Raw genomic sequence first — 50,523 nt, forward strand, 5'->3', positions numbered from 1 at the left:
TGATTTTTGGCAAACATCTAAACAGACCTTACACACACAACTTCAAGAGGAAGAATCGACGATGCGTACCTATATCAAGCAAACGATTCAATCCATCGCGCAGAACATTGCCCAAGATCTCGATTTACAACAGCGCCTTAATCGATGGATACAAGTTACATTGTATCGTTTAGCTCTTCGCAATACACGGGAGGTGGCAACGTTAATTCGCACGACAGTGGATCAATGGGATGGTCGAGAACTCAGTGATAAGCTTGAGCTTGAAGTAGGCAAAGACCTGCAATTCATTCGAATTAACGGTACACTCGTTGGGGGACTTGTAGGACTTCTTATCTATTGTTTGACACAATTGTTGTAGCGCTATTGTATAGTAACAAAGCGATTGCGAATGTGATCGGTCAGCATTTTTTGCACTTGAGGATCTAATTCGGTCTGCTTTAAGAAATCGAAATAAGAAACCATTTCATGCATTCGCTCAGGAGAAAGCTGAATATTTGCAGTGCTTAAAAAAGTATCAAAAGAAATATGTGCGGCACATACATAGTCAAAGAGGTAGTCTTTTCCTCCTCTTTCTAGTAACTCTTGAGCCAGTAGGTGGTAGTGCGTAAACACAGAGAAACTCACCTGAGCTACCTTTCCCAATTCAATAAAAAGATCTCGAACTAAATCAAGACTCACCGTGTGAATCTGATCACAAACAAGGATTGCGATTTGTTGTCTAAAGATATAATTTTCGTCCTTAAACTTAGATCCGAACTTTCCGTTCCACTTTAAGGTTAACCAATCTCGATCTGTTTCTTTATAATTCTCAATAAAACTTTGGATTTCAACATATTCTACCGACATACTTAATTATTTACTAGTTATATTCCCCTTGGGCTAAGGTAATACATAATTTTCGGTCTGCTTTTTTTGAAAAGTTTTTTTTCTATACTATTTTATGCTAAGTGCACAATGCGAATCAGCAAAAGCGAACTAAAGAGCATAAGACTGCTCTAGATACTGTAAATCAAAGAGATAAAAAAAGGGTTAGACGTTCTAACGTTCAACCCTTTTTGTTTTTACTTGACTAGTGTTACTCCACCATATTTTTTAATTCTTCGAAGCTCACGATCTGTTGCTCTCCAGAAGTTAAGTTTTTCACTGTAAATTTTTGCTGTTGCATTTCTTCGCTACCCGCTAATACAACAAATGGAATTGCTTTTTTATCTGCAAATTGAAATTGTTTACCCATTTTTGCTTTATCCGGATACACCTCTGTTTTCACTCCTGCATCGCGTAATTGAGCGACAGCTTTCATGGCATAACTCATTTCTTCTTCTCCAAGGTTTAGGAACATCACTTTTGAAGAGGCATTAACTGTAGCTGGGAACAAATTAAGTTCTTCCATCACCAGGTAAATGCGGTCTAATCCGAACGAAATACCAACTCCACTCATCTCTTTCAAACCGAAGATCCCAGTTAAGTCATCGTAGCGTCCACCTCCACCGATCGATCCCATTTGAACCGTCTCAGGTGCACCGATTTCGAAAATCGCCCCCGTATAGTAATTCAATCCCCGAGCTAAAGTAACATCTAAATTCAATTCCGCCGTAGAAAGTCCAATTTTATCGATTTCACGACCAACAAAAGCCAATTCCTCAACACCTTTTGTCCCTTGTTCAGACGCAGATAACAACTGACCTAGTTGTTTAATTTTATCTTCAAAGCTTCCCGTAAAGTTAAATAAAGGCTGTACTTTCTCAATGGCCACTGCATCAATCCCCTTTTCAATCATTTCGTTTTTAACGCCCTCTTCTCCTATCTTATCTAGTTTATCTAAAGCGACTGTAAAATCAATCAATTTATCACTCGCACCGATTACTTCAGCAATACCCGCTAAGATCTTTCTGTTGTTTAATTTAATTGTCACCCCCTTAATGCCCAAAGCTGTAAATACTCGATCGTATAACAACACGAGCTCCACTTCTTGCCATAGGGATTTTGATCCAACTACATCGGCATCGCATTGATAAAACTCTCTAAACCTTCCTTTTTGAGGGCGATCTGCACGCCAAACCGGTTGCATTTGGTAGCGTTTGAACGGAAAATCTAATTCATTTTGATGCATCACAACATAACGTGCAAAAGGCACGGTTAAATCATAACGCAAAGCTTTCTCTGAAATCTGAGTAGTTAGTTTCAGACTGTTCTTATCCGCTAGTAGTGTTTCATCCACTTTAGACAAATAATCTCCTGAATTTAATATTTTAAAAATCAAACGATCCCCTTCTTCACCGTATTTCCCCATCAAAGTATCTAAATTCTCAAAAGAAGGCGTCTCTATTGGATGGAAACCAAAATGCTCAAAATGATGACGGATTGTTTGCATAATAAATTGTCTTCTTGCTACTTCAATCGAAGAAAAATCTCTTGTCCCTTTTGGAATACCCGGTTTCTTTGCCATTTTTATTAATTTTCAAAAATTATTCAATGCTACAAAAATAGCTATTTTTTAGTTAGAAAGAGGAAAGAGGAAAGAGGTGAAGGGTGAATTTTTCTAAAAAAGGCAAGTATTCTCTTGTAATTGAACACAAAACAACTTTTTTGTTGGCTGTTGGTCGTTGGTTACAGGAGTCCTTTTTCCTGTTTAGCTTGACTAAGCTTTTTGCATAGAACTCAATAAACGAAACCTGATTTAGGGGATGCGACCTATCTCACTTATTTCATATTGGTTTTGGTATTCGATGAATCTTCACTGCATTTCGATTTTCGCTACGCTCCGATTTCTCCTACGTCGAGGTGACATACGAACCGAAAACTTGACTGTAAGAATATTGTTACTCTCCCCAACTTTTGCACCTGATCCTATATCTCACCTATTTTATATTGTTTTTTGTGTTTCATGAATCTGCGCTGTGCTCCGATCTCTTCTTTATTTAACAACTTTTTCCTACCTTTACTTGTAACACTTCGCCTTTTTCAACTACTAATCAGCCATGTGGAAAATAACAATTGAAAACATAAAAATTGCTGCAACGAGTATCAGAAGTCAACTTTTGCGTACCTGTATTACCGTGTTTATCATAGCCATAGGTATTTGGGCTTTGGTTGGTATTTTGTCTGTGGTAAGTGCTTTAAAAAACACGATTGTTGAAGACTTTTCCTCTATGGGTGCTAACACGTTTACCATCAGTCAGTATGACACAGCGGGAAGAATAGCGAAAAACCAATCCAATCAAGTTGAAAACCCAACGATTACCTATACCCAGGCACAGGATTTTAAAGATCGTTACCACTATCCTTTTTCTGCGGTTTCTCTTTCCTTTACTGCGGCATCGAACATCGAAGTCAAGAACGATTACATCAAAACGGATCCTGAGGTTAGTATTGTCGGATGCGATGAAAACTACCTTAGCAATAGTGGATTATTACTTTCACAAGGGCGTAGTTTGAGCTATACAGATTGCAAAAACAATCATTTTGTTTGTGTAGTGGGATCAGACTTCGCTAAGAATATGTTCAAGGGACAGTCACCCATCAACCAAGAAATTTCCATTCGCGGTTATAAATTTAAAGTTGTGGGGATGCTCAAAGAACAAGGAAGTACGTTTGGGCAAAATGAAGATCAACGCATCTTTATTCCCATTCAAATTGCGCGCAATATCTTCAATGCAGCAGACATCAATTACACCATTAAAGTGGGCATTCAACAAGAGGGTTTCTTAGAACAAGCCATCGATCAAGCTACTCTAGATTTCCGAATAAGTCGGAATTTAGCCGTTTCACATGCGTCTAATTTTGGTATTGAACGAAGCGATGACATGATTCGGTCATTAGAAAATCAGGTGGGTATGCTCAATATGGCCGCTTGGTTAATTGGTCTTATTACTATTTTAGGCTCGTCTATTGCCTTGATGAATATTATGTTAGTATCCGTAACAGAACGAACAAAAGAAATTGGCATTCGCAAGTCTCTTGGCGCGAAAAGAAAGACAATTGCGCAACAATTTTTTACCGAAACACTTATCATTGGTCAACTAGGAGGACTCATAGGGACCTTATTGGGCATAGGAACAGCTTACTTAATGACCTCGCTTCTTCACTTCTCTTTTGCTATTCCATGGTCGGCTATTTTAGCAGCCTTTATCACTACTTTAGTGGTAGCTGTTTTATCAGGTTTATACCCTGCAATTAAAGCTTCTAAATTAGATCCTGTTGAAGCACTTCGTTACGAGTAAGTTAATTGTCCATACAATCTCAAGGGAACTGTTTATTTTTACTGACCGTAAAATACACCACTATGCATAGAATCTTACCAGAGCACATTGCTGAGCAGTTTGTTACCGCTTGGAATAAAAATGACGCGGAATATTTAGCTGCAATTTTTGTCGACAATGCTGATTTTGTCAATGTTACAGGTTTATGGTGGCAGAACAAAAACGACATTTATCGAGCGCATGATTATGGCTTACGCGTCATTTTCAATAGTGCTCAGCTTGAATTAAAACGCACTAAGGTTAGGTATATCACCGATGATATCGCTACCGTTCACGCCCGCATTCGCTTGACCAATCAAACCGCTCTTCTAACAGGTGAAGTCCCTCAAGTTCGAAATACCTTATTTTTATTTGTCGTACAAAAGATCGAAGGAATTTGGTTTTGTCTAGCGGCTCAAAATGCAGAAGTACAAAGTGGAAAAGAAACCTTCATTAAAAAAGAAGACGGTAACTTTGAAGCTGTTACTTATGGGCAATTCAAAAAATAAAGACCGTATGCTTTTCTACTAATACTCAAATTCATCATTTTTAGGGAGTACAACAAAACCGCTTAATCGCTACTTTTGCCAACAACTAACAATCTTTCTTTTTATGAATAAATTACTGTTGACTTTAGGACTTAGCCTTTGTAGTTGGGTTCTGACACAAGCACAAGAAATTACAACCAACACTATCCTTGTTAAACAGGACGGAAAAACCATTGTAATTGATCAAAAAACACAAAACATTACCTTAAAGCCAACGCGCTTTAGTATTGAATTTCTAAATAAACCCTACCAGGATAAAAAAGACTTGTTCTACGCAGCAAAAGCTATGTTGACAGATAACAGTCAATTTGTAAATGACTATGAGTTGATGGCATTTGACGATATTCCATTCTTTAGTCCGGGAACAGGTTTTGCTGCTTCTTTCGACCAAAACAACGTATTTCCCTTTCTCAGTGAAGAAGGACATCAGTACTTATACTATGCCTCTAACAGCGATCATCGCATCAACAAAATTGGCAAGAAAAATGAATGGGATATCTACCAATGGAATCTCGACGGTGTAACAATCGATGGGAATGAAATTCCTTGGTCTCAGTATCGCATTGGCGAACTATACCTCTATTTTGTGGTAGATCAAAACTTAAATAATACGATTGATCCTAATGAGCATCATTTAATTCGAATTACCTTTAAAAAATAAAGAAACTGTTTCCGTTCAAACAACATACCTGTCTATGTCCTATTTTTCTAATTTTTCTTTGCTCTTAGTCTTGGGTTGGTTTTTCTTAGGGGGGATCTCCACAAAAGGCTATGGACAAGAAATACTAACCAATTACAAAGCTCAATACGACAAGACGACTCCAGGAAGTACAGCGCGATTTGAACTCGTTGGAAAATACGCTCAAGCCTTGTACTTCCATGAAAAACAACAGGAAGCTCAACAAATCTTACAAGAAAACATTCGCCTTGCAGAAAAACAAGGAGACAAAACTAATGCAGCCTATCTCTATGCAATTTTAGCGATGAATGCACAGCTAAATGAGCAACCAAGAGAAGCAACAAAATTCATCACCCAAGCCCTTGATTATGTACAAAACAGTGATCAGATCGAAATCAAGGCGTATGTCAATTATTGTCAAGGTTGGATCTATGTGCGCAATAACCAAGAAGCTAAAGCCGTACAATCGCTCTTAACAGCCATTACGTGGTATGAAAAAGCACCACCATCACCCACAAAATTAAGTAGACTATCTGCAACCTATAAAGAGTTAACGAGTATCTATGCGAGTTGGGACGATTACGAACTACAAGAAAAATACAGCAAACTAACCCTAGATGTTGCTATCCAACAAAACAACCCCAATGCTCAGTTTGATGCGTATATGATGATGGGGTATTTGTATGAAAGTGAATTTTCTCAAAACAACAACAATATTTACGCTCGGGATTTAGCGGAGAACTATTATAAAAAAGCAATTGAAATCTACGAAAAAAACAAAGAGGTAATTCCTTTTCGTTCGGACTTAGCCTTTGTATCCAATAATTTAGCTAGTTTATACCTGCGTGCATTTCCCAAACAATACAAAGAACAAGCAACCCATTATGCTAACTTAGCTTTACAACAAGCAAAAGAAAGCAATCAATCTAATTTCCAAGCGTCTTCTTATGGTATTTTAGCGGAAATAGCCCTGCAACAAAATGAAACAAAAGTAGCAACTGGTCACCTACTATCCGCTTTATCTGTGATTAACAACACCAATTTACCAGATAAAAACACCTTACTTTCTATCTATGAAAGTTTGGCATACCTCAATGAAACCGAAGAAAATTTTGCCGGTGCTTTACACTTCAATAAGCTCTACTTGCAAACCTATCAGTCTATTTACGATCAAGACAAACTTGAAGTGAGTAAACGCTTAGAGGCGCAATATGAAAAAGACCAACAAAAACAGCAACTGTTGACTTTACAACTAGCCTCTGAGAAAAAGGAACAACAAATTCAATTGATGAAAACGTTGGGTTTACAACAACAACAGGAGTTAGAGAACTTAAAACTACTAGAGGAAAACCAACGCAAGAGATTAGAGATTAGTCAACTCGAAACCGAAACACACGCACAAGCACTGAAGTTGTCTCAATTGGAGAACGACAACAAGCGCTTAGATATTCAGCATTTTAAAAAAACGCTCTCTTTTCAAGAAAAAGTCAAATTCTACTTTTTGGCGTTGGCGATTGTTTTTGCCATACTCTTACTTGTTTTACTTTACGTGTATAAACAGCGAACCAAGAGTATGAAACAACAAAAAGAGTTGTACAATTTGGCGCTAGAAAAAGAGAAACAACATGCCAAGATTGCAACCTTAACAGCCCTACTAGACGGACAAGAACAAGAGCGATCTCGTTTAGCTCGAGATCTACACGATGGACTAGGAGGATTACTATCTGGCACTAAAATTCAGCTAAGTAACCTCAACAACAAAATTTCAACGGACAACAAAGCAGAAATGACCAAATCTATCGAACATTTAGACAATGCTGTGGATGAGCTCCGTCGTGTGGCCCATAATCTAATGCCAGACTTACTGCTTAAATACGGATTAGAAGAAGCTTTAAAAGAATATGCCAGTCGTATGTCAACGGATCAATTGGATATTGATGTTCAATTTTTAGGCTATACCCATACCTTAGTACAGGACAAGCAACTGTTGGTCTACCGCATTATTCAAGAATTAGTCAACAATGCCTTAAAGCACGCTGATCCTAAACAAATTATTATTCAACTTGTTGAAAATACAGATTCGTATATGGTTACTATTGAAGACGACGGTTGTGGTTTTGACCTGACACAGGTTCAACGATCTAAATCCGCTGGTTTACACAACATCCAATCAAGGGTGCAATTCCTCAAAGGGGAATTACACTTTCATTCAGAACGAAACCTTGGAACGAGTATTGATTTTCAATTCCCAAAACTTTAACCCATGATAAAAGTAGCACTCACTGACGATCATCCTTTACTATTAGAAGGATTAAAGAACATATTAAACAAACAGGAGAACATTCAAGTAACGGGTTGTTATGCTTCCATGGAGGCTTTACAAAAAGGATTAAAAAAGAACCCAATCCATATTTTGTTGCTAGATATAAATTTAGAAGACATCAACAGTTTGGATTGGATCAAACCCTTGAAGAAAAAACACCCCGAGATGCAAATCATTATGCTAAGCGTCCACAATGAGTTTGCGGTGATCAATAGTTCACTACAAGAAGGTGCTTCAGGTTATATTCAGAAAAACGCATCCGTAGATGAGATCGTACAGGGAATTAACAGTGTATATGAGCAACAGATCTTTTTGTGTTCACAAACACAAAGCGTTTTGGAAAAGAAAAATAAGGATGGATTAAACACCATTCCCAAACTCACGCGCAGAGAAAAAGAAGTTTTAGTAGTAGCAGCACAAGGGTTTACGACCCAACAAATTGCCGATCGCCTCTTCATCAGTACACATACCGTAGACAGTCATCGCAAAAATTTGATTGAAAAATTTCAAACCTCAAACCTCAGTTCTGTGATCACTTTGGCTATTGAATATGGGTTGATCAAAAAAGCATAACGAGCAGGTGCAATTCGACAACGAAAGGAGGTTAGAAATTAACATAATTTCTATTTTTAGGTAGTTAAAAAAATATTTTCCTTATATTTGGCTGGATGTGTTGCGGATTTACCCTTAGGAATTCAACCTAAATCAGTACTAATCGCAAGTTTCTAAAAATATTTTACAAAAAGACTTTGTAAGAATCAAATGACTTTATATATTTGCACTCGGTTTTGTGGCAAGTACATCAAAACTGAATTTTTTGAGAAGTAAAATACTAAGATTTAAAGATAAACGCAATGAGCAAGAGAACGTTTCAACCTTCAAATAGAAAAAGAAGAAACAAACATGGTTTCATGGAAAGAATGTCTACTCCTAATGGTAGAAAAGTATTAGCTGCTAGAAGAGCTAAAGGAAGACATAAATTAACTGTTTCTTGTGAAACAAAACATAAACATTAATGTTTTGATTAAAATATAAATAAAGGTGTTACTCATTTGGTGGTAACGCCTTTTTTTATACTTTGTCGGAAGCATCACGATACAATCACACACACTATACTTACTTTTTTACAAAGTAGTAAATAATAAACAACACAAGAAAATGCCTAAAGACACTTCTATCAAGACCGTATTAATCATTGGTTCAGGACCAATCATCATCGGACAAGCTTGCGAATTTGATTACTCAGGTTCACAATCAGCAAGATCATTAAGAGAAGAGGGAATTAAAGTTATCTTAGTTAACTCGAACCCCGCAACAATTATGACTGACCCTTCTATGGCGGATCATATTTATCTAAAGCCATTAACTGCACGTTCAATTATTGAAATTTTAGTTGCGCATCCAGAAATTGATGCTGTATTGCCTACAATGGGAGGACAAACAGCGTTGAATTTATGTTTGGAATGTGATGAAAAGGGAATTTGGGCAGACTTTGGTGTTCGTTTAATTGGTGTAGATATTAACGCGATTAATATCACAGAAGACCGCGAACAGTTCAAACAATTATTAGAGCGTATTGATGTTCCTGTTGCTCCAGCAAAAACGGCAACGTCTTACTTACAAGGAAAAGAAATCGCACAAGAATTCGGCTTTCCTTTAGTTATCCGTCCGTCCTTTACCTTAGGAGGTACTGGTGCAGCTTTTGTACACAATGCGGAAGATTTCGACGATTTATTAACGAATGGTTTAGAAGCTTCTCCCATCCACGAAGTGTTAATTGACAAAGCTTTACTAGGATGGAAAGAGTACGAATTAGAGCTATTGCGCGATAAGAATGACAACGTTGTTATCATCTGTACCATCGAAAATATGGACCCTATGGGAATCCATACAGGAGATAGTATCACGGTAGCACCAGCAATGACTTTATCGGATAGAACCTTCCAAAAAATGCGCGATTTATCGATCAAAATGATGCGCAGCATCGGAAACTTCGCAGGAGGTTGTAACGTGCAATTTGCCGTATCTCCAGACGAAAAAGAAGATATCGTAGCAATTGAAATCAACCCACGTGTATCTCGTTCATCGGCTTTAGCTTCTAAAGCAACGGGATATCCGATTGCTAAAATCGCAACGAAATTAGCGTTGGGATACACCTTAGATGAATTGCAAAACCAAATTACAAAATCTACTTCTGCCCTATTCGAGCCGACGTTAGATTATGTAATTGTGAAAATTCCACGTTGGAACTTTGATAAATTCGAAGGAGCTGATAGAACTTTAGGATTGCAAATGAAATCGGTAGGTGAGGTTATGGGTATTGGTCGTTCCTTCCAAGAGGCACTTCACAAAGCAACGCAATCATTAGAGATTAAACGCAACGGTTTAGGTGCTGATGGAAAAGGATATACCAACTACGACCAAATTATTGAGAAATTAACCCATGCAAGTTGGGATCGCGTATTTGTAATTTACGATGCTATTCAACATGGAATTCCATTGAGTAGAATCCACGAAATCACAAAAATTGATATGTGGTTCTTGAAACAATACGAAGAGCTCTATTTGTTAGAGAAAGAAATTTCAAACTACACGATCGAAACGTTACCAAAAGATTTGTTGTTAGAAGCAAAACAAAAAGGATTTGCGGACAGACAAATTGCTCATATGTTGAAAACACTAGAGAGTAAAGTACACGATTTAAGAGATAAAATGGACATTCAACGTGTATTCAAGTTAGTAGACACTTGTGCGGCTGAATTCCCTGCAAAAACACCGTACTACTATTCTACTTTTGAAGCGGATATCCAAAAAGCGGACGGAACGAGATACGTTTCTAACGAAAGTATTGTAACAGACAAGAAAAAAGTGGTTGTATTAGGTTCTGGACCTAACCGAATTGGACAAGGAATCGAGTTTGACTACTCTTGTGTACACGGGGTATTAGCAGCTGAAGAAGCGGGTTATGAAACGATTATGATCAACTGTAACCCGGAAACGGTTTCTACTGATTTCGACACAGCTAACAAATTGTATTTCGAACCTGTATTCTGGGAACACATTTACGATATCATCCGCCATGAGAAACCAGAAGGAGTAATCGTTCAGCTAGGAGGTCAAACGGCTTTAAAATTAGCAGAAAAATTACACCGTCATGGAATTAAGATTTTCGGAACAAGCTTTGACGCCTTAGACTTAGCAGAAGATCGCGGACGTTTCTCTGCTTTGTTAGAAGAGTTAAACATTCCTTTCCCTCAGTTTGGTGTGGCTAAAACAGCAGATCAAGCATTGCAATTAGCAGATCAATTAGATTTCCCTTTATTAGTTCGTCCATCGTATGTATTGGGAGGACAAGGAATGAAAATTGTCATCAATAAGAAGGAATTAGAAGAGCACGTTATTGATTTATTAAACCAAATTCCTGGTAACTCGCTTTTATTAGACCACTATTTAGATGGAGCTATCGAAGCAGAAGCTGATGCCATTTGCGATGGTGAAAACGTGTATATTATCGGAATCATGGAGCATATTGAGCCATGTGGAGTTCACTCCGGAGATAGTCACGCCATGTTACCACCATTCAACTTGGGAGAATTTGTATTGAATCAAATTAAAGATCACACGAGAAAAATTGCAGTTGCTTTACAAACAGTTGGTTTAATCAACATTCAGTTTGCAATTAAAGACGATATCGTTTACATCATCGAAGCGAATCCAAGAGCTTCAAGAACGGTACCATTTATTGCTAAAGCCTATGGAGAACCTTATGTGAACTACGCAACAAAAGTAATGCTAGGACACAATAAAGTGACAGACTTTACTTTCAATCCACAGTTAAAAGGATATGCAATCAAAACACCTGTGTTCTCTTTCAACAAGTTTAGAAATGTGAATAAAGCTTTAGGACCTGAAATGAAATCAACAGGAGAAAGTATCTTATTCATTGACAACTTAAGAGACGACCAATTCTATGAAATCTATTCTCGTAGAAAAATGTACTTGAGTAAATAAATACACAAAAAAAACTCTTCCAAATGGAAGAGTTTTTTTATTTCTATTAGATTTCCTTTATAGACCCCATTATGTATCCCTGTCGAGGGGTAAAACTAAAAAGTATACCTCCAACGCAGGCTTCATATTCATTAGACTTATCCCCTTTCCCTACTCGGATAATAAAAACGGCACTGCTCACAACATTATGTGATCTAGCGATCCGTCTTCTCAATTCTTCGAGTTGATAATCTCCAAGCGCCACATCTCCTCTACTTCTAGCGCGCATCTCCTCTACATAGGAGAAATTACAGCTAATATACTCCTCTTGTACCACAGTTCTCTTGCGTTTCGTACCAATCCAATTGCTATAAAATGTTTTGACTTTAGCTGAGTCCTTTGCTGTCATGGCCGAAGTTGCAACGACATCCCTCTTCACTTTTTCTTGTGCTTGAAGTTGAACCGTAAATAAAAACAAACCTAAAACTGCAAAATAGTATTTTTTTCATATCCATCCTATTTATCTGTTAGACCTTACTCATCACAATATTAAGTACTTAACAATATTAAGCACTTAAAAACCACCCCCCTATACTGTTAATTTACTACATATAACCAAAATAAAAAAACTATTTTAACAAAATATAGCTAAAAAAGCGAAACATCATTTTTCATTTTGACAAAGCACTTTATTTTTTTGCTACAAATCGGATCAATTCAAATACAATAGAACCGTTTAATATTTGTTATTTTTGAGGGGTACTATACTATTATACTATGTCTCAAGAAATCATATTAGGTCTTTTAATTCTTTCTATTTTACTCCTTGTTTTTCTTTTGGGAAAAAAGTCATCCAAGGCAACTACAAACACAGCTGATTCGTTACAACTAGTAGCGGAAAAAGAATTCCTAACTCAGCAAAATAAGCAACTCCTAACCGATAAACAGAAGATAGAAGAACAAACAGAAATACTTCGACAAGACAATCAAGAGCTGATTGCTCGTATCTCTATTCGCGAGACAGAATTGCTCAACCTAAGAGAAAAGCTCGACCTACAGCACAAACAAACTGTACAGCTACAGGAACAATTCACGATTCAATTTGAAAATCTAGCCAATAAAATACTCGAAGAGAAAAGCGATAAGTTCACGCAACTCAATAAAGCCCAGATGGAGACGATTCTCACGCCATTGCAAGAGAAAATAGGCTTGTTTGAACAAAAAGTGGAGCAAACCCACAAGGAGAGTATTGATCATCATGCAGCGCTACGTCAGCAGATTTTTGGCTTGCAACAAGTACACGCGAAAATGAGTGAAGAGACCCTAAACCTAACCAAAGCCTTGAAAGGCGATAACAAAATGCAAGGGAATTGGGGCGAAATGATCTTGGAGAGTGTACTAGAGAAATCGGGATTAGAAAAAGATAGAGAGTATCAAACGCAACCAAGCTACACCACAGACAACGGCAACCGTCTACAACCTGATGTTGTCATCTATTTACCGGATAATCGCCATTTAGTTGTGGATTCTAAAGTTTCTTTAGTCGCTTACGAGCAGTATATCAACACCACAGAAACACAAGAACAAAATCGCTTCTTACAAGAACACCTCCTTTCCATCAAAAGACATATCGAAAACTTGTCAGACAAGAATTACTATGAGCTATACAAAGGAACGAGTCCAGATTTTGTACTGTTGTTTATTCCCATCGAGACGGCCTTTTCTATCGCTGTAAACGCAGATAATTCCCTCTATACAAAAGCGTTTGAAAAGAATATCGTCATCGTTACCCCCTCAACGCTACTCGCAACTTTACGCACAGTAGAAACCATTTGGCGACAACAAAAACAGCAAGAAAATGCGTATGAAATCGCTAGACAAGCCGGTTTATTACACGATAAATTTGTAGGTTTAATCAACGATTTAACCAAAATAGGTAAAAAATTAGACGAAACGAGAAATGAATACGACAGTGCCTTTAACAAGTTGAGTCTAGGAAAAGGCAACTTACTGACTTCCGTTCAAAAATTAAAAGATATGGGCGCCAAAACAAAGAAAACCATCGATCCTGATTTACTTCAAGAATAGAGCGTGGGTTAGCAGGGATCAGTTATGAGGTATCGGTTGATTTTACTGAAATAGGAAGAGTTTTTGCTTTTTTGTTTGACGAACATTCCTTCGCCTCACAAAAAAGCAACAAACAACGAACAAAATATAACCTACCTCTAACTCCTAGTCTGCCTAATTTTGATTAACTTTATTATTAGAATATGATTAGAAATTTTAATTTCCTATAACTAAGCTTTACTTTTGCATTCGAAATGAAAAAATGATTGTTAAACACTTTATAAAATTCTAACTATGTTTTTTAAAGATATGCACCCAGCCGACGTTGCTGAAGCGATTTCAGCAATGAGAAGGAGAGAACGAAATCTTCATTTTCTAAAGCTTTCCCCCGAACTGAAGGTCGAAGTGTTTTCATTTTTAGAGATTAACATTCAAGAAGAAATTGTGCGCAGCATGACACGAGAGGATTATGCTGAAGTACTCAATAACCTAGAACCTGATGACAGAACAGAGTTACTAGAGAACTTTCCTGATGAATTAATCAAGTATTCTATCAACTTATTAAATGATACCGAAAAGCAGATTGCGCTAAATTTAATAGGCTATAAAGAAGACAGTATAGCGCGTTTGATGACGCCTTTATATATTCAAACGAAAGCTAATAAAACGGTTAAACAGGTTTTTCAGCACATCAAAAAATACGGCAAAAAGGCAGAAACGCTTAACTACATTTATGTAGTTGATGACCATAATGTATTGATTGACGACTTGCAAGTGGGACAGTTACTATTGGCTGACGAAGATACCTTAATTGCTGATTTAATTGACCATACCTTTGTTTCCTTAGTCACGACTACTCCAATGGAAGAAGCCTTTGACGACTTTGAAAAATACGATCGTTCTGCTTTACCTATTATCACAGAAAAAGGAGTACTTGTTGGTATTGTAACTTTTGACGATATCTTGGATAAAATTAAGGAACGCGATACAGAAGATATTCAAAAGTTTGGGGGGATGGAAGAGTTGGATTTATCTTATACACATACACCGCTCTTTGAATTAGTAAAAAAACGCGCAGGATGGTTAATTGTTCTCTTTTTAGGAGAAATGCTAACGGCTTCGGCTATGAGCTATTACGATCAGGAAATTGAAAAAGCCGTTGTATTAGCTTTATTTGTTCCTTTAATTATCTCCAGTGGAGGAAATTCAGGTTCACAAGCAGCCTCTTTAATTATACGTGCCATGGCTCTAGGAGAGTTAAAACTCAGTGATTGGTGGTATGTCATGCGCAAGGAAATTGCCTCTGGATTGATGTTAGGTGGTATCTTGGGAATCATTGGTTTCGTGCGTATTTTCATTTGGCAAGAGGCAGGTATCTATGATTATGGAGAATTTTGGCTCTATGTTGGTCTAAGTGTTTCCGTTTCCTTACTGTTCATTGTTTTATGGGGAACCTTATCTGGTTCTATTATTCCATTTGTTTTGAAAAAGTTTGGCATGGACCCCGCAACAGCCTCTGCTCCTTTTGTAGCTACTCTAGTAGACGTTTCAGGATTGATTATCTACTTCACCATCGCAGCTATGTTCCTTACAGGAAAACTACTGTAATAAAAAAAAAGAAACAAATCATAAAAAAATCCGATGTGTTAATTCGCATCGGATTTTTTTATTTTTTCTATCGTATCTCTTGAAACGATTGTTTGTTTTTTGTCCGTATGATAATACAGCTGAGGGTTTACTGTGTCTTGGTAACTTGCGACACTCGTCATATACTCCTCTGCATAAGATCCTCGTTGTTGCACCATTTCTCCTTGCGTTTGACAGGAAGCAAACGCCCCCACTAGTACGCTAATACCCAAAAAAGAATATATTTTCATCTTGTTATTTTTCAACAAGATACAAATTTATTCTTCTCGAAAGATAACTTTTTTCATATTCGGTAAAAAGCAGGCAATGATACCAATGAGTGGTAAATAAGCACATACGCTGTAGATATATTCAATTGAGGTGTGATCAGCCCACCAACCTAAAAGCGCAGAACCTAATCCCCCCATTCCAAAGGCGAAACCATAAAATAATCCAGATACCATCCCTATTTTCTTCGGTAACAATTCTTGTGCATATACTAAAATAGAAGGAAAAGCAGAAGATATAATAAACCCAATAACAACAATTAAAATACCTGTCCAAGCTAAATCTACATAAGGCAACAGCAACGTAAAAGGCGCTGCTCCAAGCACAGAAAACCAAATAATGTATTTACGACCTACCTTATCCCCTAAGAAACCGCCAATTAACGTTCCCATAGCAACAGCAATTAAGAAGTAGAACAAGTAGACTTGTGCTTGAACTTCTGTAATGCCAAATTTATCCATGGTATAGAATTGGAAATAACTAGAGATACTCGCTACATAAAAATATTTAGAGAAGATCAGGAGTAAAAGCACAACAATAGCACTATTCACTCTAAATGCGGATAATTCTGGAATTAATATTTTCTTTTTCTGCTTAGTTGCTGCATGGCTTAACACTCCTTTATACCAAGTTCCAATGGCGTAGTAAACAAATTGGGCGACAAGGGCAATGGCAACAAACCAAAGCAACTGTTGTTGTCCTGTTGGCAAAACAATCCAAGCCACTAATAAAGGAGCTAAGGCTGTACCCGTATTTCCTCCAATTTGGAAAATCGATTGGGCCAAACTTCGTTTACCACCGGAAGCCACATAGGAAACACGCGATGATTCTGGATGAAAAATAGACGATCCTATTCCAATACAAGTCACCGCAACTAATACCCAGATATAACTTGGAGCAAAAGCTAGTAAAATCACTCCTAAAGTGGTACATAGCATCCCGTAAATTTGAGAATAAGGTTGAGGCCTTTTATCCGTATAATTTCCTACTAAAGGCTGTAAAAGCGAGGAAGACATTTGATAAAAAAACGTAATCAATCCAATTTGTGCAAAACTTAGGTTATAGTTTTCTTTTAACAAAGGATACGTTGCAGGAACGACCGCTTGTAGTAAATCGTTGCATAAATGGCCAAAGCTAATGGCTAATAAAATTGGATAAACAGTTTGATGTGAGAGCGTTTGTTTATTTACTTTTTCCAACACTTTGTGCTGAATACTTAAAATTTTGTTCATACCCTAAATTTGAAGTACACAAAGGTAGGGATTTTTCGTTCCTTCTTTCTCTTTTAGCCTTTCAAAATAGCATTACTGCTAAAAGCGAACTATTTTATTAGCAATGATTTTAATAGTTAAAATAATACACCAAATAAAGCAGCTAAACGCATTATTTGCACCGAAACGCTACAGTGCCAAAACGAAAAAAAGCAATAAAAGCAGCTGTAAAAATCCTTTTACTCCGAGATAAAAACAAAAAAACAGCGGTTAAAGAGCATTCTTTACCGCTGTTTTTTCCTTTATTCAAAAAGAGATTAGTCTTCTAACTCTTCTGATTCTACATATCTTGTCATTTCTCTTTCGTAGAACTCTCCGGCTTGAACCACTAAAGCTTCCATTTCGGCTTCTACTTCTGATTCTTCTGACTCTTCAATTGTTTCTAAAAACTCAATCTCATCTGTATTCAAGTTGATGATGAAACGAGGAAACTCTAAGTGGATAATAAATATATCATCTAAATGATCTGTATTATCAGCTAAAACAAACTTTGGTAATTGCATTATATAGTTAATTTAAATTATTAGTAATCAATCGATTGGAAATTTGATAAAAACGAGCGTACAACAGAATAGCCGCTGCGGTTAATCCGGCGAGTAATCCAATCCAAATTCCTGGAGTTCCTATACTGGTATACAAACTTAAATAAATAGACAAAGGAAACCCCACTACCCAATACGAAATAAAAGTAATCACCATTGGCACGTTTACATCTTGCAAACCGCGTAAAGCACCAAGTGTTACTACTTGCATACAATCTGAAATTTGAAAAACAGCAGCTACCAATAACAATTGTCCAGCTATTTGAATCACTTCTTCATTCATCAAGGCATTAGCTGCATCTTTGGCATCTAAGAACAGTAAAGGAATATAGTTATGGAAGACAACAAACAACAGTGCAAAGAGAATGTAAATCCCCAAAGCCATCAACATGATTGATCTCGCCACCGTTCTCATGTGTGTATAGTTCTTCAATCCCATTTGATTGCCGACGCGAATTGTGGCGGCTACGCCTAGCCCACTAGCAAACATAAACGTCATCGAAGACATACTTAGTGCAATTTGATTAGCTGCTTGAGAAACGGTACCCAACATTCCTGACAACCAAACAGCTCCTACGAACAAGGCAACTTCAAAAAAACTCATTAGCCCAGAAGGCACGCCTATTTTAGTAATCTGAGACAAAACACTTTTTTTAATTTCGCTCAAACTTAACTTATTCATAAAGGGTTTAAACATGTCTTGTCTTTTCAAGGCAAAATGCATGTATACAATCATAACTACGCGCGAAATCAACGTCCCATAAGCTGCACCTAACATCCCCAACGTAGGAAAAATCCAGATTCCGTAAATAAGTAAATAGTTGAACAACAAGTTTACTCCATTACAGATTAACGTTGCGTACATAGAGTTTTTTGTTTGTGATTTACCATCTGCGAACTGCTTATAGCCTTGGTACATTACTAAGGGAATAATAGACAGAGCAACAATATCTAAAAAGGGTTTTGCCAATACAGTAACTTCTTCTGGTTGTCCCATATAAACCAAAAAAGGTTTAGCAAAAAAGATAACTGAGAACAACAAAACACCTACTACGGTACACAAGAACAGTCCGTTGACAAAAGTTGATCGTCCACCTTCTAGATCGTGGGCTGCATCGCTTTTTGCAACAAATGGGGTAATAGCAGTAGAAAAACCTACCCCTAAAGAAATAGCAATAAACACAAAACTATTCGCCAAAGAAGCGGCAGCTAGTTCTGTTGGTCCAATTTTACCAACCATAATATTGTCAATCACTCCAACCACAGTATGTCCTAACATGGCTAAAATAATTGGATAGGCTAATTGAACATTGTATCGAAACTCTTTGATATAGATAGAAAGATTCATGTACTAAAAAATTTGTGCAAATATACAGACTTGAAAACGAAAGAATCTGCAAGCTTAACAAATTCTTTGTAAAGAATAAAGAAACAAACACTACACACCTTCAAATACTTGCATAAAAAAAAGGAGTTTCCTCCTTTTCTTTTATGGCTCATTGAGCAATCGCTCTCTATATTTAGATAGGTTATCCTTAATATGATCGGGCAATTCTGGCAAGCGAACATCGGTTAATTGTTCCGTTATTTCCAATAAAATACGGGCAAAAATATAGCGACACAACGCTTTATCATCTGCTGGAATCACATACCAAGGGCATGCTTTTGTTGCTGTTTTCTCAATGACCTCTTCATAACACGCTTGATATTCATCCCAGAACTCCCGCTCTCGAACATCTTCAGGCGCAAACTTCCAATGGTGTTTCTCTTTCCCTAATCGACGTAAAATACGGCGTTTTTGCTCGTCTTTCCCCAAATGTAGGAAGAATTTAAGCACCACGACTCCATTGTTACTAATATGCTCTTCAAAACTGCTGATCTCCTTATAGCGTTGCTCCCAAAAGGATTCATCGAGCTGATCCGTATTCGTAACTTGTGGTAGTCGCTCATTTAAAACAATTTCTGGATGCACCCGAGAAACAAGTACATTCTCATAATGTGTTCGATTAAAAACGGTAAATTTTCCTTTCTCCGGTAAAGCAATATAGTGTCTCCATAAATAATCGTGCTCCAATTCTGTAGCTGTAGGTTTCTTAAAACTCTGAACGACTACACCTCTCGCATTGAACGACTTAAATACTTCTCGAATTAAGCTATCCTTCCCTGCAGTATCCATTCCTTGAATACAGATCAAAAAACTATAGCGGTTATGGGCATACATCAATTCTTGAAATTTACTCAAGTTCCTACTTACTTCTTCTAATTTGCGTATGGCTTTTTTAGGACTCATCTCAAAATCGGGAACCGTCGCTAACTTTGCTAGTTTCGTTTTCCCTATTGCTTTATATTTATTTTCAAAACTCATATCAATTTAATTCATTAAGTAGTTCGGATGTATTAAATTTATAAAATTCAATTTAAGTAACCATGAGAAAACTGACTTTAGAGTTTCTATACCACATTATCGGATTAAGTGCAGCTTCAGGTTTGTATTATGCAGAGGAGCAGCTTCATTTAATTGCAGATGATAGCAGCTATTTATATCACTACGATATTTCTTCAAAAGAATTGCGAAAAACGCCCCTTACGGAGGATTATATTGGGCAGGAACACATTGCAAAGGCAGAGAAACCAGATTTAGAATCAATGACTTTTGACGGGATTAATTATTACTTATTTGGATCAGGTTCAAAACCCAACCGAACAACGTTGTATGAAATCCACCAAATGACCAACGAGCCTGTCAGTCAGCAATCCTTAGCTCTTTTATATGAATCAATGAAAGCTTTTGCTCATTTAGACGATGCAGATTTCAACATTGAAGGTGTGGTTTACGACAAGGAAACTTGGTACTTTTTCAACCGCGGAAATGGTCCTAAGCAACAAAATGGCGTATTTGTCGTAACAGGAGAGAGTATCTTAGATAACTTCAGAATTACCTATACCCCTTTCAAATTGCCCAAACTAGACAACGTACAAACGGGATTTACGGATGCTGTTTTGGTAGATAAAGAGCTGTATTTCATTGCAACAGCAGAAGATTCGGGTTCCACCTATGCAGATGGTGAAATCAAAGGCTCTATAGTAGGAAAGATCAACACCAAGAAAATGAAGCTTGAGAAAACGAAGACCATCAGTACAGATCAAAAATTCGAAGGAATAACGATTTACAAAAACACGAAAAAAGAAGTTTCCTTCTTTTTATGTACAGATCCAGATAATCCAGAACTACCAACTGCAATTTATCAACTAACCATACAAAAATAGGATCGCAAGGCGATCCTATTTTTTTATATCTCTTGGGAAGTTACTTCCCCTTCTTTTCTTCTCAGACGCCAATTGGTCCAAACTGCTAACATAAAATAGAAAAGACAAACCAGCCACATTTGCATAAACAGCTCTTTAATATCTTGTAAAGAAGCGCCAAATTGTGTCAAAGCAACAAATCCTTTGGTTCCTATAGTTGAAGGCACAAAGAAGGACACAACCTTAATTGCTGTTGGGAAGGCTGTTGTTGGCCAAGACAATCCCGTCATCAATAAAGTAGGTATTGAAAACAACGTAATAGTCATAATCGAATCCTCTCTGTGTTTAAAGCAATTCGCTAGCGTCATTCCCAAAAAAGAAACGGCTAATAAGAATGGAATTAAAAACAAAGTGACCTCAATTAAATTCCCTCGTTGTGGAAAAGTAAACAGATGCATTACTACACCAAGCACTAGCCACATCATCAACATAGACAATAGCAGGTAAGCTAAACTTCTTCCTATCGTTAAAAAGAAATTTGAAAATCGTCCCGTCGCGTAGGCAAAGGCTTGACCAAATCTTCTATTTTCGCGCAATGTACCCGCTAAAATTCCCATTCCATTCAGTTGTAAAGTCTGAATAGCAATTAAAAAGACAGCAGGCATCAAAAAGGTAGCATACCCTCCATTGATATTGAACAGCGGTTTAGCTGTGACATCGAAAGGACGTCTTGTCGCGGCAGCTTGTTTCATTGGCATTCCACCCGCCATCATTTTATTCACCTCAACCTGTCCGCCTAACGTACCTGCCGTAACCATAACAGCCCCTAAGGTTTGCTTGTAATACAACATATAAGAAGCATCACAGTAAGCGCCTAACGTCGGTACTTTACCCTTTTGTAAATCTCGACCAAAGTGCTCGGGAATAACGATGATTCCTTTTATTTTTTCTTGATAAAAAGCCTCTTGAGCCACATCCATACTAGCTGTACGCAAATCAACTTTCAATTGAGGCGTAGCGTCGAGCATGCGATCAATTTGAAAACTCATCTTCGATTGATCTTGATTGACAATAGCCACAGGTAATTCCGTAATCACTTCTTTCGAATAAACATAGGAATACACAAAAGCAACCAGGAGAACACAGACAATATACGTAATCACAATCGCTGAGTCCTTGAAGATCATTTTGATTTCTCTTTTACAAGACTCCGTAATCAAGGCGCAATTTTCTATAAATCCTCTAAGCATCATAGCCTCCTTTCTGTAATTTTTTATAATAAAACGGAATACCTATCAACCCTAAACAGATAAATACAGCAAAAGCAATTAAATATCCCGCTTGTTCTGCGTTGAATGAAATACCGCGAATCGCGTAATTCACTACAAAACGCATATAGGAGTGAAAGGGGAATACGTAGTTTACGCCACGTACAAATCCGCTCATTCCTTCGGGAGGGAAAGTATACCCTGCAAAAGAGAAGGCTACAGCAGCATAAGCACCTCCTATTGTTAGCGCAATTCTCAAGCTGTTCATTACTGAGGCCAAAAAGAAGCCCATACTTTGACAAACTAGGATAAACAGGAAGAAAAAGGCATTTAAAACAAAGAAATTTCCCTTAAAAGGCATACTTAATTCATAGAATACATAAGCATTCATATAAAACCCAAGCACCATAAATACAACTGTATAAGGTAAGATTTTAGCTACTGCTACCATCCAAACCTTATTGTTCGTACGTTCTACTAATTCTTGTCCTTTTCTATATTTTAGATCTACGCCAAAAACGTAAATGGAAACAACCAGCATAATAATTTGCAAGGCCATCGGCATAAAAGCCAACCCTAAATAATATTCATAACTGGTGTAGGGATTAAATAGCACATGTTCTTCTACTTTAATCGGAGCTACAGCAGCCAAAGCTTGAGGAGGAGTTAAACCTCCTTGCTCCAATGCGATCGTACGGACCCCTGCCGCAAGATAACCCGCTGCTGTCTGAAAATCGCGCTGAATTAAACCAGCAGGTAGTAAATACTGCCCGTTATAGTAACAAGTTACATTGGTTTTCACTCCTTTTTGTACGTTTTTCTGAAAGTCTTTAGGGATAATAATCAAGGCAAAGGAATCTCCTCTACGCACCGTTTTTTGCCCTTCCAATTCATCGTTTACTTCATAAACGATTTGCATAGCTGAACTAGCATCAATAAAACTTGCTAGTTTACGTGAAGTACTACTTTTATCTAAATCGAGAATTGTTACAGGCAGATCTCGAGAAACGCCTTCTCGCAACAAAGCCCCATAGTATAGAAATAGCAACAAGGGAATACCGAGAATCAACACCAAAATACGAGGTGTTGTCAGCATTCGCTTACACTCTTCTTTCAATAGGGATAAAAAACCTTTACTCACGTTATTTGTATTTTTACTTCAAACTACTTTCCACTACTAAAGCACTCATGCCAGGTCTTAGTCCTTCCACTTGCTGTGTAGGATAAGCCTTGATTAAAAAGGTTTTCATATCAAAATCACCTTTTGCTTTAGTTGCGCTCCATGTAGCATAATCCCCTTGAACGGCAATATATTGTACTTCTAATTCAATTTCTTGATTGCCTAGTGCGGGAATCTTCGCTTGAAACTTAGTATTCATTTTGAACTTGCTCATTAAATCTTCGCGAATATTAAAGTTTACCCAGACATCGTTTAAATCAACTAAGTTGACAATCGGATAGCCCGAATTAACAATTTCACCTTTGTTAGGCATAATGGTGTAAACCTCTCCCGCCTGTGGTGACTTTACCGCACCTTCACCTTTGTAGATTAATACTTCTTCTACAGCACCTTTTGCTTGGTTAAACACCGCTAAAGCTGCTGCTTTATCTTCCGTTCTCGCTCCACTTTTTGCCATTTGATAGGTTGCGTGTGCCGCTTTTTCTACTTCTTGAGCAGCGGTATATTTAGCATAGGCTTCGTCTTTTTGCTGAGCGGGAATTACTTTTTCTTTGTACAAGTTTTCTACCCTTGCATACGTTTTTTGCGCAAAATCAGCTCCTGCTTTCGCCTGTTGCCACATATTATACGCCGCCTGAATTTCTTCTTTTCGCGCTCCTGTATTTGCTTTTGCATCTTGTGCCTGAGCAGCGGCTTTTAAAGCCTCTACCTGCTGTAATTTCGCATCTATCTCAGGGGTACTAATCTGAACCAATACTTGCCCTGCTTGTACCTTATCCCCCTCTTTGACTAGAATATCATCAATTCTCCCAGGAATCTTAGACGATACATTGATTTGAGTTGCATCTACTTGTCCTTGAATATAGCTCTCTTTTGGCGCACTCATATACCAAATAGAAACAGCGAAAACAATCGCTACAACGCCAATTCCAACAATAGCACTTATTACTTTATTTTTCATTTTACCTTCAATTTATTTTGCAAATTGGACAAATTCATTACTCAATCCGGTGTATTCAAATAGGGAAGCTACATTCGCAACATAATTAAAATGCGCCTGTAATTTTTTCAGCTTGACAACAGACAAATTTAATTCAGCGTCTACCACTTCTGTTGAAGTAGCAAATCCTTCTACAAAAGCTTTGTTTCTCACTCGGAGATACTCCATTGCCATGGCTTCTTGTGTCGTTAAGCTTTCGATTTGTTCTTGTTGTTTTTGAATATCTTGATACAGCTTCGCTACTAACATTTTAATATCAGACTTAGCCTTCTCTTCAAAGAGTTCTACACTTTCTCTCGTCGCTTTAGCTGCGCGGATCTCATTTTTATTTTTAAATCCTTCAAACAAGGTATACGTAACACCAACCCCAATAGTCCACGGTTTGTTGTTATCATATAGTACGTCTAAACCACTAATTGGATTATTATGTGCTAAAATCGTTTGTCCAAAGGCAACTACCGTTGGATAGTTTGCTGCTTTTTTTGCTTTTACACCTTGATCGGCTAATTCCTTTTGCAAGGCTACTTTTTGCAAGGCTGGATAATGCTCGGTGGCGGATATTTGGTAGTAATCTAATTCTTCTAATCGAGGGAGTACAAAAAACTCACTGCTTAAATCCGCAGTTACCTCTTCTACTTCCATCGTGTTAGCTAAGGCTAATCGCGCTAGTGATGCGTCTTTTTTTGCCGCTTCAAATTCGCGATTTGCATCAGAAACAGCTACATCTGCCGCCATGCGTTGCACCGGAGCAATCATGCCGTTTTCTTCTAATTTCAAGGCATCGCGTTGGTGTTTTTGCATACCCGTTAAAACCTCTTGACGCACGAGTAAGGCGCGTTCTGCCAGTTTGACCGTATAGTAGCGAACCGCTAATTCAGATATTAATTTGTGCTTGGCTTGCGCTAAATCTTTTTCGCCAATTTCACTTTTTAACTTTCCTGCTTTTACCGCAGCATTAATCTTTCCTCCAGTAAACAGCGGCCAAGTAGCCATAAAACCGCCAAAAGCCATATCGCGTTTATTGAAATCTACCGACCAATTCCCTAGTACTTCTGCATTAGGTAAATGCACAAAATCTCCAACTTGATTGCGCAGTCCATTAAAATCTAATCCCAAAGAACGATCCATGTAAATACCCATACCGAAAGCTTTAATTGAAGGAGCACGCAACCCTTTCATGGCTTTCCATTCATATTGGTGAACTTCTTCTTGTTTTTCCATTGCCTTTATCAAGCTATTCTCCTCATTCATCACGTGCATTGCCTCAGCAAAAGACAAACTTTGTCCATAGCTAATTCCAGACATAGAAAAATAAAGCACAGTTCCTCCGATAAGCAGAAAAAAACGTTTTAAGTTTATTCTTTTCATTCACTTAATGTTGTTAATTACACCTAAATGCTTCAATAAATATACGACCTTTTTCATTTTATGAAACATTATTTTCATTCGTTTTACAAATATAATACTATCCTCCGATGGAGAAAGAAAAAGAGTGCTTCTTTGATTCGTACAGCTTCTAAAAATCTTTTATAAACAGTAAAAAAAACAAACTCCTTCTCTCAAAAAACTTAACAAAACACATGCCAGCCAGTTTTTTAGGAGAAGGAGTTTTAAAAAATATGCTTTTCGAAAGTTTTATTTTTCGATCTCGTGTAAGCTTTCCATCTTTTTATGCGCTAAGAATCCTTTGATATCTTCGAAGTGTTCTTTGACGCGTTTATTGCCAAATTCAAATACTTTTTCAGCCAATCCATCTAAGAAGTCACGGTCGTGTGAAACTAAGATCACTGTTCCTTCAAAATCTTTTAATGCCGCTTTGATAATGTCCTTGGTTTTCATATCCAAGTGGTTGGTTGGCTCATCGAGGATTAATAAGTTATAAGGTTCTAGTAATAACTTCACCATGGCCAAGCGGGTTTTCTCTCCCCCTGAAAGTACTTTTACTTTCTTCTGAATATCATCGCCAGAGAACATAAAAGCACCTAATATATTTTTAATTTGCGTGCGGATATCTCCTTCTGCGATGCGATCTACTGTATCAAAAATAGTAATCTCTCCATCCAATAAGGAAGCTTGATTCTGGGCAAAATACCCCACTTGTATGTTGTGTCCCAATTCAATGGTTCCCGTATAATCAATCTCTTTCATAATTGCTTTGATCATCGTTGATTTCCCTTCTCCATTCTTTCCTACAAAAGCAACTTTTTGTCCGCGCTCTATCACTAGATTTGCGTCCCTAAACACAACATGATCCCCATAGGTTTTACCCATTTCAGTAATGGTAACAGGATACTGACCTGAACGCGCAGCAGGAGGAAATTTTAAACGAAGAGCAGAATTATCTACCTCATCCACTTCAATGATTTCTAATTTTTCCAACATTTTCACCCGTGATTGTACTTGCAACGTTTTTGAATACGTTCCTTTAAAACGCTCAATAAACTCCGTAGTTTCAGCAATCATCTTTTGTTGTTCTTCATAGGCTTTCAACTGATGTGCTCTACGATCTTGACGCAATACGAGATAATCCGAATATTTCGCTTTATAATCGTAGATTTTCCCCATGGTTACCTCGATTGTTCTGTTGGTAATATTATCGACAAATGCACGGTCATGGGAAATGACCATAACCGCTTTGGCTTGTGTCAACAAAAACTCCTCTAGCCATTGGATACTTTCGATATCCATGTGGTTGGTCGGCTCATCGAGTAAAATTAAATCGGGTTTTTGCAAGAGGATTTTAGCTAATTCGATGCGCATTCTCCATCCACCACTGAACTCAGACGTCGGGCGAGTAAAGTCTTCACGTAAGAATCCCAACCCTTTCAATACTTTTTCTACCTCTGCTTCGTAGTTTACTTCCTCGATGGAGTAAAACTTCTCACTTAGTTCCGATACACGTTCAATTAACTTCATATACGCATCACTTTCATAATCCGTACGTACCGTTAGCTCTTCATTGATTTGCTCAATTTCATTCTTCATCGAAAAAATTTGTGCAAACGCTTTGGATGTTTCTTCAAAAACCGTACAATCATCCGCAGTTAATAAATGCTGTGGTAAATAAGCAATTACGGCTTCTCTTGGTGCAGCAACAGACCCTAACGAAGGTTTGTCAACCCCTGCAACAATTTTGAGCAAAGTAGATTTACCTGCACCGTTTTTTCCCATTAAGGCAATTTTGTCATTTTCATTAATGGAGAAACTCACGCCACTGAAAAGCGTTGTACTACCAAATTGGACCGCAACATCATTAACTGTTATCATAGTGTAATTTTATTAAAACAGGTGCAAATATAGTATTTGTTTGTTTTGGATGGGGATTTTTTATTTAATGTAAAAAATCAAATAATATTAATTATTCGATTTGTGTAGATTAATCTTTTTTTTCTTATTACTCATTAATTTTAATTTCAGATCATTCAATCGATTACAAATTAAATCACATCTATCTACTTCTTCAAATACAATTAAACGAGAATAATAATATAAAACCAAACAAAAGAGAATCAAGACTAAAGCAAATGCTAACAAATTAACCACCATAGTTCCCTCCGTATTCTTTTCAATGACAGCAGTCCATATTGCGCCTAGAAAAAGAGCACAAATAGAGCTTATCACAATAAAAAATTTCTCTTTTTTTATACGTGATCTCTTTTCAACACCACGTAATTTCGATTCAATTTCAACCAGCAATCCAATACTTTTCTTAGTACTCTTTACTAAAAGATTGGATTTGATTAATACATAGTGAAACTTATCTAATGCTTCATACTTTTTATCTAAAGTCACCCAATTTGCTTGTAATAAATCTCTATTAGTAATGACACTTCCCTCTTTTTTAAATCGAAGTGCTTTTTTAAAATGAAATGTATAAAAAACAAGACAAAGTATGAGTGTACTACTCAAAACAATAATGAGTATGCTTGTTTCATCAAGAAAAAAGGAAGATAAAATAAAAAACAAAATTGGTCCTCCTATGACAATTCCCAATAGGGTTCTTTTCATCTTTCTTTTCAATAATTCAACCTCTTCATTTGTAGTGTTTAAATAAAAGGCTGTACTATTTATATGGCATTGCTTAACCATTGCATACAACAAATTCTCATTCATATATATTAATTTAAAATTACGTATTAACAGGTACTTAAGGAATAGAGTAAACTAGTTACTTCAAACCAGTCTATTTTGCATGACATACATAACCGCTTCTGTCATCGTTTTAACACCGAGCTTATCAAATACATTTCTCCGGTGAAATTTCACTGTCCCAAATGAAATAAAAAGCAGCTGAGAAATCTCTTTCATCGTATAGCCTCGAGCTGCTAGACGAATAATATCTTTTTCTCTAGCTGTAAGACATACCTTTCCTTCTTTTTGCCAAAAACCTCCTTTCAAATTATACGTATACACTATTGCATCTCCTTTTGTACTAATCTTTATATTTCCAGGATTCTGTGCTTGAGATAAAGAAACTACACTTATTGCTTTTCCTATTTCTCCCTTATCATTTAAGAATAAAGGAATTGTTTCTTGATGTACTAAATTGCTACTCCCTTGTTGATCAATAAGATGAAAATCGCATGAAATTGCATATTTCTTTTTTCTCTTTAGTGCATAGCAAGTAAAGAAATCCATCCAAACTGTATTAATTTTCAAAAGTAGATTTAAATCCGCTTTGGCTACATATTTTAAGTAGAAGTCAAACCCCATCTTTTTTACGGTTTTGGCGGAATGTCCACAGAGAAACAACGGGTTATTAGAAACATATTCAAATACTTTTTTCTGATAATCAACAACATAAATAGTGTTGCAAGTCATTCTTGACAACGCTTTAATTGTCTTCAAATGCACAAATTCTTGTTTTCCTATTTTAATTAATGGTTCATTAAACCCATTCTCTATGTAAAAAGTATCTTGAATCGGTTTCATCAATAACGTTTTTTTTATTTAATGAAATAAATTTAGTTGTTATTTAAACTAAAAAAAACTCGCATTCTTTGCATCTTATAACTAAGAACTAATAATATGTGAAGAGCATCATTAATATTTAATTTTATACGATGAGGTTCTAAAATGATAGCTTGAAGTAACAAGTCGAATTCTTAAATTCTCTCCTCCCATTTCTCCCTCGAGAATTCATTTCTCCTAAAAACCATCCTTTTGGATAGGTACAACCTATTAATCAACCTATTACTTTTAAAAAAGTTAAATACACATATCTAAAGAATCAGTTATATACTACAACATTAATAAAACTAAATATCCAATCGATTTCTTTAAACTACCGAGTATTTAACTAATAATTTAAATGAGCGATGCATCTGTGTTGCAAGATTTGAAAGATCTAGCTTGCAAGAAAAGGGCAAAAATTAAAACTATGAAAAAGAAATTTACCTGCATTTTTTTGTTATTAAACCTATTATCCTTTGGGCAAACAGCAATTGGGCAAGACACTATAGTAGTTACAAATGAAATACAAGAAATTACAATTCCAGTACCACGCAAAAAAAAATATATAGACAAAACAAGTTACACATTCAACCAAGAAGCTATCGAAAAAGCTCGTTATGCCAAAGATTTACTTCTCACACTTCCCGAATTACATCTTGATCCTATTTCAAATACAATAGTTAGTATAAAAGGAGCTACAACCTTACTTCTAATTAATGGAATTGAAGCTACAGACTTACAAATTCGCTCCATAAAACCCGAATCTGTAATACGCGTAGAATATTATGATATTCCTCCTACTCGTTGGGAAAATCGAGCAAACCAAGTAGTAAACATCATGACTCGAAATCCAGAGCAGGGTTATATGTTTGGAATAGAAACCACCTCTGCCTTGACAACAGGCTTCTTAAATGGATCCTTATACACCAATATCACAAAAGGTAAAAATAATTTCGCTTTAGAATACTACATCTATTTCAGAGATTATAAAGATCGAACTTCAGTCAATAAATATGAGTATGATTTAAATAAGGTTCATTACACAACTAAAGATGAACGTAAGGAATATTTTGGATATACCGATCAATCAGTTACTTTACGTTATACTAATCTGGAAACAGACAACTATGTATTTCAATCTAAATTAGACCTAAATTTGAATACTAGCTATGCTTATGCCCATGGAATTAATCTAGTGCAACAAAATGATATAGTTGCTAATCACCTTTTATATAATCATTCCAATACGAATTACCTAAAACCAACTTTAGATTTGTATTATGCTAAAAAAATCAAGGATAAGGATGAATTTATTATCAATGTTGTAGGTTCTACTTTTACTACTAAGAATAATGATAGCATTAGAGAATGGATTGCATCTAATAACGTTGAGAAATATAACTATTCAACTCTTTTAGAAGCTGATCAACAAGGTTTCGTAGGCGAAGTTACTCATGGTCATCAATTTGAATTAGGCAAATTAACTTCAGGTTATCGATTTTCATATCAAACTGTCAAAAACAATCTACTCAATTTAAATGGTTTCTCCACCAACACAGTAAACTATTCAGAACACTATTTATACACTGAGTTTTCTGGTAAAACAAACAGCTTCATGTATCGATTAGGGGTAGGTCTAACCAATAGTAATAACAAGAATAGGGATGTAAATATCAATACTTGGACGCCAACGCCTAAATTAGTTATTGGATATGAACTATCAAAGCATCATAGCTTAAAATTGTCAAGCTCCTATAGTCCTTTACGACCATCAAGTTCTGCTCTAAGTAGTAATATCATACAGCTTGTGGAACATATAACTCAAACTGGAAATCCACACTTAGTTATTCAAAAATCATTTACCAACAATTTAATTTATTCTTTTCATTCAAAAAATTTAGAGCTTACACTGAATGCTTTTTTCACTTACACGACTAATCCTTATAATCAATTATACAGAGAAGATTTGAAAGAAGGAATTGTAAGAGGTTACAAATTAACGTATGAAAATGCCATACACGCACAAAAGCATGGTGTACAATTAACAGGTAGTATTCAACCCTTTGGCACTGATATTCTAACTTTTAAAATTAATCTTACCCCTACTAACCAAAGATTTAAAACAAGTGATAGTCGAGTTTTAAAACATGATTACATTGAAAATTATTTCATTGTGTCTTCTGTTTACAAGAATTTTAGTTTGGACTATCAATTTAATATCCGTTACTACAGTTTACAGGGGGCTCAATTATATTCGCAAGAAAATACAAGTGACCTCTTTTTAAGTTATAAACACAACAATTGGAAATTCTCAACAGGCATTTACTGGTTAGGTATGCCCGCTACTTACAAACAAAATACATTGGATAAACAGTACGTCAATTATATGCGTATTGGAAAAATATGGGATAATAGTAATATGTTTATTCTAAGCATTAGTTACGATGTTAGAGCAGGAAAAAAAAACAAGGTTAATCGTACAATAGAAAATCAAACAGATAAAGCCGTTACTTTTTAAAAAACATGTTTATCCATCAAAAAAGCCCACTCCTACGTGGGCTTTTTCCTGAAAAAACTACAACTGAAAGTAGTGAGTATAATTTTGTAAATCCTTATCCCCCCTACCGGAAAGGTTTACGACTACTATATCAGTTGGCAAAAACGTTTTATGTTGTAGAGCAGCCAGTGCATGTGAACTTTCAATAGCGGGAATGATTCCTTCTAATTTGCACAAGTTCAGGCCTGCTTCCATCGCTTCAGCGTCTTTAATGGCGAAGAATTCTGCTCGATTTTCTTGTTTCATGAGGGCGAATAGTGGACCAAAACCAGGGTAATCCAATCCGGCAGAAATCGAATACGCCTCTAAAGGTTCACCTGTATCATCTTGCATGAATAGTGTTTTACTTCCATGCAATACACCTGGTTTCCCAATAAATGAAGTAGCTGCGGTTTGCTTGCTATCTACACCTAATCCTCCTCCTTCTGCAACGATCAACTTCACGCTTTCTTCTTCTAAGAATTCGTAGAACGCCCCTGTTGCATTACTTCCTCCCCCAACACTAGCAATCACATAATTGGGTTTATCTACCCCTTCTTTCTCTAACAGTTGCTTTTTAATCTCTTTAGAAATCACCGATTGAAAACGCCCGACCATATCGGGATAGGGATGTGGTCCAACAACAGACCCAATTAAGTAGTAGGTATCTTCTGGGTTTTCAATCCAGTAGAGCAAAGCCTCATCCACCGCTTCTTTTAAGGTTTGCGTTCCTGTTTTTGCAGCGCGAACCTCAGCGCCTAACATTTTCATACGCGCTACATTGGGTGCTTGACGTTCAATATCTGTAGCTCCCATGAAGACCACGCATTCCATTCCTGCTAAAGCGCAAACAGTAGCTGTAGCAACGCCGTGTTGTCCTGCACCCGTTTCGGCAATGATTCTCTTCTTCCCTAAGCGTTTAGCCACTAACACTTGACCAATGGTATTATTAATCTTATGCGCACCTGTATGGCATAAATCCTCTCGTTTTAAATACACTTTGGTGTTGTATAGTGCGGATAGTCGTTCTGCAAAATAAAGCGGCGTAGGACGACCTACATAATCTGCTAATAGCTTTTGATACTCCTCTTGAAAGGTTGGCTCTTCCATAATTTCGACATACATCGCTTGTAGTTCCGCTACAATGGGTTGTAAAATTGGAGGGATAAATGCTCCCCCAAAATCGCCGTAAAATCCAGCTTGATTCACTTGATACTTCATATTCGTTTATTTTAGATTCTTGATTACGTTGAAAATTTAGGGCACAAAAAAAGGGCTTGTCGTGATGACAAGCCCTTAGAGGTGTAGGAATAATATACTCGTTCCGTTATATTTTTACTTCATACATACCAATAGCAGGACAGCTCACGACATCTCGACGTAAGTTGCTCCACCACCAATTATTTGCATGTATAAAATTCATTTTTCTCTGTTTTGAAGGTGTAAAGGTAGAGATTATTTTCTATCTACCAAATAAAATGCAAAATCAGTAAGATTTTAAAACTTGATTTTTCTTTCGCCCCTTGCTTTGTTCCCAAGATAACAATAAAAAAAGGCTGCCTACTTGTAGACAGCCTTTTATACTTTTACAGCATTACTAATGCATTTTTTTCTGGATCAATTTCTGAAACATCATACCCGCTAAATTTCTTTAAGTAGGTTTTGATAGAAGTTCCGTATCCATCGCTAAACGAATTAGCACCATTACTTTTTAAATACTTTCTCACAGATCCTGCCCCACCTAAGTGTGCAGCAGCTAAAATTCCAGACTCTGTGATTCTGATCCCATCGATTCTTCTTCCTTCGTACGTTTTAATCTCGTTTCTAAGAATCCATTTGTTTTTTGCAATCAAAGCATCAAATGCTTTTTCTTGTAATTGCGGATCATTTAAAAACTCTTCAGAATCAAAAATTCCAATTGATCTTAGAGCTAACCTTCCAAATTGGTACTTACCGATGTAACCAAAAGAGTTAACAATTCGATACAAGCCATTAGATTCTCTTGCACCTAGGGCTTGTTTAAACCCAATATAGGTTTTCCCTGTAAATGGTATTACTGTAGCTTCTGTTGTTTTCACTTCCTTGATACTCTTCTTAGCAGGAAAATGATACGAAAGCTCTTCTGTAGGGACGATTTTATACTGTTCTAAAAGTATGACTTCATACTTTTTAAAACCCGAAAAAACTCCACCTAAAAGCAGTAATAAGCCAATAAAAAAAGAACATTTTTTTCTCATTAAAATTAATTTCTCAAGCCCTGTCACCACTTGAAATTTCACTACGCAAAGTTACCCCCTTTTTTAAATTCGCCTATTTTTTAATCGTTAAATTACATTGCCTTAACCTTCCATTCACACACAAACCTTGATTAACAAAGAGATACAAGAAAAAACTTTAACATTTAAAGCCTTGTAAAATTCTTAAATTTTTGCTATATTTTATACCTTTATTTAGTTTTTAGCACAAAAAAAGAGGAGCTTATTTTTTTTATCGTCCTCTTTTCTTCTATTTTTTGACTCCAAACTACTCCTCTATTTTGGCTGATAATTCAAACCATCTTTCTTCTTTTTCTTCGAGTTCTTTTATTATTTTTTGCAACTGATTTGCTTTGGTTTCAATTTGATCATCGGCAACCTTTCCATCTGCAAATTCTTCTTCTATTTGTCGTTTTTGCTCCTCTAATTTTGCCATTTCACGTTCCGTTTTCTGCAATTCCTTTTGTTCTTGAAAGGTCAATCCGTTTTTTACTTGGTTTTCTTTCCAGTTGTTTTTTTCTTTAGGCGCTTCGTCTTTTAGGGGTTCAATACTATCCTCATAGGCTCTAAAATCAGAGTAGTTTCCAGGGAAATCTTCAATTTCACCTTCTCCTCTAAACACAAATAAATGGTCGACAATCTTGTCCATAAAATAACGGTCGTGTGAAACCACAACTAAACACCCAGGATAATCCAATAAGAAACTCTCCAATACATTTAAGGTTACAATATCCAAATCGTTTGTAGGCTCATCGAGAATCAAGAAATTGGGGTTCTGAATCAACACAGTACACAGATACAAACGCTTCAATTCTCCTCCACTTAACTTTTCAACGAAATCATGCTGTTTCTTGCGATCAAACAAGAAGCGCTCTAATAATTGCCCTGCAGAAATGGAACGACCTTTTGCCAAGGGAATATACTCTCCAAATTCCTTAATCACATCAATGACCTTTTGTTCGGGTTTGATTGTAATTCCTCCTTGTGTGTAATAGCCTATTTTAATGGTATCTCCAATCACAACTTTCCCTGTATCAGGTTTCATGGATTGGGTTAAAATATTGAGGAACGTGGATTTACCTGATCCATTTTTACCGATAATACCAATGCGTTCGCCTCGGTTAAACATATAGTTAAAGTCGTTTAGGATAACCTTCCCGTTGAATGATTTGTTCAACTTGTGTAATTCAACTACTTTACTTCCCATACGCTCCATATTGATTTCAAGCTCAACTTGATGCTCTTTTCTTCTGCTGTGCGCTTTTTCTTTGATTACATAAAAATCATCAATACGAGATTTCGATTTCGTAGTACGTGCTTTCGGTTGTCTTCGCATCCAAGATAACTCTTTGACAAATAGGTTTTGAGCTTTATCGATACTCGCATTTTCAGCGGCGATTCGCTCTTCCTTTTTCTCTAGATAATACGAGTAATTTCCTTTGTATTGGTAGATAATCCCATTGTCTAACTCGATAATTTCATTACATACATTTTCAAGGAAAAAACGGTCGTGCGTGACCATGAACAACGTAATATTTTCTTTGGCAAAGTAATTTTCTAGCCACTCGATCATTTCTAGATCCAAGTGGTTCGTTGGCTCATCTAAGATTAACAAATCAGGTTTATTGATCAGGATAATAGCCAAAGCTAAGCGCTTTTTTTGTCCTCCGGATAGCGTCTTCACTTTCAACTTTAAATCGTCTAATTTAAGTTTGAATAAGATCTGCTTGTATTGTGTTTCAAAATCCCACGCATTGTGGATATCCATTTGTTCAAAAGCACTTTGATATGCTTCTTGATTTTCTGGATTCTCCAACGCTTTTTCATACGCTTCAATTACCTTTAAAATTTCATTATCGGAAGCGAATATACTCTCTTCAATGGTCAGTTCATCTTGAAGATTGGGTTCTTGAGATAAAAATTCCATGCGAATTCCTTTGCGCATTACCACTTGCCCACTATCCGGGTGATCTGCTCCTGTTAGGATTCTCAAAATCGTCGTTTTACCCGACCCATTTTTTGCTACAAAAGCAATCTTTTGATCCTTATTAATACCAAAAGACACATGTTCAAACAAGGTATGTGCCCCAAAAGATTTCGATATATTTTCTACTGATAAATAATTCACTTCACAAAATTTTGACAAAAATAACCTTTTATTCTCCATTAAAAAAAAACCAACGTTTTGCGCGCTAACTTTCTTTTTATTCCCGCTTATGCTTTCTTCCCTCTCAAGGTAACTACTACATATTCCGATTGTGTTCCAATGCGATAGCGTCCGCCCCAGATTCCCAATCCCGAACTAATATAGTACTGTGTATGCTCTTTCTTGAGATAACCATGAGATTGTTCAAACAAATAATCTGTAATCCAAGAAAAAGGCCATACTTGACCGCGATGTGTATGCCCTGAAAACTGAAAATCTACGTGTTGTTCAGCTGCTTTTGCCAAATCATACGGCTGATGATCCAGGACAATTTGTACTTTTGACGAATCGGGTTGCATCAAATCTGACAAAGCTTTGCGATGTGGATTCGATTTATCATCTCTTCCAATAAGCTGAAGTTGTCCTATATTCACTACCTCATCTCTCAAAATAGTGATGTTTGATTCCTTTAAAAAAGCTAAACTCATTTCAACATTAGCCAAATACTCGTGATTCCCCAAGCAGGCATAAACACCATGCTTACTTTTAATCTCGCGAAGCAATTCATCCAACTTATAATAGGTCAATGGCAACAAGCTATTGTCAATAATATCTCCCGCAAAAAGGACTATATCTGCTTCTTGTTGATTAATAAAGTTCACCCAGCGCTTCAATTCTTTACGACTAATTGCATGCCCTAAATGTAAATCACTTAACACAACCATCTTAATCGGTTGATCTAATGGTTTCTCCGTTTCCAATTCAAGGGTAATCACCTTTTTCTTATAGTAATTAAAATTGCCTATCAATGCAATAATAGCAGTACCTCCCACAATAAAAAAAGCGTGAAGCTTGGCTATGGCAAGTCCCTCTGGTCTAATATGTATCAGAGATTTACCAGCGAATACCAAGACCACTTCTCCCAACAAGGCCAATAAAAAAGAATATATAATAAGCATTAACCACCCTGTTCCTACTTTATATAGAATTGCCGCTTCAGGAACGCCTACACGCTTTCTAAATGCAAAAAATAATAGTGGTGAAAGAATTAAAAAAATCACTCCTACAACATACATTACCTGTACACTCCACAGCGCTTGTTCTACTAAAGGATAAACGCGAATACCTAAATATATATTCGCCAAAAAATAGGCAACAAAAATGCCAACAAACAATAGTTTTCCTTTCATATCAATTCCTTATAAATTAAAACGGGGAGTAAGATTCTGTTTCAATTGTACCTCGTTAAAAGCAATAATACAATCCTTTCTCGCTTTTTTCTCTCTTCTTAACAAATAATTGACGAGATCCGAGCTTTTTATCTACTTGCCTCTTTTAAAACCAAGCGAACACGAGTTCCTCCTTCAGTCGCCTCTATACACAAATGTTCTTCTAAATACGCCTGTATCATTTTCATCCGCTCTTTCACCAGATACATTCCCATAGACTCATGGCTGCCTGGCTTGGCACAACCTTGTTGATTGCCAATTCCATTGTCAATCACCTCCAAAACAACATCGTCATTCACTTGATAGATGAGCAGATGAACTTTGGGATGCACGATACTTTCGGGGAAGGCATGAACCAAGCTGTTTTCGACAAAAGGTTGAAGTAATAAAGGAGGAATCATCACTTGATGAAGATTGAGCTGTGGATCAATCGTAACTTCAAGTGTCACCCTTTCATCCAAGCGCATATTTTCTAATTCAAAATAACCTTGAATATAATCGATCTCCTCTTTTAAACTTACCTCTTCCACCATGGATAAATTGAGTGTCTTTCGAATTAGTGAGGCAAATCGCTCAAGATAGTACAGCGCTTCCTCTTCTTTATGTGCGATAATAAAGTATTGAAAAGAACTCAAAACATTAAATATAAAATGGGTATTCAATTGACTCCGAACAGAGAGCACCTTTAATTCAGCTACCTTCTTCTCATAACGCAACTGTTTATCGCGAATGACTTGTTGTCGTTTGATTCGATGTATGAGAAAATAAATGAAGCCAATAACAGCTAAGCCAAGGAGGCTAAAAAACCACCAACTATAATAAAAAGGAGGAGCAATGGTTACCACAAGCAAGGTCTCAACTTGCTCATTTCCACTATCGTAGTCGATAACTTTAATCTCAATAGGATACACTCCTGCATTTAAATAGTTCAAAGCTAGTGAAGGCTGCTCCAAGTCCATCCAGTGTTCCGTAGGCTTTACTCGATACTGAAACTTCAATTTATAGGGGTACTTTGCTCCTAATAATACAAAGTCAATAAAAATAGAGTTTTGATTGTAAGCCAAGTCTAACGTTTTGGTTGTACTGATTGCTTCTTTCTTTACATCGAGCTTTGACTCATTCACTTTAACTGCATCAATCACAAGATTATACGCGATCTTTTTAGGTTTGAAATAGGAAAGATCCAAGGTGTACAATCCAGTATCTGTTCCCAATATCAATTGATCATTGAGGACAGCACTACTCTTAACATTATAATTAGCAAGCCCTTGTTCTTTATTAAACAAAAATACTCCTTTGGGATCTATCACTGTAACCCCTTTACTAGTTCCTATAATAAGTTGATCATCAACATAATGAAGAAAAGTTATTCCATATCCTAACAGCTTCTCTTGCTCAATTTTATAACTTATTTCGGGTTGTGATCCACTAACATCTAAGCAGTAAATATCACCAAAATCGGTGGCTACAAAAAGCTCATGTTCCTTTCCTTTCGCGATAAATTTTAGCCGATTTTCAGTAAAAACACCTTCTTGATATAGGGATCTAAAGCGGTTATTTTCAAAAACATACAAGCCATCTAAAGCACCTGCTAAATACAGTTTTCCCTTTACTTCTACCATATCCACAATATCTCGAGGAACAAAAGCACCATCGGCTCTGTCGAGGTAATCATATTGAAAAGCTGCTGTATTTTTATATAGGCGCACACCACCATAAGGATCGGTTTCAATCAGTTGATTTTGAAAAAAATCAAATTGATAGGTGTGAATGCCCCAATATTTTTCAATTCCTCCTTGGGTATTCAATTGAAACAAACCAATATTTGTACTTACCCAAATTGAACGTTGGTTAGCAATAGCTTTATAAAATTGAACTTGCTCTACGGGGATGCGATGTTCAATTTCAAAAAAATTGTTCTCTCTTGTGGTAACCCCGATAAACGGTTGCTTGTACTGAAGTTGATATGCTTTGAACGTTGACTTGTCAATAGTTCGAATACTATTATTTTGGTGTGCGATACACAATCCTTTGGATCCAAAAACATAAATCGAATCTCCTAGGAGTGTAAGGGCTTCTATAGATCCAAACCGCGGATCAAAGCGCAGAGGAGAATCTAGATCTACTTGAAATAGCCCTTGTTTTTTACTACCTACATATAAAAACTTTCGTCTAGCATCGTAGGCTAAACTGTAAAGCTCTTCATTTTCAATCCCGTACTCTTCGTTGCGTTTATCAATTCCTTGTCCATTCCAAGCATAAATCCCTCCTCCTTCATTGAGTATAGTTGCCCCAACCCAGTACACTTGATCTTCTACTTGTTGAAAAAAACGCGTCCCCTTTACTTTTTTCTTTAGTGGAGGTAGCTCGTTGTCAAACTGGTGAATTTCAATCGCAAATTTCAACCCTAAAAACAAGGTTTGTCTCTCTTTGTCATAGAAAGAAGCTATAACCTCTTTTTCTTCACTCACAGAATGTAACTGGTCTTCTTCAATGCGAAACACACCATGGTTGATTGTTGTAGCAAATACCTGACTACCGATTTGATAAAAACTAGAAACAGAACTTGGCGTATCCCACGTATTTTGAGCGGGAGAAGGTATCACTTTTTTAGTTGCGATATCAATCAGGGAAATTCCCTCAGAAGTTCCAATATACAATTTAGAAGAACTAACAAACAAGCTATTGATCCGCGTTGCTGTTAATCCACTGCTTTCATTAAACAACAGCGTTTCTGTCTTTCCTCTATACAAAACGCCTTGTCCATAACTTCCAATCCAAATCCCTTGCTGATCGTCTTCAACCAGACTTGTAATATTGGTAAACCGCCGTTGAAGAGCTTCTTCATCGATAACAATTTTCCCTTGTTGACGCACACTAAGGCCTGCTCTTGATCCAATCCAAAGTATTCCCTTGCTATCCATCAACAGCACGCGTACATCATTAGCGATTAATCCATCCTCTGTTGTATAACGTTTCGTTACTGTCGACTGGGCAAAAAGAAGAGGCATGGCGAATCCAACAAGTATGAAGATCACCCATCGCATCATAGTTCAAACTCCTTCAATTTCCTCATCTTCGCAGCTGATATCAAAATATCATGCTTAATTTCTTGTTCATTAATAACGATTTCGTCTTTAAAAACAAGGCGGTTTGTTCCATTTTCGATATGTTTGACATGCTTCATATTTACGAGATACGAACGATTTACCCTGCAAAATTGAGCATGTTGTAATTTAGCTGAAACGGCTCCCAAGGTTTTCGAAACCAAGTACTTTTGATCGCGTAGATAGATTTCACAATAATTGTCATCCGCTTTACAATAGACAATTGCATCAACGGGAACTACATCGCGTTTCTGATTGTGCTTAATTAATTTGATAAAAGATTGTTGCCCTTCCTTTTCGACAAATTTGTCATAGGCAACTTGCAAATGATCAACTGCAATGGGCTTTAATAAATAGTGTAAACAAGAATATTTATTTAATACTTCTAATGCATACTGACTATAAGCGGTTGTAATCACTACTTCAAAAGAAAGAGGCGTTTGAAAGTAGTCAAACAAAGCCAAGCCGTTCTCTTTGGGCATTTGGATGTCTAAGAAAACGAGATCAGGGGTATATTGTTCAATCATTTTTACTGCTTCAGCGACCGACTTTGCCGTATAAAACACCAATTTATGTTGTAGCTTAATGCTGTGTTGTAATCGGTATTTTAAAACTTCGGCTACCTTCGTCTCGTCATCTACAAGTAGAACGACTAACTCATTCATAATATAATTCGTTGTAAGGTTGTAAGTTGTATTCATTCCGTGCGCTGCGGTTATTGAATCCTTTCAAATATAGCATTTCACTAAGAATTCCCCTATAAAAATAGAATTATTTTCAATTTGACTTTTTCACCTTTTTCAAAAACAAATTATTCATAGGGTTAATGCCCAATTGCTGAACATTCTTTCGGCTAAATCGAACCGCTTGATCGTAAAACAGAACCACAACAGGCACTTCTTCTGCAATCAAACGATCCATTTGCTGATAGCGTTGTTCTCTCTCGTTTGAATCGGTTATTTGAAAAGATTGTTCATACCATTGATCGTAAGTTGGATGGGCAAAAAAAGTATAGTTAGGACCATTCGGTGCTTTATTCTTGCTGTAAAACAAAGACAGAAAATTTTCTGCATCAGGATAATCTGCAATCCAGCTTCCTCTAAAGAAAGCGATTTTTCCCGAAGCCATCCCCTGTCTTAACGTAGCTGGTGGCATGACGTCAATCTCTACTGTTAAACCTATTTTTTGCCACTCTCTTTGCAAGTATTCCGCTATATCGAGATAACCTGCATTGGTTGATAGTGGAATGGTCACTTTAACTTGTTGATGCTCTTTTTTATAAGCCTCTACCAGAGCTTTCGCTTTGTCTATATCATACATAGAACCCGAGACAATAGTACCTTGCAAACCTTTAGGTATAATCCCTCCTACTTGAGCCGTTCCCATTCCACTTCTCAAGTGTTTCAACATTTTAACGCGATCAAAGCCTATGTTCAAGGCTTGTCGAATGCGTTTATCACCTACAGGGCTATTTTTGTCGTCCATATTAAAACCCAAATACTCTGTATTGAGGTAAGGACCGGTTTCCATTTGCACCACGTCCTGATACTTTGGTTGCAGCTCACCTTCAAGTGTGATCAAATCATCTTTATAAGAAGGATCGAGTCCAGAAATAAAATCCAAATTCCCTTGAATAAACTGTAAAAAGGCACTTTGCTTATCTGGTAAAAAGGTAATAGCAACAGATTCAAGATAAGGCAATTGAATGCCTTCAGCATCTTTTTCAAAATAGTTTGGGTTTCGCCTCAAGACCAATTTGACATTTTCTTCCCAAAACTTAAAATAAAACGGTCCAGTTCCAATGGGATGGGTTCGAAAATCGTGTTGAGGATCTTCTAGTACTTCTTGAGGAACAACAGAGGCATAACGCATGGATAGCAAGCCGAGTATAGCAGGGAAAGACTCTTTCAACTGCAAGCGAAAAACGGTATCGTTCACCGCCTGATAATGTTCTACTTTTTGCATAATCCACGCCCCAGGTGAAGCCGTTTGTGGATCCGTTAAGCGATCTAAACTATAGACAAAATCACTTGCTGTAACAGGACGAGTTTGAGCCGCTCCAAAAGCGGGATGTGGATGAAAATAGACCTCTTTACGCAAAACAAAATCATAGGTTAACCCATCAGGAGATGTAGTCCAAGACTTGGCTATATCTCCCACTAGCTGTAATTGATCATCAAGCTGAACCAATCCATTAAACAACTGATTACACGGCCATATAATCGCCATACTACGAGCAAAAGCAGGGTCTAGTGTTTGAATATTTGAATTTTCATTGTAGCGAAATACCTCACCTTTAACATTTTCCGCTGTTTTTTTTTGGCAGGAAAAAACGAGGAAGGGGATACAAAGAATTGATATATAATAAATTATTGATTTCATCAAACCGAATTTTGTACGTAAATTTGCACGCTTTGTGACAACAAAGAGTAAATATACTTCAAAGTTACTACTCATAGTAAAGAATGATTATGGAAAATAGAAAAAAAGTAGCTTTTTACACCTTGGGATGTAAGCTAAACTTTTCTGAAACCTCAACAATAGCAAGAAGTTTCGTCGATGAAGGTTTTGATCGTGTTGAATTTGAGGATGTGGCAGACATTTATGTGATCAATACGTGTTCTGTAACCGAAAATGCAGATAAACAATTCAAACAAATAGTTAAAAAAGCGCAAAAGAAAAACGACAAGGCCTTCATTGCCGCTGTTGGATGTTATGCGCAATTAAAACCGGCTGAATTAGCTCAAGTTGATGGGGTCGATTTAGTACTAGGTGCTACAGAAAAATTTAAATTGACTGATTACATCAATGACCTTTCTAAAAATGAAATGGGTCAGGTACACTCTTGTGAGATTTCAGAAGCCGATTTTTATGTAGGCTCTTATTCGATTGGAGATCGAACACGCGCCTTTTTAAAGGTACAAGATGGATGTGATTACAAATGTACGTATTGTACGATTCCTTTGGCACGTGGTATTTCTCGCAGTGACACCATGGAGAATGTCTTGAAAAACGCAGCTGAAATTTCAGCTCAAGACATTAAGGAAATTGTACTTACAGGTGTTAATATAGGGGATTATGGGAAAGGTGAATTTGGCAATAAAAAGCATGAACACACCTTTTTAGAATTGGTGCAAGCCCTCGATCAAGTTGAGGGAATTGAGCGTTTGCGTATTTCTTCTATTGAGCCGAACTTATTGAAAAATGAAACTATCGAATTTGTTTCGAAAAGTAGAACCTTTGTTCCTCATTTTCACATTCCACTACAATCGGGTAATAACGATATCTTAAAAAAGATGAAACGTCGTTATATGCGAGAATTGTATGTAGAACGCGTGGATAAAATACGCACCGTGATGCCTGATTGCTGTATCGGAGTAGATGTTATCGTTGGTTTCCCCGGCGAAACAGATGAGAAGTTTTTAGATACGTATAACTTCCTGAGTAATTTAGACATCTCTTATCTCCATGTCTTCACTTATTCAGAACGCGACAATACAGAAGCCATAGCCATGGAAGAGGTTGTTCCGATGGAAGTAAGAAACAAGAGAAGTAAAATGTTGCGCGGTTTATCCGTTAAAAAACGCCGTGCCTTTTATGAGTCACAGTTAGGTAACGAAAAAACGGTTTTATTTGAAAGTGAAAATAAAGAAGGGTACATTCACGGTTTTACAGAGAACTACGTCAAAGTAAAAACCCCTTGGGATCCTGCTTTAGTCAATACATTACACCCTATTAAACTAACGAAAATTGACGACGACGGTATCGTTCGATTTGATTTTATAGCGTAAATCAAAAAGCCTGTTTGAGACTAATTTCAAACAGGCTTTTTCTTTTTTATCACCCTACTTAGGGGTATGCTGTGTGTGTTATAAGTGGTTTTTTAAATCTCACAGGATTAAATTCTTATCCCTGGAGGAAGCATTTCTTTGTATGTAGGATTTTTCCTAAAAAAAGAAACAATTTTTGGATGCGTAGGAACGACTCTTAATCTTTTTTCTCTAACGATATCGAGTACTCCTTTAAGAAAATCGATCGATTGCGCTTGTACACCCTCTTCGAAGCCTTTTAATTTAGTAAGAAAGATTTTTCTCTCTTGAAGTGAATACTCCACGCTGAGCAATCCCTGATCGGTTTCAAGCTCGAACTGGCGAAGCAATTCATTGTCTTTAATTTCCATTATACTAAAATTTTATATTTTCGTGTTATGATGAACCTCCTTTTCATAGCAATAAAAAAAGAACGGTGGTCGAAGACCCCAATTCATAACAATTACAACGTAAAAAAACTTTTAGATTGTTTATACTGCGAATCAACTAGTTTTATCGCTATATTTATCAAAGTTCGTCATTTTTTTCCAAACCACCCCTATTAAGTATGTTAATTTATTTAAAATGAACAAAATACCGATTTATTTCTTCCCAGGAATGTCCTCTACTTCGCTAATTTTTGAACGATTAGTTTGGGATACTTCGCGTTTTGAATTGCATTTTTTAGAATGGCTACCTTGCGAAAAAAAGGAAGATTTAATCGCGTACACCCAAAAATACATTCCACTGATTCAACAGAAAAATCCTATCTTAGTAGGCGTATCCTTTGGCGGAATTATTGCACAAGAATTAGCCAAGCTCATTGACGTTCAAAAAATCATCATTATTTCAAGTGTACGTTCGAATCGAGAATTTCCCAAGCGTTTTAAATGGGCCAAATACACGAAGCTCTACAAGTTAGTACCTACTAGCGGTGTTGAGTTCTTCCTTCATCTGATCGCACGTTATGGCAATGACAAACAAAAGAAACGCGTAGAACTCTACAATCGCTATTTATCGATTCGAGATCCACACTATTTAAATTGGTGTATTCGAACCGTTCTAAACTGGGATCAAAAAGAAAACTTGGAAGGAGTCGTTCACATTCACGGAACAAAAGATGAAGTATTTCCATTCAAGAACATTCGAAACGCAATAGAAGTAAAAGACGGTACACATGCCATGATCTTACTAAAATACAGATGGTTTAATCAAAATCTACAAAAAATTATATTAAACACTATAAATGAAAAAGAACCTTAAAAATGTACTCTACACAACAGCAGTTGTAGGTGTAGCATCTACGTTTATTTTTGCATCCTCACAGGGAACAAGCAACAATACGGTAGAACAGAAAGATCCGACAGATCACCATGTTTCCTTGCCATCCAAAGCAAATTTTGCCGGTGAGCGAGCTCCGCTCGAAATCATTGATGTCAAAGAGCGTTTTGACCGTGAGATGATTATCAACGCCAATTTACATTCCTCAACGACTTTGGTTATTAAAAGAGCAGAGCGCTACTTCCCTATTATAGAGCCTATTCTGAAAAAAAACGATATTCCCGACGATTTTAAATACCTTTGTGTAATCGAAAGTACGCTTTCCAATGTAGTTTCGTCTGCTGGAGCTTCTGGCTTTTGGCAGTTTATGAAAGGAACGGCTGGAGAATACAACCTTACAGTAGACGATACAGTAGATGAACGTTACCACCTAGAGAAAGCAACAGAAGCTGCTTGTCGATACTTTAAAGACGCCAAAGCTAAATTTGGTTCATGGACTATGGTTGCCGCTGCTTACAATAGAGGAATGGCTGGCATGACAAAAGCAATGAATTCTCAATATGTAGACAACTATTACGATTTGTTTTTAAATCAAGAAACTTCGCGTTATGTTTTCAGAATACTTGCGATGAAAGAAATCATGTCGAATCCACAGCTATACGGGTATGACATCCCAAAGGCTGATAAATATCAACCGATCCCCATGCGCTATATTACGGTAAGTAACGATATTGAAGATTTACCTATGTTTGCCATTGAACAAGGATCAAACTACAAGTTGTTGAAATTACACAACCCGTGGCTAGTCAACACCAATCTTAAAACAAAAGGTAAAACGTATACGATCGAGCTACCGCGCTAGATCAAAAAATAGCCTAATTCTCACAACAGGATTAGGCTATTCTTTTTCACTTCCTTTGATCATCCAAATGATTTTATATCTTTGCGCCCCATACAAAACTGACAATGGATAAAGAGACTTATATCAAAACAGCCCTAGAAACAATTAAAGCCAAGAACTTTCAAGTTCCTTTTGAGTTAGCTCCTGGGAGTGTTATCACCAATCTAGACCAATACTTAAACAGTTTAAAAACGTCTTATTTACAAGCCAAAGACCCGAGAATTGAACAATTATTTCTCGATAAAATAGAGCATTTGCTCCAATTATAGATAAGGTTTTAAAAAGGAGACAATCAAAGCCATAGTTTGCTCCTTTTGTTCTTTATGTGGGATATGTCCTACTTGTTCAAATACGTATTTTTCAGCAATTCCACTCACCTGTGTAATAGTTTCCTCCACCTGTGCTAAGGTGCCATATTCGTCCAAATCACCTTGTAAAAATAGTAAAGGAGAGGTAATTCGATACAATTCAGGCACCATCGTCCAGTCGCGATACGCAGGATCTAACCAAATATCAAACCAAGCATAACACAATTTTTCTACGCGTTCTCCGTGATATTTTGCCAATCGATGTCTTAAATCTGTTTCTTCATAGGCTTTTTTAGCATCCAAAACACCCCTTAAGGTTACCTCTTCGACAAAAACATGACCGGCTTCAATCACCATAGCTGCTGTATATTCTGGATACAAAATCCCATACCATAAGGCGATGGATGCTCCATCACTATGCCCAAATACCGCAATCTTTTCCAATTGCAACACCTTGCGCAACTCCTCCAAAAACACACCTTCTTGTTCTAAGTAATTTCGTTCTCGGACAGCTGTTTGCATCGGCTGAGATTTTCCATAGCCCACGCGATCGTATACCATAACATTACACTGCAATTGCTCAGCTAACAAGCGAGGCCAATCACGCCATAACTCAACACTTCCTAACGAATCGTGTAATAAAACTAAAGTTGTCGCTGTCTTTGGGGTATCATGGGTATATAAATGTACAAATACGGCTTGCTCGTTCACTTGAACGATTTGCGCTGTCAATCGAATCATTGTTTATTAGCTTTTCTCAAAAATAAGGCTTTTATTGAAAATACGGTCCGTTTTATCTCCAAAACCACCCTTGTTTTTGTCGAGTATTAGGTAAACATTCTTTATACCACTATCTTAGTCTTTTATATATTCTAGTTATAATGAAAAACCTACTTGTTTTGCTGTTTTGTATCAGCAGTGTATGTTACACAAAAGCGCAAGCGCCAAATGCTTCAACCCAATTCATCGAAAACCTCGCAGAACACTGCGGAAAAGCATACAAAGGATCTATCGTTTCTTCCCCTATCCCTGCTGATTTTGACAACAAAGAACTAATCATGTATGTCTCTGCTTGCGATAAACGCGAGGTGAAAATTGCTTTTTTTGTTGGAGATGATCTATCGCGCACCTGGGTTTTTACACTGAAGGGAGATCGAGTTGAACTCAAACACGACCACCGTCAAACGAATGGAAAACCTGATGAAATAACCATGTATGGCGGTACAACCACCAATACGGGTACAGCCCATATTCAATACTTTCCCGCCGATCAAGAAACTACCGCCAGTATACCTGCCGCTGCCGCTAATCTATGGTGGGTAACCATTGACAACAAAGAATACAGCTACAACTTACAACGGGCAGGAGCTAAAACCAGCTTTAATGTAGTGTTTGACCTAACAAAACCGTTTGTAACAGATAAAAGAGCTTGGTAGTTGGTTAACGGTTAACAGAAAATACTCAATGATAAAAATGCTTTTTCTTAGTTTTTTGCTGATTTGTAAACTTTTTACTTTTTTGACCATCTCTTCGCTTAAAGCAAGTACCTTCTTATTTCAGAAAAATCTTCAACTCATCTCAACATCTCAACACCTATAAACTAAATCGACACAATAATTTCTTCCCGTTCAAAACGCGATTTAGGCAAAACCGTTGGATGCATAGCATCGCTACTATCAGCATAGCCCACTGTAACGGCAAATAAAGGAGCATATCCTTCTTGCTGTAAAATTTCTTGATACGCTTGGCGATTAATTCCTTCCATTGGTGTTGCATCTAATCCAAGGCTCATACAAGCAGATAAAAAATAACCAAGAGAAAGATACACTTGATTTTCCATCCACGATTTTGTTGCTTGATCACCACGTGATCTAACTAGAGGTTCATAGAATCCCTTTACCCATGCTTCAGGTAAAATAGCAATATTGCGCTGTTCAAAGTGTTCAATATCTTCCATTACGCTAAATACAACGACTAATCCAACTGCATTGATGGAATTTTCATTGGTATAAGACTGTGCGGCTAATTGTCCAGATTTCGTTTGGATATCCATTCACTCGTTTTTTATCACTTCTAGACGAACCGACGAATTTAACCAAAGATAGATCTACCTATTTACCTATTGTTACAGATCCGACAAATAGAAGCACAGATTACATCTAGTTCATTAATCTAACTAGACGAGATTAAACACACGTTGTCCAAACTTTTAAGATACTGTGATCCACATCAAAAAACAAAGGATCACACGGTATCGTTGGCATTGAAATCAAAAAAAAAGCAAGTAAAGATTATTACACACCTGTTTTTGACAAAAATAGACACACTGTTCTTTGAAAAAACACCTCTTTTGGAATTGGTATTTATTATTATTAATTTTACATAAAATATTTAAAAAATTTCACAATGAATACAAAAAAACAATTATTTTATTCTTATGCTTATTAGGATTTTCTTGTAATCAGGATAATTCTTTGGATCCTAAAAATAACTTTACCCACAATAGTACAAAAAATCATTTGAATAAAGATTATGAAACTATTAGACTAGCTATTTATAAAAATATAAAAGAAAATTGGGATAAGAATTTAGAAGAAGTTGAAAAATATACTTTGGAAGCTTTTAACAAAAATGAAAATTTTGTAAGAACACAAAAAGTAAATAATAATGAAACTATTACAATCAACATTACCTATAAATTTAATTATTCTAAGCAAGTATCATCTCTATTGTCAGAATTATATAGTAAGATTTACAACAGCTCTTTAGATAATTTAAAAAGTACTTTTCTTGACCAAAAGAACCGTATGCTTACACACAAAAATTTGACAAAGGAAGATTATGAAATTTTATACCCTATTTATGCATCATTTGAGGCAAATATAGATTTCATATTATCTAAATATGAAGAAATAGAAGTTGCTAATAAAAATTCTCTTACAGCATTTGCTCTTACTGGTGATAAACAGAACAAAAAAAGTTGGCTTGATTGCATGCTTGAAGAACAAGGAAACAATATTGGTAGAGGTATCGCAGGAGGCGCTATTACAGGAGCAATAGGAGGTGCTTATACTGGCGCAACAGGAGGAACTGTGGTTTTACCATTAGTTGGTACGGCAACAGGAGCTGTTGGAGGTGGAGTTCTAGGAGGGGCCTTAGGAGCAGGTTCAGGTGGTATGCTTGCTTTTGCATTTGCGAGTATCGACTGTTTTACTAGGACGAGCAAAGGAAGTGGTAATTCTGACACAAGTTGCGCAATAACAATTCCGTATGATCCAAATGACCCTAGATTTAAAGGAGTAAATCCCATCAAACCAGCTCTAGATCATCATGGTAATGGTTTATACAAAGAAGAAACTTTTAAGGAACTTAAGAATAACCTAGAAGAATTACAAGAAGTATCTACAACGAGTAACGTAATTATAATTTTAAATTAAACATATAATGAAAAAAAAAATTATGCTCTTAATAGCAACTTTATTGTTTACGTTTATATATTACTTTAAAGGTAATATTTATACACTATGGTCTACAAAAAGCTATTTTTATAAAGATTATATGTTTTATGTGGCTTTGCTAATGGCTTTTTTATTTAGTTTGATCTTTACAAGATTCGTAAGATTTGAAAAAAAAACACCCAATAAATAAGTTTTTATTGGATCAAGCGCAAAAGTTGGGGAGGAAGTTGTAAAATAATATATTTGCATCATGATGGATAGCAAAGAAATACTA

At 36.6% G+C, this 50,523-nt stretch carries 43 protein-coding genes (1 of these 43 cut by a window edge); 18 read left to right on the top strand and 25 right to left on the bottom strand.

The window, feature by feature from the left end; genetic code table 11:
* On the top strand, positions 1 to 358 hold the end of the coding sequence (locus ACPDG9_RS05670; protein ID WP_430526789.1) for a DUF445 domain-containing protein. The gene continues 875 nt to the left of window position 1, outside the view; the window shows 358 of its 1,233 coding nt (coding positions 876-1,233); its start codon lies beyond the left edge, outside the window; the stop codon is at positions 356 to 358.
* 2 nt (positions 359 to 360) lie between these two features.
* Here ACPDG9_RS05670 and ACPDG9_RS05675 read toward each other — a convergent pair whose 3' ends face one another.
* Both ACPDG9_RS05675 and hisS read right to left on the bottom strand, forming a co-directional pair.
* Positions 361 to 846, bottom strand: a complete 486-nt coding sequence (locus ACPDG9_RS05675) for a hypothetical protein (RefSeq protein WP_430526790.1) — start codon at positions 844 to 846, stop codon at positions 361 to 363.
* A 229-nt stretch (positions 847 to 1,075) separates the two neighbouring features.
* Positions 1,076 to 2,446: a histidine--tRNA ligase gene (gene hisS / locus ACPDG9_RS05680; RefSeq protein ID WP_430526791.1), complete on the bottom strand. Its 1,371-nt coding sequence runs from the start codon at positions 2,444 to 2,446 to the stop codon at positions 1,076 to 1,078.
* Between the two features lie 532 nt (positions 2,447 to 2,978).
* Between hisS and ACPDG9_RS05685 the strand changes: the two genes are divergently transcribed.
* The 7 genes from ACPDG9_RS05685 to carB all read left to right on the top strand — a co-directional run bounded on the left by ACPDG9_RS05685 (position 2,979) and on the right by carB (position 11,799).
* Positions 2,979 to 4,220 (top strand): ABC transporter permease, encoded by a 1,242-nt coding sequence (locus tag ACPDG9_RS05685; RefSeq protein WP_430526792.1) that lies wholly within the window; start codon positions 2,979 to 2,981, stop codon positions 4,218 to 4,220.
* Between the two features lie 62 nt (positions 4,221 to 4,282).
* A complete protein-coding gene (locus ACPDG9_RS05690; protein ID WP_430526793.1) occupies positions 4,283 to 4,747 on the top strand; it encodes an SgcJ/EcaC family oxidoreductase in 465 nt (154 codons plus the stop codon).
* Between the two features lie 103 nt (positions 4,748 to 4,850).
* Positions 4,851 to 5,447, top strand: coding sequence for a hypothetical protein (locus tag ACPDG9_RS05695; RefSeq protein WP_430526794.1), 597 nt, complete (start codon positions 4,851 to 4,853; stop codon positions 5,445 to 5,447).
* A 34-nt stretch (positions 5,448 to 5,481) separates the two neighbouring features.
* The gene (locus ACPDG9_RS05700; protein WP_430526795.1) at positions 5,482 to 7,725 is read left to right on the top strand and encodes an ATP-binding protein; all 2,244 of its coding nucleotides are present in this window, start codon (positions 5,482 to 5,484) and stop codon (positions 7,723 to 7,725) included.
* 3 nt (positions 7,726 to 7,728) lie between these two features.
* On the top strand, positions 7,729 to 8,361 hold the full coding sequence (locus tag ACPDG9_RS05705; protein WP_430526796.1) for a response regulator: 633 nt from the start codon (positions 7,729 to 7,731) through the stop codon (positions 8,359 to 8,361).
* A 281-nt stretch (positions 8,362 to 8,642) separates the two neighbouring features.
* Positions 8,643 to 8,804 carry a 50S ribosomal protein L34 gene (gene rpmH / locus ACPDG9_RS05710; RefSeq protein ID WP_002990519.1) on the top strand — a complete coding sequence of 54 codons (162 nt, stop codon included), beginning with the start codon at positions 8,643 to 8,645 and terminating at the stop codon, positions 8,802 to 8,804.
* A gap of 142 nt (positions 8,805 to 8,946) precedes the next feature.
* On the top strand, positions 8,947 to 11,799 hold the full coding sequence (carB, locus tag ACPDG9_RS05715; protein WP_430526797.1) for a carbamoyl-phosphate synthase large subunit: 2,853 nt from the start codon (positions 8,947 to 8,949) through the stop codon (positions 11,797 to 11,799).
* Between the two features lie 46 nt (positions 11,800 to 11,845).
* Here the strand turns inward: carB and ACPDG9_RS05720 are convergent, their stop codons facing one another.
* Positions 11,846 to 12,256: a hypothetical protein gene (locus ACPDG9_RS05720; protein ID WP_430526798.1), complete on the bottom strand. Its 411-nt coding sequence runs from the start codon at positions 12,254 to 12,256 to the stop codon at positions 11,846 to 11,848.
* 299 nt (positions 12,257 to 12,555) lie between these two features.
* Between ACPDG9_RS05720 and ACPDG9_RS05725 the strand changes: the two genes are divergently transcribed.
* Both ACPDG9_RS05725 and mgtE read left to right on the top strand, forming a co-directional pair.
* Positions 12,556 to 13,866 carry a DNA recombination protein RmuC gene (locus ACPDG9_RS05725; RefSeq protein ID WP_430526799.1) on the top strand — a complete coding sequence of 437 codons (1,311 nt, stop codon included), beginning with the start codon at positions 12,556 to 12,558 and terminating at the stop codon, positions 13,864 to 13,866.
* Between the two features lie 273 nt (positions 13,867 to 14,139).
* Positions 14,140 to 15,453 carry a magnesium transporter gene (gene mgtE / locus ACPDG9_RS05730; RefSeq protein WP_430526800.1) on the top strand — a complete coding sequence of 438 codons (1,314 nt, stop codon included), beginning with the start codon at positions 14,140 to 14,142 and terminating at the stop codon, positions 15,451 to 15,453.
* Positions 15,454 to 15,491: 38 nt separating this feature from the next.
* Here mgtE and ACPDG9_RS05735 read toward each other — a convergent pair whose 3' ends face one another.
* From ACPDG9_RS05735 to ACPDG9_RS05755, 5 genes are all read right to left on the bottom strand, one after another.
* Entirely contained in the window at positions 15,492 to 15,722 is a 231-nt protein-coding gene (locus tag ACPDG9_RS05735) for a hypothetical protein (protein ID WP_430526801.1), read from the bottom strand.
* A gap of 27 nt (positions 15,723 to 15,749) precedes the next feature.
* The gene (locus tag ACPDG9_RS05740) at positions 15,750 to 16,991 is read right to left on the bottom strand and encodes an MFS transporter (protein ID WP_430526802.1); all 1,242 of its coding nucleotides are present in this window, start codon (positions 16,989 to 16,991) and stop codon (positions 15,750 to 15,752) included.
* Between the two features lie 296 nt (positions 16,992 to 17,287).
* Positions 17,288 to 17,533 (bottom strand): hypothetical protein, encoded by a 246-nt coding sequence (locus tag ACPDG9_RS05745; RefSeq protein WP_430526803.1) that lies wholly within the window; start codon positions 17,531 to 17,533, stop codon positions 17,288 to 17,290.
* A 7-nt stretch (positions 17,534 to 17,540) separates the two neighbouring features.
* Positions 17,541 to 18,920 (bottom strand): MATE family efflux transporter, encoded by a 1,380-nt coding sequence (locus ACPDG9_RS05750; RefSeq protein WP_430526804.1) that lies wholly within the window; start codon positions 18,918 to 18,920, stop codon positions 17,541 to 17,543.
* 141 nt (positions 18,921 to 19,061) lie between these two features.
* A complete protein-coding gene (locus ACPDG9_RS05755; protein ID WP_430526805.1) occupies positions 19,062 to 19,937 on the bottom strand; it encodes a PPK2 family polyphosphate kinase in 876 nt (291 codons plus the stop codon).
* A 62-nt stretch (positions 19,938 to 19,999) separates the two neighbouring features.
* Here ACPDG9_RS05755 and ACPDG9_RS05760 point away from each other — a divergent pair, with 62 nt between their 5' ends.
* Positions 20,000 to 20,839 (top strand): DUF6929 family protein, encoded by an 840-nt coding sequence (locus tag ACPDG9_RS05760; RefSeq protein ID WP_430526806.1) that lies wholly within the window; start codon positions 20,000 to 20,002, stop codon positions 20,837 to 20,839.
* A gap of 23 nt (positions 20,840 to 20,862) precedes the next feature.
* On the opposite strand, the gene ACPDG9_RS05765 is transcribed toward ACPDG9_RS05760, so the two are convergent.
* The 7 genes from ACPDG9_RS05765 to ACPDG9_RS05795 all read right to left on the bottom strand — a co-directional run bounded on the left by ACPDG9_RS05765 (position 20,863) and on the right by ACPDG9_RS05795 (position 29,198).
* Complete coding sequence (locus ACPDG9_RS05765) at positions 20,863 to 22,071, bottom strand: ABC transporter permease (protein ID WP_430526807.1); 1,209 nt, start codon at positions 22,069 to 22,071, stop codon at positions 20,863 to 20,865.
* Positions 22,061 to 23,227, bottom strand: a complete 1,167-nt coding sequence (locus ACPDG9_RS05770) for an ABC transporter permease (RefSeq protein ID WP_430526808.1) — start codon at positions 23,225 to 23,227, stop codon at positions 22,061 to 22,063. The genes ACPDG9_RS05765 and ACPDG9_RS05770 overlap by 11 nt, the downstream gene beginning before the upstream one ends.
* Positions 23,228 to 23,240: 13 nt before the next feature.
* Positions 23,241 to 24,227, bottom strand: coding sequence for an HlyD family secretion protein (locus ACPDG9_RS05775; protein ID WP_430526809.1), 987 nt, complete (start codon positions 24,225 to 24,227; stop codon positions 23,241 to 23,243).
* Positions 24,228 to 24,239: 12 nt separating this feature from the next.
* Positions 24,240 to 25,634, bottom strand: coding sequence for a TolC family protein (locus ACPDG9_RS05780; protein ID WP_430526810.1), 1,395 nt, complete (start codon positions 25,632 to 25,634; stop codon positions 24,240 to 24,242).
* Positions 25,635 to 25,901: 267 nt separating this feature from the next.
* A complete protein-coding gene (locus ACPDG9_RS05785) occupies positions 25,902 to 27,533 on the bottom strand; it encodes an ABC-F family ATP-binding cassette domain-containing protein (protein ID WP_430526811.1) in 1,632 nt (543 codons plus the stop codon).
* Positions 27,534 to 27,620: 87 nt separating this feature from the next.
* Positions 27,621 to 28,379, bottom strand: coding sequence for a hypothetical protein (locus tag ACPDG9_RS05790; RefSeq protein ID WP_430526812.1), 759 nt, complete (start codon positions 28,377 to 28,379; stop codon positions 27,621 to 27,623).
* A gap of 60 nt (positions 28,380 to 28,439) precedes the next feature.
* On the bottom strand, positions 28,440 to 29,198 hold the full coding sequence (locus ACPDG9_RS05795; protein ID WP_430526813.1) for a response regulator transcription factor: 759 nt from the start codon (positions 29,196 to 29,198) through the stop codon (positions 28,440 to 28,442).
* Between the two features lie 448 nt (positions 29,199 to 29,646).
* Between ACPDG9_RS05795 and ACPDG9_RS05800 the strand changes: the two genes are divergently transcribed.
* Complete coding sequence (locus ACPDG9_RS05800) at positions 29,647 to 31,737, top strand: outer membrane beta-barrel protein (protein WP_430526814.1); 2,091 nt, start codon at positions 29,647 to 29,649, stop codon at positions 31,735 to 31,737.
* A 57-nt stretch (positions 31,738 to 31,794) separates the two neighbouring features.
* Here the strand turns inward: ACPDG9_RS05800 and trpB are convergent, their stop codons facing one another.
* From trpB to ACPDG9_RS05835, 7 genes are all read right to left on the bottom strand, one after another.
* Positions 31,795 to 32,976 carry a tryptophan synthase subunit beta gene (gene trpB / locus ACPDG9_RS05805; RefSeq protein ID WP_430526815.1) on the bottom strand — a complete coding sequence of 394 codons (1,182 nt, stop codon included), beginning with the start codon at positions 32,974 to 32,976 and terminating at the stop codon, positions 31,795 to 31,797.
* A gap of 365 nt (positions 32,977 to 33,341) precedes the next feature.
* A complete protein-coding gene (locus tag ACPDG9_RS05810) occupies positions 33,342 to 33,992 on the bottom strand; it encodes a peptidoglycan-binding protein LysM (protein ID WP_430526816.1) in 651 nt (216 codons plus the stop codon).
* A 286-nt stretch (positions 33,993 to 34,278) separates the two neighbouring features.
* Positions 34,279 to 36,138, bottom strand: coding sequence for an ABC-F family ATP-binding cassette domain-containing protein (locus ACPDG9_RS05815; protein ID WP_430526831.1), 1,860 nt, complete (start codon positions 36,136 to 36,138; stop codon positions 34,279 to 34,281).
* Between the two features lie 86 nt (positions 36,139 to 36,224).
* Positions 36,225 to 37,346, bottom strand: a complete 1,122-nt coding sequence (locus ACPDG9_RS05820) for a metallophosphoesterase (protein ID WP_430526817.1) — start codon at positions 37,344 to 37,346, stop codon at positions 36,225 to 36,227.
* 128 nt (positions 37,347 to 37,474) lie between these two features.
* Positions 37,475 to 40,435: a sensor histidine kinase gene (locus tag ACPDG9_RS05825; RefSeq protein ID WP_430526818.1), complete on the bottom strand. Its 2,961-nt coding sequence runs from the start codon at positions 40,433 to 40,435 to the stop codon at positions 37,475 to 37,477.
* Positions 40,432 to 41,193, bottom strand: a complete 762-nt coding sequence (locus tag ACPDG9_RS05830) for a LytR/AlgR family response regulator transcription factor (protein WP_430526819.1) — start codon at positions 41,191 to 41,193, stop codon at positions 40,432 to 40,434. Before ACPDG9_RS05830 ends, ACPDG9_RS05825 begins: the two co-directional genes overlap by 4 nt.
* A gap of 76 nt (positions 41,194 to 41,269) precedes the next feature.
* Positions 41,270 to 42,874, bottom strand: coding sequence for an ABC transporter substrate-binding protein (locus ACPDG9_RS05835; RefSeq protein ID WP_430526820.1), 1,605 nt, complete (start codon positions 42,872 to 42,874; stop codon positions 41,270 to 41,272).
* Positions 42,875 to 42,963: 89 nt separating this feature from the next.
* Here ACPDG9_RS05835 and mtaB point away from each other — a divergent pair, with 89 nt between their 5' ends.
* Entirely contained in the window at positions 42,964 to 44,283 is a 1,320-nt protein-coding gene (mtaB, locus tag ACPDG9_RS05840; protein ID WP_430526821.1) for a tRNA (N(6)-L-threonylcarbamoyladenosine(37)-C(2))-methylthiotransferase MtaB, read from the top strand.
* A 107-nt stretch (positions 44,284 to 44,390) separates the two neighbouring features.
* Here the strand turns inward: mtaB and ACPDG9_RS05845 are convergent, their stop codons facing one another.
* Entirely contained in the window at positions 44,391 to 44,672 is a 282-nt protein-coding gene (locus ACPDG9_RS05845) for a GNAT family N-acetyltransferase (RefSeq protein ID WP_158961227.1), read from the bottom strand.
* Positions 44,673 to 44,886: 214 nt separating this feature from the next.
* Here ACPDG9_RS05845 and ACPDG9_RS05850 point away from each other — a divergent pair, with 214 nt between their 5' ends.
* The 3 genes from ACPDG9_RS05850 (at position 44,887) to ACPDG9_RS05860 (ending at position 46,752) form a co-directional block, all read left to right on the top strand.
* Complete coding sequence (locus tag ACPDG9_RS05850) at positions 44,887 to 45,564, top strand: YqiA/YcfP family alpha/beta fold hydrolase (protein ID WP_430526822.1); 678 nt, start codon at positions 44,887 to 44,889, stop codon at positions 45,562 to 45,564.
* Positions 45,548 to 46,444 carry a lytic transglycosylase domain-containing protein gene (locus ACPDG9_RS05855; protein WP_430526823.1) on the top strand — a complete coding sequence of 299 codons (897 nt, stop codon included), beginning with the start codon at positions 45,548 to 45,550 and terminating at the stop codon, positions 46,442 to 46,444. The genes ACPDG9_RS05850 and ACPDG9_RS05855 overlap by 17 nt, the downstream gene beginning before the upstream one ends.
* A gap of 104 nt (positions 46,445 to 46,548) precedes the next feature.
* Positions 46,549 to 46,752 carry a hypothetical protein gene (locus ACPDG9_RS05860; RefSeq protein ID WP_430526824.1) on the top strand — a complete coding sequence of 68 codons (204 nt, stop codon included), beginning with the start codon at positions 46,549 to 46,551 and terminating at the stop codon, positions 46,750 to 46,752.
* Here ACPDG9_RS05860 and ACPDG9_RS05865 read toward each other — a convergent pair.
* Positions 46,747 to 47,532, bottom strand: a complete 786-nt coding sequence (locus ACPDG9_RS05865) for an alpha/beta fold hydrolase (protein WP_430526825.1) — start codon at positions 47,530 to 47,532, stop codon at positions 46,747 to 46,749. The genes ACPDG9_RS05860 and ACPDG9_RS05865 overlap by 6 nt on opposite strands.
* Positions 47,533 to 47,672: 140 nt before the next feature.
* Between ACPDG9_RS05865 and ACPDG9_RS05870 the strand changes: the two genes are divergently transcribed.
* On the top strand, positions 47,673 to 48,227 hold the full coding sequence (locus ACPDG9_RS05870) for a hypothetical protein (protein ID WP_430526826.1): 555 nt from the start codon (positions 47,673 to 47,675) through the stop codon (positions 48,225 to 48,227).
* A 164-nt stretch (positions 48,228 to 48,391) separates the two neighbouring features.
* Here the strand turns inward: ACPDG9_RS05870 and ACPDG9_RS05875 are convergent, their stop codons facing one another.
* Entirely contained in the window at positions 48,392 to 48,844 is a 453-nt protein-coding gene (locus tag ACPDG9_RS05875) for a nitroreductase family protein (RefSeq protein ID WP_430526827.1), read from the bottom strand.
* A 280-nt stretch (positions 48,845 to 49,124) separates the two neighbouring features.
* Between ACPDG9_RS05875 and ACPDG9_RS05880 the strand changes: the two genes are divergently transcribed.
* On the top strand, positions 49,125 to 50,228 hold the full coding sequence (locus tag ACPDG9_RS05880; protein ID WP_430526828.1) for a hypothetical protein: 1,104 nt from the start codon (positions 49,125 to 49,127) through the stop codon (positions 50,226 to 50,228).
* Positions 50,229 to 50,523 lie beyond the last annotated feature (295 nt).

Origin of the sequence: Myroides sp. C6-3, from assembly GCF_050522425.1 — a bacterium.
Lineage (GTDB): Bacteria > Bacteroidota > Bacteroidia > Flavobacteriales > Flavobacteriaceae > Flavobacterium.

Coding starts and splice junctions, on each gene's coding strand:
- ACPDG9_RS05800 (WP_430526814.1), top strand. CDS start 29,647: ATGAAAAAGAAATTTACCTGCATTTTTTTGTTATTAAACCTATTATCC.
- trpB (WP_430526815.1), bottom strand. CDS start 32,976: ATGAAGTATCAAGTGAATCAAGCTGGATTTTACGGCGATTTTGGGGGA.
- ACPDG9_RS05675 (WP_430526790.1), bottom strand. CDS start 846: ATGTCGGTAGAATATGTTGAAATCCAAAGTTTTATTGAGAATTATAAA.
- ACPDG9_RS05855 (WP_430526823.1), top strand. CDS start 45,548: ATGAAAAAGAACCTTAAAAATGTACTCTACACAACAGCAGTTGTAGGT.
- ACPDG9_RS05725 (WP_430526799.1), top strand. CDS start 12,556: ATGTCTCAAGAAATCATATTAGGTCTTTTAATTCTTTCTATTTTACTC.
- ACPDG9_RS05735 (WP_430526801.1), bottom strand. CDS start 15,722: ATGAAAATATATTCTTTTTTGGGTATTAGCGTACTAGTGGGGGCGTTT.
- mtaB (WP_430526821.1), top strand. CDS start 42,964: ATGGAAAATAGAAAAAAAGTAGCTTTTTACACCTTGGGATGTAAGCTA.
- ACPDG9_RS05850 (WP_430526822.1), top strand. CDS start 44,887: ATGAACAAAATACCGATTTATTTCTTCCCAGGAATGTCCTCTACTTCG.
- ACPDG9_RS05740 (WP_430526802.1), bottom strand. CDS start 16,991: ATGAACAAAATTTTAAGTATTCAGCACAAAGTGTTGGAAAAAGTAAAT.
- ACPDG9_RS05775 (WP_430526809.1), bottom strand. CDS start 24,227: ATGAAAAATAAAGTAATAAGTGCTATTGTTGGAATTGGCGTTGTAGCG.
- ACPDG9_RS05765 (WP_430526807.1), bottom strand. CDS start 22,071: ATGATGCTTAGAGGATTTATAGAAAATTGCGCCTTGATTACGGAGTCT.
- carB (WP_430526797.1), top strand. CDS start 8,947: ATGCCTAAAGACACTTCTATCAAGACCGTATTAATCATTGGTTCAGGA.
- ACPDG9_RS05685 (WP_430526792.1), top strand. CDS start 2,979: ATGTGGAAAATAACAATTGAAAACATAAAAATTGCTGCAACGAGTATC.
- mgtE (WP_430526800.1), top strand. CDS start 14,140: ATGTTTTTTAAAGATATGCACCCAGCCGACGTTGCTGAAGCGATTTCA.
- ACPDG9_RS05760 (WP_430526806.1), top strand. CDS start 20,000: ATGAGAAAACTGACTTTAGAGTTTCTATACCACATTATCGGATTAAGT.
- ACPDG9_RS05690 (WP_430526793.1), top strand. CDS start 4,283: ATGCATAGAATCTTACCAGAGCACATTGCTGAGCAGTTTGTTACCGCT.
- ACPDG9_RS05870 (WP_430526826.1), top strand. CDS start 47,673: ATGAAAAACCTACTTGTTTTGCTGTTTTGTATCAGCAGTGTATGTTAC.
- ACPDG9_RS05700 (WP_430526795.1), top strand. CDS start 5,482: ATGTCCTATTTTTCTAATTTTTCTTTGCTCTTAGTCTTGGGTTGGTTT.
- ACPDG9_RS05820 (WP_430526817.1), bottom strand. CDS start 37,346: ATGAAAGGAAAACTATTGTTTGTTGGCATTTTTGTTGCCTATTTTTTG.
- ACPDG9_RS05810 (WP_430526816.1), bottom strand. CDS start 33,992: ATGAGAAAAAAATGTTCTTTTTTTATTGGCTTATTACTGCTTTTAGGT.
- ACPDG9_RS05695 (WP_430526794.1), top strand. CDS start 4,851: ATGAATAAATTACTGTTGACTTTAGGACTTAGCCTTTGTAGTTGGGTT.
- ACPDG9_RS05705 (WP_430526796.1), top strand. CDS start 7,729: ATGATAAAAGTAGCACTCACTGACGATCATCCTTTACTATTAGAAGGA.
- ACPDG9_RS05785 (WP_430526811.1), bottom strand. CDS start 27,533: ATGATAACAGTTAATGATGTTGCGGTCCAATTTGGTAGTACAACGCTT.
- ACPDG9_RS05860 (WP_430526824.1), top strand. CDS start 46,549: ATGGATAAAGAGACTTATATCAAAACAGCCCTAGAAACAATTAAAGCC.
- ACPDG9_RS05845 (WP_158961227.1), bottom strand. CDS start 44,672: ATGGAAATTAAAGACAATGAATTGCTTCGCCAGTTCGAGCTTGAAACC.
- ACPDG9_RS05755 (WP_430526805.1), bottom strand. CDS start 19,937: ATGAGTTTTGAAAATAAATATAAAGCAATAGGGAAAACGAAACTAGCA.
- ACPDG9_RS05835 (WP_430526820.1), bottom strand. CDS start 42,874: ATGAAATCAATAATTTATTATATATCAATTCTTTGTATCCCCTTCCTC.
- ACPDG9_RS05780 (WP_430526810.1), bottom strand. CDS start 25,634: ATGAAAAGAATAAACTTAAAACGTTTTTTTCTGCTTATCGGAGGAACT.
- rpmH (WP_002990519.1), top strand. CDS start 8,643: ATGAGCAAGAGAACGTTTCAACCTTCAAATAGAAAAAGAAGAAACAAA.
- ACPDG9_RS05790 (WP_430526812.1), bottom strand. CDS start 28,379: ATGAATGAGAATTTGTTGTATGCAATGGTTAAGCAATGCCATATAAAT.
- ACPDG9_RS05825 (WP_430526818.1), bottom strand. CDS start 40,435: ATGATGCGATGGGTGATCTTCATACTTGTTGGATTCGCCATGCCTCTT.
- ACPDG9_RS05745 (WP_430526803.1), bottom strand. CDS start 17,533: ATGCAATTACCAAAGTTTGTTTTAGCTGATAATACAGATCATTTAGAT.
- ACPDG9_RS05795 (WP_430526813.1), bottom strand. CDS start 29,198: ATGAAACCGATTCAAGATACTTTTTACATAGAGAATGGGTTTAATGAA.
- ACPDG9_RS05865 (WP_430526825.1), bottom strand. CDS start 47,532: ATGATTCGATTGACAGCGCAAATCGTTCAAGTGAACGAGCAAGCCGTA.
- hisS (WP_430526791.1), bottom strand. CDS start 2,446: ATGGCAAAGAAACCGGGTATTCCAAAAGGGACAAGAGATTTTTCTTCG.
- ACPDG9_RS05875 (WP_430526827.1), bottom strand. CDS start 48,844: ATGGATATCCAAACGAAATCTGGACAATTAGCCGCACAGTCTTATACC.
- ACPDG9_RS05830 (WP_430526819.1), bottom strand. CDS start 41,193: ATGAATACAACTTACAACCTTACAACGAATTATATTATGAATGAGTTA.
- ACPDG9_RS05750 (WP_430526804.1), bottom strand. CDS start 18,920: ATGAATCTTTCTATCTATATCAAAGAGTTTCGATACAATGTTCAATTA.